The organism is Pseudomonas sp. BN515 (assembly GCF_029873155.1).
GTDB lineage: Bacteria > Pseudomonadota > Gammaproteobacteria > Pseudomonadales > Pseudomonadaceae > Metapseudomonas.
Map to the genome: position 1 here is coordinate 1 of NZ_SSOH01000024.1, position 55455 is coordinate 55455.

Annotated in this window: 57 protein-coding genes and 1 pseudogene; 14 read left to right on the top strand and 44 right to left on the bottom strand. The window is 65.0% G+C overall.

Annotated features, from left to right (window positions below; all coding sequences use genetic code 11):
- Positions 1-120 (bottom strand): annotated as a pseudogene (locus E8E91_RS06070) (IS481 family transposase); the annotation flags it as partial.
- A 197-nt stretch (positions 121-317) separates the two neighbouring features.
- Entirely contained in the window at positions 318-1328 is a 1011-nt protein-coding gene (locus E8E91_RS06075) for an AraC family transcriptional regulator (RefSeq protein WP_280375013.1), read from the bottom strand.
- Between the two features lie 143 nt (positions 1329-1471).
- Here E8E91_RS06075 and E8E91_RS06080 point away from each other — a divergent pair, with 143 nt between their 5' ends.
- Positions 1472-1789, top strand: a complete 318-nt coding sequence (locus tag E8E91_RS06080) for an Mpo1-like protein (RefSeq protein ID WP_280375014.1) — start codon at positions 1472-1474, stop codon at positions 1787-1789.
- A gap of 220 nt (positions 1790-2009) precedes the next feature.
- Positions 2010-3383 carry an adenylate/guanylate cyclase domain-containing protein gene (locus tag E8E91_RS06085; RefSeq protein WP_280375015.1) on the top strand — a complete coding sequence of 458 codons (1374 nt, stop codon included), beginning with the start codon at positions 2010-2012 and terminating at the stop codon, positions 3381-3383.
- A gap of 119 nt (positions 3384-3502) precedes the next feature.
- Here E8E91_RS06085 and E8E91_RS06090 read toward each other — a convergent pair whose 3' ends face one another.
- Both E8E91_RS06090 and E8E91_RS06095 read right to left on the bottom strand, forming a co-directional pair.
- Positions 3503-4528, bottom strand: a complete 1026-nt coding sequence (locus E8E91_RS06090) for a glycosyltransferase family 1 protein (protein ID WP_280375016.1) — start codon at positions 4526-4528, stop codon at positions 3503-3505.
- Positions 4525-5358, bottom strand: coding sequence for a UDP-2,3-diacylglucosamine diphosphatase (locus E8E91_RS06095; RefSeq protein ID WP_280375017.1), 834 nt, complete (start codon positions 5356-5358; stop codon positions 4525-4527). The genes E8E91_RS06090 and E8E91_RS06095 overlap by 4 nt, the downstream gene beginning before the upstream one ends.
- A gap of 134 nt (positions 5359-5492) precedes the next feature.
- Here E8E91_RS06095 and E8E91_RS06100 point away from each other — a divergent pair, with 134 nt between their 5' ends.
- From E8E91_RS06100 to E8E91_RS06110, 3 genes are all read left to right on the top strand, one after another.
- Positions 5493-6245 carry an AraC family transcriptional regulator gene (locus E8E91_RS06100; protein ID WP_280375018.1) on the top strand — a complete coding sequence of 251 codons (753 nt, stop codon included), beginning with the start codon at positions 5493-5495 and terminating at the stop codon, positions 6243-6245.
- Positions 6246-6328: 83 nt separating this feature from the next.
- On the top strand, positions 6329-6664 hold the full coding sequence (locus E8E91_RS06105; protein WP_190830066.1) for a tRNA-binding protein: 336 nt from the start codon (positions 6329-6331) through the stop codon (positions 6662-6664).
- Positions 6661-7545, top strand: a complete 885-nt coding sequence (locus E8E91_RS06110; protein WP_280375019.1) for a DMT family transporter — start codon at positions 6661-6663, stop codon at positions 7543-7545. Before E8E91_RS06105 ends, E8E91_RS06110 begins: the two co-directional genes overlap by 4 nt.
- A 173-nt stretch (positions 7546-7718) precedes the next feature.
- On the opposite strand, the gene rfaD is transcribed toward E8E91_RS06110, so the two are convergent.
- A complete protein-coding gene (gene rfaD / locus E8E91_RS06115) occupies positions 7719-8747 on the bottom strand; it encodes an ADP-glyceromanno-heptose 6-epimerase (protein WP_280375020.1) in 1029 nt (342 codons plus the stop codon).
- Between the two features lie 86 nt (positions 8748-8833).
- The gene (locus E8E91_RS06120; protein WP_280369314.1) at positions 8834-9118 is read right to left on the bottom strand and encodes a SelT/SelW/SelH family protein; all 285 of its coding nucleotides are present in this window, start codon (positions 9116-9118) and stop codon (positions 8834-8836) included.
- A 71-nt stretch (positions 9119-9189) separates the two neighbouring features.
- Between E8E91_RS06120 and E8E91_RS06125 the strand changes: the two genes are divergently transcribed.
- Complete coding sequence (locus tag E8E91_RS06125) at positions 9190-11370, top strand: patatin-like phospholipase family protein (RefSeq protein WP_280375021.1); 2181 nt, start codon at positions 9190-9192, stop codon at positions 11368-11370.
- Positions 11371-11577: 207 nt separating this feature from the next.
- Positions 11578-12576: a sulfate ABC transporter substrate-binding protein gene (locus E8E91_RS06130; RefSeq protein ID WP_280375022.1), complete on the top strand. Its 999-nt coding sequence runs from the start codon at positions 11578-11580 to the stop codon at positions 12574-12576.
- Positions 12577-12597: 21 nt separating this feature from the next.
- On the opposite strand, the gene E8E91_RS06135 is transcribed toward E8E91_RS06130, so the two are convergent.
- Positions 12598-13698: a P1 family peptidase gene (locus E8E91_RS06135; protein ID WP_280375023.1), complete on the bottom strand. Its 1101-nt coding sequence runs from the start codon at positions 13696-13698 to the stop codon at positions 12598-12600.
- Positions 13699-13713: 15 nt separating this feature from the next.
- Positions 13714-15078, bottom strand: a complete 1365-nt coding sequence (locus E8E91_RS06140; RefSeq protein WP_280369322.1) for an APC family permease — start codon at positions 15076-15078, stop codon at positions 13714-13716.
- 208 nt (positions 15079-15286) lie between these two features.
- Here E8E91_RS06140 and E8E91_RS06145 point away from each other — a divergent pair, with 208 nt between their 5' ends.
- Together E8E91_RS06145 and E8E91_RS06150 are read left to right on the top strand one after the other, a co-directional pair.
- Positions 15287-16090 (top strand): helix-turn-helix transcriptional regulator, encoded by an 804-nt coding sequence (locus E8E91_RS06145; protein WP_280375024.1) that lies wholly within the window; start codon positions 15287-15289, stop codon positions 16088-16090.
- A gap of 219 nt (positions 16091-16309) precedes the next feature.
- Complete coding sequence (locus tag E8E91_RS06150; protein ID WP_280375025.1) at positions 16310-16960, top strand: hypothetical protein; 651 nt, start codon at positions 16310-16312, stop codon at positions 16958-16960.
- A gap of 34 nt (positions 16961-16994) precedes the next feature.
- On the opposite strand, the gene E8E91_RS06155 is transcribed toward E8E91_RS06150, so the two are convergent.
- The 11 genes from E8E91_RS06155 to ccmA all read right to left on the bottom strand — a co-directional run bounded on the left by E8E91_RS06155 (position 16995) and on the right by ccmA (position 25258).
- The gene (locus E8E91_RS06155) at positions 16995-17531 is read right to left on the bottom strand and encodes a DUF4124 domain-containing protein (protein ID WP_280375026.1); all 537 of its coding nucleotides are present in this window, start codon (positions 17529-17531) and stop codon (positions 16995-16997) included.
- A 314-nt stretch (positions 17532-17845) separates the two neighbouring features.
- Positions 17846-18292, bottom strand: a complete 447-nt coding sequence (locus E8E91_RS06160; RefSeq protein ID WP_280375027.1) for a hypothetical protein — start codon at positions 18290-18292, stop codon at positions 17846-17848.
- Positions 18289-19500 carry a c-type cytochrome biogenesis protein CcmI gene (ccmI, locus tag E8E91_RS06165; protein ID WP_151132662.1) on the bottom strand — a complete coding sequence of 404 codons (1212 nt, stop codon included), beginning with the start codon at positions 19498-19500 and terminating at the stop codon, positions 18289-18291. Before ccmI ends, E8E91_RS06160 begins: the two co-directional genes overlap by 4 nt.
- On the bottom strand, positions 19497-19985 hold the full coding sequence (locus E8E91_RS06170) for a cytochrome c-type biogenesis protein CcmH (RefSeq protein ID WP_280375028.1): 489 nt from the start codon (positions 19983-19985) through the stop codon (positions 19497-19499). Before E8E91_RS06170 ends, ccmI begins: the two co-directional genes overlap by 4 nt.
- Positions 19982-20518, bottom strand: coding sequence for a DsbE family thiol:disulfide interchange protein (locus E8E91_RS06175; RefSeq protein ID WP_280369339.1), 537 nt, complete (start codon positions 20516-20518; stop codon positions 19982-19984). The genes E8E91_RS06170 and E8E91_RS06175 overlap by 4 nt, the downstream gene beginning before the upstream one ends.
- Positions 20515-22488 carry a heme lyase CcmF/NrfE family subunit gene (locus tag E8E91_RS06180; protein ID WP_280375029.1) on the bottom strand — a complete coding sequence of 658 codons (1974 nt, stop codon included), beginning with the start codon at positions 22486-22488 and terminating at the stop codon, positions 20515-20517. Before E8E91_RS06180 ends, E8E91_RS06175 begins: the two co-directional genes overlap by 4 nt.
- Before the next feature lie 4 nt (positions 22489-22492).
- Positions 22493-22939, bottom strand: a complete 447-nt coding sequence (gene ccmE / locus E8E91_RS06185) for a cytochrome c maturation protein CcmE (RefSeq protein ID WP_190830097.1) — start codon at positions 22937-22939, stop codon at positions 22493-22495.
- Complete coding sequence (gene ccmD, locus E8E91_RS06190; RefSeq protein ID WP_151132657.1) at positions 22936-23112, bottom strand: heme exporter protein CcmD; 177 nt, start codon at positions 23110-23112, stop codon at positions 22936-22938. The genes ccmE and ccmD overlap by 4 nt, the downstream gene beginning before the upstream one ends.
- Positions 23112-23864, bottom strand: a complete 753-nt coding sequence (locus tag E8E91_RS06195) for a heme ABC transporter permease (RefSeq protein ID WP_280369344.1) — start codon at positions 23862-23864, stop codon at positions 23112-23114. Before E8E91_RS06195 ends, ccmD begins: the two co-directional genes overlap by 1 nt.
- A gap of 72 nt (positions 23865-23936) precedes the next feature.
- The gene (gene ccmB / locus E8E91_RS06200; protein ID WP_028626578.1) at positions 23937-24608 is read right to left on the bottom strand and encodes a heme exporter protein CcmB; all 672 of its coding nucleotides are present in this window, start codon (positions 24606-24608) and stop codon (positions 23937-23939) included.
- Positions 24605-25258, bottom strand: coding sequence for a cytochrome c biogenesis heme-transporting ATPase CcmA (gene ccmA / locus E8E91_RS06205; RefSeq protein ID WP_280375109.1), 654 nt, complete (start codon positions 25256-25258; stop codon positions 24605-24607). The genes ccmB and ccmA overlap by 4 nt, the downstream gene beginning before the upstream one ends.
- Before the next feature lie 134 nt (positions 25259-25392).
- On the opposite strand from ccmA, the gene E8E91_RS06210 reads away from it, so the two are divergent.
- A complete protein-coding gene (locus tag E8E91_RS06210; protein ID WP_280375030.1) occupies positions 25393-26931 on the top strand; it encodes a flagellar hook-length control protein FliK in 1539 nt (512 codons plus the stop codon).
- Positions 26928-27257, top strand: a complete 330-nt coding sequence (locus E8E91_RS06215) for an EscU/YscU/HrcU family type III secretion system export apparatus switch protein (RefSeq protein WP_280375031.1) — start codon at positions 26928-26930, stop codon at positions 27255-27257. The genes E8E91_RS06210 and E8E91_RS06215 overlap by 4 nt, the downstream gene beginning before the upstream one ends.
- Here E8E91_RS06215 and E8E91_RS06220 read toward each other — a convergent pair.
- Positions 27238-27675, bottom strand: a complete 438-nt coding sequence (locus E8E91_RS06220; RefSeq protein WP_280375032.1) for a rhodanese-like domain-containing protein — start codon at positions 27673-27675, stop codon at positions 27238-27240. The two genes, E8E91_RS06215 and E8E91_RS06220, sit on opposite strands and share 20 nt — an antisense overlap.
- Before the next feature lie 391 nt (positions 27676-28066).
- On the opposite strand from E8E91_RS06220, the gene E8E91_RS06225 reads away from it, so the two are divergent.
- The 3 genes from E8E91_RS06225 (at position 28067) to E8E91_RS06235 (ending at position 33319) form a co-directional block, all read left to right on the top strand.
- Complete coding sequence (locus E8E91_RS06225; RefSeq protein WP_280375033.1) at positions 28067-30148, top strand: hypothetical protein; 2082 nt, start codon at positions 28067-28069, stop codon at positions 30146-30148.
- Between the two features lie 63 nt (positions 30149-30211).
- The gene (locus tag E8E91_RS06230) at positions 30212-30511 is read left to right on the top strand and encodes a hypothetical protein (RefSeq protein WP_280375034.1); all 300 of its coding nucleotides are present in this window, start codon (positions 30212-30214) and stop codon (positions 30509-30511) included.
- 33 nt (positions 30512-30544) lie between these two features.
- Positions 30545-33319, top strand: coding sequence for an HAD family hydrolase (locus E8E91_RS06235; RefSeq protein WP_280375035.1), 2775 nt, complete (start codon positions 30545-30547; stop codon positions 33317-33319).
- Between the two features lie 59 nt (positions 33320-33378).
- On the opposite strand, the gene E8E91_RS06240 is transcribed toward E8E91_RS06235, so the two are convergent.
- The 24 genes from E8E91_RS06240 to E8E91_RS06355 all read right to left on the bottom strand — a co-directional run bounded on the left by E8E91_RS06240 (position 33379) and on the right by E8E91_RS06355 (position 55441).
- Positions 33379-33789 carry a DUF2802 domain-containing protein gene (locus tag E8E91_RS06240; protein WP_280369361.1) on the bottom strand — a complete coding sequence of 137 codons (411 nt, stop codon included), beginning with the start codon at positions 33787-33789 and terminating at the stop codon, positions 33379-33381.
- Position 33790: 1 nt separating this feature from the next.
- Positions 33791-34270 carry a chemotaxis protein CheW gene (locus E8E91_RS06245; RefSeq protein WP_016493839.1) on the bottom strand — a complete coding sequence of 160 codons (480 nt, stop codon included), beginning with the start codon at positions 34268-34270 and terminating at the stop codon, positions 33791-33793.
- Between the two features lie 94 nt (positions 34271-34364).
- Entirely contained in the window at positions 34365-35228 is an 864-nt protein-coding gene (locus E8E91_RS06250) for a CheW domain-containing protein (protein WP_280375036.1), read from the bottom strand.
- 87 nt (positions 35229-35315) lie between these two features.
- A complete protein-coding gene (locus tag E8E91_RS06255) occupies positions 35316-36104 on the bottom strand; it encodes a ParA family protein (RefSeq protein ID WP_280375037.1) in 789 nt (262 codons plus the stop codon).
- 47 nt (positions 36105-36151) lie between these two features.
- On the bottom strand, positions 36152-37039 hold the full coding sequence (gene motD, locus E8E91_RS06260) for a flagellar motor protein MotD (protein WP_280375038.1): 888 nt from the start codon (positions 37037-37039) through the stop codon (positions 36152-36154).
- A 10-nt stretch (positions 37040-37049) separates the two neighbouring features.
- Positions 37050-37790, bottom strand: coding sequence for a flagellar motor protein (locus E8E91_RS06265; protein ID WP_190830117.1), 741 nt, complete (start codon positions 37788-37790; stop codon positions 37050-37052).
- A 16-nt stretch (positions 37791-37806) separates the two neighbouring features.
- Positions 37807-38919, bottom strand: coding sequence for a chemotaxis response regulator protein-glutamate methylesterase (locus E8E91_RS06270; RefSeq protein ID WP_280375039.1), 1113 nt, complete (start codon positions 38917-38919; stop codon positions 37807-37809).
- A 44-nt stretch (positions 38920-38963) separates the two neighbouring features.
- A complete protein-coding gene (locus E8E91_RS06275; RefSeq protein WP_280375040.1) occupies positions 38964-41195 on the bottom strand; it encodes a chemotaxis protein CheA in 2232 nt (743 codons plus the stop codon).
- An 11-nt stretch (positions 41196-41206) separates the two neighbouring features.
- Positions 41207-41995: a protein phosphatase CheZ gene (locus tag E8E91_RS06280; RefSeq protein WP_280375041.1), complete on the bottom strand. Its 789-nt coding sequence runs from the start codon at positions 41993-41995 to the stop codon at positions 41207-41209.
- Between the two features lie 19 nt (positions 41996-42014).
- Positions 42015-42389 (bottom strand): chemotaxis response regulator CheY, encoded by a 375-nt coding sequence (locus E8E91_RS06285; protein ID WP_003083073.1) that lies wholly within the window; start codon positions 42387-42389, stop codon positions 42015-42017.
- Between the two features lie 83 nt (positions 42390-42472).
- A complete protein-coding gene (fliA, locus tag E8E91_RS06290) occupies positions 42473-43219 on the bottom strand; it encodes an RNA polymerase sigma factor FliA (RefSeq protein ID WP_280375042.1) in 747 nt (248 codons plus the stop codon).
- On the bottom strand, positions 43216-44049 hold the full coding sequence (gene fleN / locus E8E91_RS06295) for a flagellar synthesis regulator FleN (RefSeq protein WP_280375043.1): 834 nt from the start codon (positions 44047-44049) through the stop codon (positions 43216-43218). Before fleN ends, fliA begins: the two co-directional genes overlap by 4 nt.
- 75 nt (positions 44050-44124) lie before the next feature.
- On the bottom strand, positions 44125-45474 hold the full coding sequence (gene flhF, locus E8E91_RS06300) for a flagellar biosynthesis protein FlhF (protein ID WP_280369385.1): 1350 nt from the start codon (positions 45472-45474) through the stop codon (positions 44125-44127).
- Between the two features lie 15 nt (positions 45475-45489).
- Positions 45490-47613, bottom strand: coding sequence for a flagellar biosynthesis protein FlhA (gene flhA / locus E8E91_RS06305; protein ID WP_280369387.1), 2124 nt, complete (start codon positions 47611-47613; stop codon positions 45490-45492).
- 214 nt (positions 47614-47827) lie between these two features.
- On the bottom strand, positions 47828-48964 hold the full coding sequence (gene flhB, locus E8E91_RS06310) for a flagellar biosynthesis protein FlhB (protein WP_280369389.1): 1137 nt from the start codon (positions 48962-48964) through the stop codon (positions 47828-47830).
- 150 nt (positions 48965-49114) lie between these two features.
- Positions 49115-49891 carry a flagellar biosynthetic protein FliR gene (gene fliR, locus E8E91_RS06315; protein WP_280375044.1) on the bottom strand — a complete coding sequence of 259 codons (777 nt, stop codon included), beginning with the start codon at positions 49889-49891 and terminating at the stop codon, positions 49115-49117.
- 2 nt (positions 49892-49893) lie between these two features.
- On the bottom strand, positions 49894-50163 hold the full coding sequence (gene fliQ / locus E8E91_RS06320) for a flagellar biosynthesis protein FliQ (RefSeq protein WP_151132636.1): 270 nt from the start codon (positions 50161-50163) through the stop codon (positions 49894-49896).
- Positions 50164-50173: 10 nt separating this feature from the next.
- Positions 50174-50929, bottom strand: a complete 756-nt coding sequence (gene fliP, locus E8E91_RS06325; protein ID WP_280375045.1) for a flagellar type III secretion system pore protein FliP — start codon at positions 50927-50929, stop codon at positions 50174-50176.
- Positions 50929-51375: a flagellar biosynthetic protein FliO gene (fliO, locus tag E8E91_RS06330; RefSeq protein ID WP_280375046.1), complete on the bottom strand. Its 447-nt coding sequence runs from the start codon at positions 51373-51375 to the stop codon at positions 50929-50931. The genes fliP and fliO overlap by 1 nt, the downstream gene beginning before the upstream one ends.
- A gap of 4 nt (positions 51376-51379) precedes the next feature.
- Complete coding sequence (gene fliN / locus E8E91_RS06335) at positions 51380-51841, bottom strand: flagellar motor switch protein FliN (RefSeq protein WP_280352775.1); 462 nt, start codon at positions 51839-51841, stop codon at positions 51380-51382.
- A 42-nt stretch (positions 51842-51883) separates the two neighbouring features.
- Positions 51884-52855 (bottom strand): flagellar motor switch protein FliM, encoded by a 972-nt coding sequence (gene fliM, locus E8E91_RS06340; protein ID WP_280369399.1) that lies wholly within the window; start codon positions 52853-52855, stop codon positions 51884-51886.
- A gap of 13 nt (positions 52856-52868) precedes the next feature.
- On the bottom strand, positions 52869-53393 hold the full coding sequence (gene fliL / locus E8E91_RS06345; RefSeq protein WP_280369402.1) for a flagellar basal body-associated protein FliL: 525 nt from the start codon (positions 53391-53393) through the stop codon (positions 52869-52871).
- A 342-nt stretch (positions 53394-53735) separates the two neighbouring features.
- Positions 53736-55004: a flagellar hook-length control protein FliK gene (locus tag E8E91_RS06350; protein ID WP_280375047.1), complete on the bottom strand. Its 1269-nt coding sequence runs from the start codon at positions 55002-55004 to the stop codon at positions 53736-53738.
- A gap of 83 nt (positions 55005-55087) precedes the next feature.
- Positions 55088-55441 (bottom strand): Hpt domain-containing protein, encoded by a 354-nt coding sequence (locus E8E91_RS06355; RefSeq protein ID WP_280375048.1) that lies wholly within the window; start codon positions 55439-55441, stop codon positions 55088-55090.
- Positions 55442-55455: the final 14 nt, after the last annotated feature.

Below are 55455 nucleotides of genomic sequence, written 5' to 3' on the forward strand. Positions count from 1 at the left end.
GGCCGTCTTCGCACTGATGCCATAGCGTCGGCACAGCTCGCGGACATTGCTCTGCGGCTGTTCAGCCAACCACACAAATTCACGCCGAATCGACATGGTGGTGCACTCCTGCCACGGCATCGCTCGAACTCCTCATTCGACGGATCCCGTAAGCGTAAATGCGTTACCCATGTCTCCCGACACCCGTTACCTATGTCCCCCGGCTGAACACACGGCGCACCCTACCCTGCTAGCTCGGGATTCGAATCGTCACATGACCACGTCCTCAGGACGTGGTTTCCCACGGTCAAATGAATTGCTCCCACAGCGGGAGCGAATCAGACCTCTTCCAGCCGCGCGCGGTACTCGCCGGGGGTGCTGTCGAACCAGCGACGGAAGGCACGGAAGAAGTTGCTCGGATCGGCGAACCCCAACAGATAGGCCGTTTCCAGCAGGGTCAGGTTGGGTTGCGCCAGATACTGCTCGGCCAGCTCGCGGCGGGTGTCGTCCAGCAACTGCTGGAAGCTGACTCCCTCCTCCTGCAAGCGGCGCTGCAAGGTGCGCTGCGACAGATGCATCAGGCTCGCCACCACTTCGCGCTTGGGCTCGCCCTGGGGCAGCAGGCGGCAGAGCACCTGCCGCACCTGGTGGGTGACGCGGGTGCCGGAGAAGCGCGCCAGATAGTCACCGGCGAAACGGTCATGCAACTGGGCCAGGGATTCATTGGCGGTGGGCAGCGGCGTATCCATGTCGGTACGGCTGAACAGCAGGGCGCAGTGCTCGGCGTTGAAGCGCAGCGGTGCCTGGAACACCTGGCGATAAGGCTCCAGGTCTGCCGGCGCCGGCCCCTGGAAGCGAATCTCCAGCGGGTTGATCGGCCGCCCGGTCATCCAGCGGCAGAATGCCAGGCAATAAGCCATGGATGCCTCCACGCTTTGCCGGGCCGGTGGCAGGCGGTCGCCGTGGATGGACAGGCGCAGTTCATAACCTTCGGCGGTGCCGCAGAAACTGAGGTCAGCCCCTTCGGCGATGATCCGCTGGTAGCGCACCAGCCGGGCGAAGCCCTCCTTGAGGGTCCGGCTGGACATCAGCGCATAACCCACCACGTGGAAGGATGCCGGGCGCACCACCTTGGCCATGTTGAGGCCGATGGCGGGATTGCCGGACAGCTCGACCGCGCGGACCCAGAGACGGGTCATGCCGTCCTGGGGGAAACGGGCATCGGGATCGTTCAGTGCCTGGTAGTCGAGGCCGAGTTCGGGAAACAGGTTGCGGCAGTCCACTCCACCCATTTCCAGTGCCTGGACGATTCCCAGGGCCCAGCTCGAAGAAGTCGTGCGTTCGCTCATGGCGCCTTCTTGTTCTGAAGTTCAAGGCCGCCGCCGGCAGGGCGACGTGCCGGCAAGGATACTAAAGTGGCGCCCATTGTCACTGGCCCCCGGAGACACCCGTCCTAAACTGCTCCAGACAACAAGAACCTGGAGCCACCACCATGCCCGCCGAGTCCGTCCAACGCTTCCAAAGCTTCGCCGAGTTCTACCCCTACTATCTGCAGGAACACAGCAACGACACCTGCCGCCGCCTCCACTACGTGGGCAGCCTGCTGGTGCTCGGCATCCTCGGCTACAGCCTGGCGACCCAGCAGTGGCTCTGGCTGCTGGCCATCCCCTTTGCCGGCTACGGCTTCGCCTGGGTCGGGCACTTCGTCTTTGAGAAGAACAAGCCGGCCACCTTCAAGTATCCGCTCTACAGCTTCATGGGCGACTGGGTGATGCTGAAGGACGCCTTCACCGGTCGCATCCGCTTCTGACAACCTGCTCACGATCAGCTGCGCGCCGGCCCTGCTGCGTTAAAAGCCGGCTCGCAAGGCCGTGAACAGGTTCTGAGAACGAAGGGACTGGCGCCAGTCTGGCCGCCCATCCCTCGCTTGGTTATGATCCCGCACCAGCCGAAGTCATGGCCCAGGACTTGCAGCGTTTCCCCAACGCTGCAACCCGGCGTCAAGAAAGCACCAGGGACAGATCCAAGCCATGAAGCCCACCTTGCTCGACCCTTCCACCGCGACGCCCGTGCTGCGTGAGTACTACTCCCGCGTGCTGGCCTATATGGCAGTCGCCGCCAGCATCGCCGCCGGCACCTACGTCCAGCATTTTGGCTTCGACATCCTCTGGATGGTCCCCTACGCCCTGCTCTACCCGCATCTGGCCCACCACCTGAGCCTGCGTTTCCCCGGGCAGCGCACCGACCGCATCCTCCTCGGCGTGGACACCTTCCATGCCGGCGCCTCCGTCGTCCTCCTGGGATTCTCGGTGGTCCCCACGCTGATGGTGGTGCTGACCCTGTGCTTCAGCGCCATGATCCTCGGCGGCCTGCGCCAGATGACCCTGGTACTGGGCGGTGCGCTGATCAGCATGGCCGCCGTCGGCCTCGCCCTGCAGCCCGCATTCAAGGCGGGCACGCCGGCGCTGGTGGCCGTCGTCAGCGTGCTCTTCACTACCTTCTACATCTGCATTACCGCCTTCTTCGTGCATCAGCAGGGCCTGCGTCTGGCCCAGGCCCGCAGCGAGATCAAGCGCGAGCAGGAAAAGGCCGCCCGGCTGGCCCGCAACCTCGCCAAATATCTGTCGCCCCAGGTCTGGGAAATGATCTTCAGCGGCAAGAAGAGCGTGCGCCTGGAAACCCAGCGCAAGAAGCTCAGTGTGTTCTTCTCCGACATCAAGGGCTTTACCGAGCTGTCCGAGGAACTGGAAGCCGAAGCCCTGACCGACCTGCTCAACAACTACCTCAACGACATGTCGAAGATCGCCCTGAAATACGGTGGCACCATCGACAAATTCGTCGGCGACAGCGTGATGGTGTTCTTCGGCGACCCCGCCACCCAGGGCGCCAAGAAGGACGCAGTGGCTGCCGTGTCCATGGCGGTGGCCATGCGTAAGCACATGAAGGTGCTGCGCCAGCAATGGCGCGCCCAGGGCATCACCAAGCCACTGGAAATCCGCATGGGCATCAACACCGGCTACTGCACCGTGGGCAACTTCGGCGCGGACACGCGCATGGACTACACCATCATCGGCCGCGAAGTGAACCTGGCCAGCCGCCTGGAAAGCGCTTCGGACGCCGGCGAAATCCTCATCTCCCACGAGACCTACTCGCTGGTGAAAGACGTGATCATGTGCCGCGACAAGGGCCAGATAAACGTCAAGGGTTTCAGCCGGCCGGTACAGATCTACCAGGTGGTGGACTTCCGCCGCGACCTGGGCGCCGCCTCCAGCTACGTCGAGCACGAACTGCCCGGCTTCTCCATGTACCTGGATACCAACAGCATCCAGAACTACGACAAGACCAAGGTCATCCAGGCCCTGCAACAGGCCGCCGAGAAGCTGCGGGACAAGATCATTCCCTGATCATTCACATGGGTGGAATCTCACCTGTAGGGGCGAATTCATTCGCCAAGCAGGCCGAAGGTCTGCCCATAGAGGTTGAAAGGGGGCAGCTACGCTGCCCTTGGCGAATGAATTCGCCCCTACAGATCTGGAACCGCGTCCGGGAAAGATTCGCCATCCAGCAACGGCTGGCACGCCAGGAATTCCAGCGCAGAGGCCCGCCAGGACAACCGCCCTGCCCGCTCGGTACAACGCTCACGATCCAGCTCCAGCGCTGCCAGGCAGGCACGCCGCAGGTCGTCGTCCAGGCAACCGGTGACCCCCGGCTCCAGCACATCCAGCGGGCCGGCCACGGGGAAGGCCGCCACCGGCGTACCGCAGGCCAGGGCCTCGAGCATCACCAGGCCGTAGGTATCGGTCAGCGAGGGGAACACCAGCACGCTGGCCTGGGCGTAGAAGCGCGCCAGTTCCTCGCCCTGGCGATAGCCGAAGAACTGCGCAGCGGGATAGCGCGCCTCCAGTTCGGCACGAAGCGGACCATCGCCCACCACCCACTTATCCCCCGGCAAGTCCAGGCCGAGGAAGGCCTCCAGGTTCTTCTCGGTGGCCAGGCGGCCGACACAGAGGAACACCGGCCGCTCCGGCCTTGGCAGCGCCAGCGGGCGGAACAGCGCCGTGTCCACACCCTTGCGCCACAGGTTGAGCCAGACCAGACCGTGGCTGGCGAAGGTCTCGCGCATGCGCTCGGTGGTCACCAGCACCGCCTGGCTGGGGCGGTGGAACAGCCGCAGGAAGGCATAGCCCCAGCACAGGGGCACCCAGGGCCAGCGGCCATGGATGTATTCGGGGAAACGGGTGTGAATGGCGCTGGAGAAGGCCAGCCCGCGCTTCACCAGCCAGCGCCGCGCGGCCCAACCGAGCGGACCTTCGGTCGCCAGGTGGACGCAGGCCGGCTGGAACGACTCGATCATCGGACCGACCCGCCACAGGTTCCAGGCCAGCGGTATTTCCGGGTAGCTCGGGCAAGGCCGGCAGCGGAAGCCCTGGGGCGACAGCAGCATGATCTGGTGACCCAGGGCCTCGAGTTCGGTCATCAGTGCCTGCAGGCTGGTGACCACGCCGTTTACCTGGGGCGACCAGGCATCGCTGACGATCAGTATCCTCATGCCGCCGGCTCGACCAGCTCCACGGCCCGGGCTTCCAGCTCCCGCGCCTGGGCATCGGCCAGGCGATAGAGTTCGATGCTGCCATCCCAGTGCTCGATCAGGGCCGTGCAGGATTCCACCCAGTCGCCGCAATTGAGGTATTCCACGCCACCCACCTTGCGGATTTCCGCGTGGTGGATGTGGCCGCAGACCACGCCATCGAGGCCGCGCTTGACGCATTCGTGGGCGATGGCTTCCTCGAAGTCGCTGATGAAGTTCACCGCGCTCTTCACCTTGTGCTTGAGGTAAGCCGACAGCGACCAGTAGCCGTAGCCCCAGCGCCCCCGCCAATGGTTGAGCCAGCGGTTGAGGGTCAGGGTGAATTCGTAGGCGGAGTCGCCGAGGAAGGCCAGCCACTTGTGGTAGCGGGTGATCACGTCGAACTGGTCGCCGTGGATCACCAGCATGCGACGGCCATCGGCGGTTTCGTGGACCGCTTCGTCCACCAGCTGGATATTGCCCAGCATCAGCGCCGAGTAGCGGCGCAGGAATTCGTCGTGGTTGCCGGTGACGTAGATCACCTCGGTGCCGCGCTTGCTCATGGTCAGCAGGCGACGGATCACATTGGTGTGCGCCTGCGGCCAGTAAATGCCGCCGCGAAGCTTCCAGCCATCGATGATGTCGCCCACCAGGTAGATGCGGTCGGCATGGTACTGCTTGAGGAAACGCGCCAGGTGCTCGGCCTGGCAGTCGCGGGTGCCCAGGTGGACGTCGGAAATCCACAGGGTACGCACGCGCTGCTTGCGGGGCTTGGTCTTGGTGACGGGTTCCAGGCGTTCGACGCTGCTCATGGGCGACCTCCGGCGGGGTTTATACGATGGTGAGCCCTTGGGGTGAATCGAGAATGAACGCGAGGTTGCAGGCCTGTGACAACGCACGGCGCGTCGCTGGGAGTAGAATGGCCGCCTGCCCCGAGGTGAGCGCCATGCATTCGATCCTGTCCCTGCGCCAGTACAACCACGACCTGCTGGTCCACAGCCACAGCCACGCCCAGCTGGTGTTCGGCCTGAACGGCAGCCTGGACTTCGAAGTGGACGGCCGTGGCGCGCTGGTACAGCGTCAGACGCTGGCAGTGGTGCCGCCTGAAGCGCAGCACGCCTGCGGCAGCCCTGGCGGAAGCCTCTGCCTGGTGGTGGACGTACCTGACGACGACTGGTTGCGACTCACGCTTGGCCGACATTTCGACGCCGGCCGGCGCCTGCTGGAACGCCCCGGCGCGCTGAACCTGAACCCGGCGCAAAGCCAGCTGGTGAGCTGGATCGCCGCCAGTCCCCTGGCCGATGAGGTGATTGCCGGGCAATCCGCCGGACTGTTGCTGGCCAGCCTGGCCGCCCCCGGCTCCCAGGTGGAGGACAACGGCGCCCTGCCTCTCGCGGCGCTCGACGCCCATATCGACCAGCACGCCGCCCGCCCCCTGCAGGTGGCTGACCTGGCGCGCCTCAGCGGCCTCTCGGTGGCGCGCTTCCACGCCCGCTTCCTGACCGAAACCGGGCAGACGCCCATGGACTACGTGCGCGCCCGGCGCCTGCACCTCGGCCGTCAGCTACTGCTGGAAAGCCGACTGGCCGTGGGCGAGATCGCCGCAAAGGTCGGCTACAGCTCCCAGAGCGCCTTCACCGCCGCCCTTTCCCGCGAGTTCGGGATCACCCCGCGCGCCCTGCGCAATGGCCGCGAGTAACGCGACAAAGCCCGCGAGCCTGGCGACAGACAAGGCGGTTCGTCCTCACTAGACTGGTGGCGGTCGTTATCAGGGAGAACCTTATGTCCACCATCGAATGGGGCGACTTCGAGCGCGTCGAACTGCGCGTCGGCACCATCCTTTCCGCCGCCCCCAATGCCAAGGCAATCAAGCCGGCCTACGTGCTGGAAGTGGACCTGGGCGAACTCGGGGTGAAAACCTCCAGCGCACAGATCACCGCCCACTACCAGGCCGACGACCTGGTGGGCCGACAAGTGCTGTGCGTGTGCAACTTCGCCCCCAAGCGCATCGCCGGCATCCGTTCCGAAGTGCTGGTCACCGGCGTCCATGACGATGAGAACAAGGTAGTGCTGGCCAGCTTCGACAAGCCTCTGCCCAATGGGGCACGCCTGGCATGAAGGAACGCAACGCGCTGCTGGCGATCCACCTGGGCGCCCTGCTGTTCGGGCTTTCGGGCATCTTCGGCAAGCTCGCCAATACCGCGCCGATGATCATCACCTTCGGTCGCGGGCTGTTCGCGGTCATCGCCCTGGCACTCTTCGCCCAGCTCATCGCCCGTGGCCGCAGCGCCAACCCCAACCTGCGCCAGTTGGCCATGCTGGGCCTCGGCGGCCTGCTGTTGGGGGCTCACTGGATCACCTTCTTCCACGCGGTGCAGGTGGCTGGCGTGGCCATCGCCACCCTCGGTTTCGCCAGCTTCCCGGCCTTCACCCTGCTACTGGAGGGCCTGCTGTTCCGCGAGCGCATCCGCGCCCAGGAAATCCTGATCGTCGGGCTGGTCAGCTTCGGCCTGGTGCTGGTGACGCCCAGTTTCGACTGGGGCAGCGAGGCCACCCAGGGCCTGCTGTCGGCCATCCTGTCGGGCCTTCTGTTTTCCCTCCTGTCGCTGCTCAACCGCGTCAGCGTGAAGGGCCTGGACCCGGTGAAGGCGGCGCTCTGCCAGAACCTCACCATCGTGCTCTGCCTGGCGCCGTTCAGTTGGCCGCTACTGCACGAAGTGAAACCCATGGACTGGTTCTGGATCGCCCTGCTCGGGGTGTTCTGCACGGGCCTTGCCCACAGCCTGTTCGTCGCCAGTTTGAAGGTGCTGAAGGCCCGCACCACGGCGGTGATCTTCGCCCTGGAGCCGGTCTACGGCATCGCCTTCGCCTGGTGGCTGTTCGACGAGCAACCCGGCCTGCGCATGCTGGCGGGCGGCGCGCTGATCATCTTCGCCATCGCCCTGTCGGCGCGCAAAGGCGCGCCGGCCGAAGCCAAGGTAGCCCCTGCGACGCCGTAACTCTGTGGGAGCGAATTCATTCGCGAAACGGCAGAAAGGGCTGGCTCAGGAGGTTCGCGAGCAAGCTCGCTCCTACAAGGCCTGCCTAGGGATCGCGAAACGGGGCAAGCGAGCGGCGCCCTCTGCCTGCCTTCATCGGAATCGCACTCCCTGCCCCGTTCCGCGAAACGCGCTCAGGCCGCCTGGCCCATCTCAGGCAGCCACCCACCCGCCTCCTGCTCCAGCAACCAGCGGCAGTAGCGTTCCACGCCCTGCTGCACATCCAGCAGGGGCTGGCGGTAACCGGCCTGACGCAGACGGCTGATGTCGGCCTGGGTGAAGCACTGATACTTGCCACGCAGGGCGTCGGGAAATTCGCTGTATTCCAGCAGGCCCTGCTCGCGCATGGCCGGAAGGCTCAGCGGCGGCAGGCCGTCGTGGGCGCGCAGGGCATTGACCATGCTCCAGGCCACATCGTTGAACGGCTGGGCGCGCCCCGTGCCGAGGTTGAAGATGCCAGAGCGCTGCGGCTGGTCGAGAAAATGCAGGTTGACCCGCGCCACGTCCTCTACCGAGACGAAATCCCGAAGGTGTTCACCTCCCGCGTAGCCGTCATAGCCCCCGAACAGGCTGACCTTGCCGTCTGCGCGGTACTGCCGGAAGCAATGGAACGCCACCGAGGCCATGCGCGCCTTGTGGCTCTCGCGCGGGCCGTAGACGTTGAAGTAGCGCAGCCCGACCACCTGGCTGCGCGCATCGGGCAAGAGGCGGCGCACGCGCTGGTCGAAGAGGAACTTGGAGTAGCCGTAGACGTTCAGCGGGCGTTCCGCCTCGCGCTCCTCGCGAAACACCCGATTGCCGCCATAGACCGCCGCCGATGACGCATAGATGAAGGGCACGCCCTGGGCCAGGCAGGCGTCCAGCAACTCGCAGCTGTAGCGGTAGTTGTTGTCCATCATGAAGCGCCCGTCGCCCTCCATGGTGCTGGAGCAGGCGCCCTGGTGAAACACCGCGCGCGGCCGGCCGAAGCGGCCTTCACGCAGCAGCGGGAGCAGGTCGCGCTTGTCCAGGTAATCGGCGATTTCGCCGTCGGCGAGGTTGCGGAACTTGTCGCCTTCGGTCAGATCGTCCACGGCGATGATGTCGGTCTCGCCGCGGCGGTTGAGGGCCTGGACCAGGTTGCTGCCGATGAAGCCGGCGGCACCGGTGACGATGATGCTCATGACGGACTTCCTCTGGGGAATGGACATGCCGTCAGGCTATGCCTCGATCCCTGCTCGCCTGTTGACCTGTAGCAAAAGACGACGGATCAGGAGCGATCGTTGTGACCCAGGTCCCGCGCCGGATCGATCTGGTCGCGGACGCGCTGTTTGAGCACCTTGGCCTCGGGGAAACCGCCATCGGCCTTGCGCTCCCAGATCTGCACGCCATTGCAGGTGATGCGGAACACCCCGCCGGTACCCGGCTCCAGGCTCACCTTGCCGAGGTCGTCGCTGAAGGTGCTGAGCAGCTCCTGGGCCAGCCAGGCGGCACGCAATAGCCACTGGCACTGGGTGCAATAGGTGATGACGATTTCGGGCTTGCTGGCTGACATGTTGGGCTCGGCGACAGGTTGGGCGCCCTATAATAGCCGGCTTCGGATCTTCGCCTGACCAGGGATGCGTTATGCGCCGCCTTCTGCTTTGCCTGCTGTTCCTCCCCCTCCTCTGTTTCGCACAACCCGAACCCCGCATCGGCCTGGTGCTGTCCGGCGGTGCCGCGCGCGGCCTGGCCCATATCGGGGTGCTCAAGGCGCTGGAGGAACAGGGCATCAAGGTCGACGCCATTGCCGGCACCAGCATGGGCGCGGTGATCGGCGGGCTCTACGCGGCGGGCTACAAGGTGGATGAACTGGAGAAGATCGCCATCCACATGGACTGGCAGCAGGCGCTCTCCGACAACCCGCCACGGCAGGAAGTCCCCTTCCGTCGCAAACAGGACGACCGTGATTTCCTGGTCAAGCAGCGCCTGAGCTTTCGCGACGACGGCAGCCTCGGCCTGCCACTGGGCGTGATCCAGGGGCAGAACCTCGCCCTGCTGCTGGAAAGCCTGCTGGTGCACACCAGCGACACCCGCGACTTCGACAAGCTGGCCATTCCCTTCCGCGCCGTGGCCACCGACATCGCCACCGGCGAAAAGGTGGTGTTCCGCAAAGGCCACCTGCCCCAGGCGATCCGCGCCAGCATGTCGATTCCCGCCGTGTTCGCGCCGGTGGAAGTGAATGGCCGCCTGCTGGTGGACGGCGGCATGGTGGACAACATCCCGGTGGATGTGGCCCGCGAGATGGGCGTCGATCGGGTGATCGTGGTCGACATCGGCACGCCCCTGCGCTCGCGCAAGGAACTGGCCACAGTGGTGGATGTGCTCAATCAGTCGGTCACCCTGATGACCCGCACCAATTCCGAGGCCCAACTGGCCACCCTCAAACCCACCGACGTGCTGATCCAGCCGCCCCTGGCCGGCTACGGCGCCACCGACTTCGGCCACTCCCGCGAGATGATCGATGCCGGTTATCGCGCCGCGCAGATACTCGCCCCTCGCCTGGCGGAACTGCGTCCGCTGTCCAGCAGCCGCGACCTGGCCCTGGACAGCGCGCGCCTGCCCAGCGAGCGCACGCCGGTGATCCGCAGCATCCTCATCGAGAACGATTCGAAGGTCAGCGACGCCGTCATCCGCCGCTACATCCGCCAGCCGCTGGGTGCCCCGCTGGACCTGGAGCGCCTGCAGAGCGACATGAGCACGCTCTACGGCCTGGACTACTTCGAACAGGTGCATTACCGCGTGGTCCGCCGCAAGGATGGCAACGCCCTGGTGATCAACGCCCGCGGCAAGCGCGCCGGCACCGACTACCTGCGCCTGGGCCTGAACCTGTCCGACGACATGCGCGGCGACAGTGCCTTCAACCTGGGCGCGAGCTACCGCAAGAACGGCATCAACGAACTGGGCGCCGAATGGCTGACCCGCCTGCAACTGGGCGACCACCAGGAGCTCTACAGCGAGTTCTACCAGCCGCTGGACGCCGGCTCACGTTACTTCGTCGCTCCCTACCTGTTCGGTGAAGCGCAGAACATCGAGGCCATCCTCGACAACGACCCAATCGCCGAATACCGCCTGGAACGCTACGGCTATGGCCTCAACCTCGGCCGGCAGATCGCCAACAACGGCGAAATCCGCTTCGGCGTCGGCCAGGCCTGGGGCCAGGCGGATGTGCGGGTGGGCGAACGCGACCTGCCCAGCTTCGACTTCTCCGAGGGCTACTACGAGCTGAAGTACTCCTTCGACACGCTGGACAACGTCGACTTCCCCCATGAGGGCGAGGACATCGGCCTCACCCTGCGCCAGTACGATCCGGGGCTCGGCTCGGACGAACGCTACCGGCAGTGGCAGCTGAGCCTGGACAAGGCCTTGAGTTCGGGGCCGGACACCTTTGTCCTCGGCGGTCGCTATGGGCGCACCATCGATGATGCCGAGGTGGTCACCTCGAGCTTCCTGCTGGGCGGAGCGCGTCAACTCTCGGGCTTCCGCCAGGATTCCATCAGCGGCCAGAACATCAGCCTGGCGCGGGCGATCTACTACCGCCGCCTGACCCAGCGCTCGTTCCTGCCGCTGGACTTCCCGGTGTACCTCGGCGGCAGCCTGGAACGTGGCCGCGCCTGGAACAACGACGACAGCTTCGACAGCGGCTACATCAATGCCGCCAGCGTCTTCATCAGCTTCGATACGCCCCTGGGGCCGCTGGACTTCAGCTACGGCCTGAACGACGAAGCGGAGCGCGCGCTCTACCTCAACCTGGGCCGCGTGTTCTGAGCCTGTCTGCTTTTGTAGGTTGGGCCGGGCGGCGTTCCGCGAGCGCAGCGAAGCCCAACATTTGCGTGTTGGGCTTCGCATTGCTCAGCCACAACCTACAGGAGCTGGCTGAGCAAAATGGGAATAATCAAATGAATTTTCAGTATTAAAAGGACATATGCCATTCCGTTATAGTCGGCGACTCACACTGCCCAGAAGGAACGCCCTGTGAAACGACTGTTCTCCGCCTCCCTCCTCGCCGCCGGCCTCGCCCTGGCCAGCGCCGCCCAAGCCGCGCCCACGCTGCTCAACGTCTCCTACGACGTGATGCGCGACTTCTACAAGGACTACAACGCTGCCTTCCAGAAGCACTGGAAAGCGGAGAAAGGCGAGAACATCACCCTGCAGATGTCCCACGGCGGCTCCAGCAAACAGGCCCGCGCGGTGATCGACGGCCTGCCCGCCGATGTCATCACCATGAACCAGGCCACCGACATCAACGCCCTGGCCGACAACGGCGGCCTGGTGCCGCAGGACTGGGCGGCCCGCCTGCCGAACAACAGCGCTCCCTTCACCTCCGCCACCGTGTTCATCGTGCGCAAGGGCAACCCCAAGGGCCTGAAGGACTGGCCGGACCTGCTCAAGGACGGCGTGCAGGTGGTGGTGCCGAACCCCAAGACTTCCGGTAACGGCCGCTACACCTATCTCTCCGCCTGGGGCTACGTGCTGAAGAACGGCGGAGACGAGAACAAGGCCAAGGAATTCGTCGGCAAGTTGTTCAAGCAAGCACCGGTGCTGGATACCGGTGGCCGCGCCGCGACCACCACCTTCATCCAGAACCAGATCGGTGATGTGCTGGTGACCTTCGAGAACGAAGCCGAAATGATCGCCCGCGAATTTGGCCGTGGCGGTTTCGAAGTGGTCTACCCCAGCGTTTCCGCCGAGGCCGAGCCGCCGGTGGCCGTAGTCGACAAGGTAGTGGACAAGAAGGGCACCCGCGCCGCCGCCGAGGCTTACCTCAAGTACCTGTGGAGCGACGAGGGCCAGACCATCGCCGCCAACAACTACCTTCGCCCGCGTAACCCGGAAATCCTCGCCAAATACGCCGACCGCTTCCCCAAGGTTGAATTCCTCTCTGTGGAGAAGACCTTCGGTAACTGGCGCGACGTACAGAAGACCCACTTCAACGACGGTGGCATCTTCGATCAGGTTTACACCGCGCAGTAATCGCCCCCTGACCTGCCCGCATCAGCGGGCAGGTTTCCATCCCAGGCTTTTCAACGCCTCCAGCAGCACATCCCCGGTCATCGCCGGCACCTTTCTGCCATCGGCACAGGTCATCTCATACCCGGCCAGCAGCGCATTGATGATGGCTTCCTCCACCGCTTCCGCCGCTGCCGCGAACAACGGCGAGATGTAATCGTTGTTGACCATGGTGAGCGGCGTGCTGAAGGGCAGGTCCTTGCGAGCGTAGTCCGCTGGCGGCAGATCCCGGTTGCCGGTGGCGAAGGCCAGGAAGATGTCGCCGCTGGCGTCTTCCGTACCACCGCCAGTGCGGGCGATGCCGATGGAGGCACGTTGGGCCAGGCGCTGGCACTGGTGCGGCAACAGGGGCGCATCGGTGGCGAGGATCACCACGATGGAGCCCATGCCGGGCGTGTCGCGCTCAGCGAAGGGCGACTCGATTCCCTGCAACAGCCGCCCCACCGGGTAGCCATCCACGCGCAGCTCACGACGCACGCCGTGGTTGGCCTGGACCAGGGCGCCCACCGTCCAGCCGCCCTGCTCCGCCGCCAGACGCCGCGACGAGGTGCCGATGCCGCCCTTGAATTCGTGGCAGATCATGCCGGTACCGCCTCCGACCGGTCCTTCGGCCACCTGGCCTGCACGAGCTTCCGCCAGCGCTTCCTGTACCTGGGCCGCACCGACATGCTGACCCCAGATGTCATTCAACAGGCCGTCAAAGGTTTCCATCACTACCGGCATGCACCAGTAGACGGAATCCCCGACGGCGTCCCGTTCGGCGGCCACCAGTGCATCGCGCACCACGCCGACGCTGTGGGTATTGGTGATGGCGACGGGCGTGGTCAACAGGCCCGCCTCGCGAATCCATTCCAGTCCGGTGGCATCACCATTTCCATTGAGTACGTGACAGCCGGCGAAGCAGGGCTGCTCGCACGCCGAACCGTCCCGGGGCTGAACCACGGTCACGCCGGTGCGGACCTGCTTTCCCTCGCGCTCCTCGCAGATCGTGCTGTGCCCGACCCGTACGCCCGGTACATCCGTGATGGCGTTGAACTCTCCCGGCGTGCCGAGACCGATGCTGATACCAAGTTGACGCGCGCGCATGGCGACTCCTGTGACTTAGAGTTTCTGGAAGGCCGGGCTGAGCTTGCCGTAGGTCCCGTAAAGAAGGATCGATACGGCCAGCAGCCCGAAGATGATCGAAAGGTCCTGCATGGAGGCTTCCAACACGAGGTTGAGCAGCAGATAGCCCGCTCCGATGACCGCGAGCAGCGCCGGTACCGGCCAAAGCGGCATGCGATAGCTGTGCTCCACGTCGCGCCGCAGTGCGCGGCTGAACAGCGCGCAGAGGGCGATGATCAGATACACCATGAGAATCAGCAGCACGGTGAAGGACGTCATTTCCGCCAGGTTGGAACTGAAGCTGAGAAGCGCCGAAGGGACCGCCAGGAACAGTGTGGCCAGCCACGGCGACTCCCAACGAGGGTGGATACGGGTGAAGGCCCGGTTCAGGGCCGGCATCCACAGCTCGTCGCGGCCGCTGCTGAAGATCACACGGCCGATCTGGATGACGATGGCGATGATGGCATTGAACACCGAGAGGAAAATGCCGGCGCTGACCAGTCGGGACAGCGTCTCGTTGCCGTGGCTCGACAGCAGGTAACCGATGGGGTCGGGGCTGGCGATCATCTCCTGGAGCGAAGGTGCGCCGATGAGGAGGGCGGTCAGCGGAATCAGCTCGATGGCCACCACCAGCAGCAATGACCAGAACACTGCCCGGGGTACGCCACGACCGCCGCACTTCATGTCCTCGGCCATGAGCACCGCACCACCGAAACCATTGTAGGAAAACAGCGCCATGCCGACGGCCCCCAGCACCAGCGCCATCGGGGCGGCCCCCATCACGCCGTTCTCCACGACCTGCGGATGCAGCAGCACGCTGGCGGGCTGCGTGGCATTGCCGAAGCCCAACGCGACGATGACCAGCAAAGCCGCCACTTCCAGCAGCAAACAGGCACCGGTGACCCAGGCATTGAGCTTGATATTGAGGATGCCCAGCAGGTAGCTGGCCGCCACGACCACCAGGGCCACGAGTTGTGAGTCGAGCTCGGTTCCGAGGGCGACGTTCAGGTAGGTCGCCGCCCCGGTAGCCAGCACGGGCGGAATGAACAGCAGCATCGCCAGCACCATGAGGAAGGTCGCATAGCCCGCCATACCGCCGAATACGCGCTTGGCATAGACGTACTCGCCACCGGCGGACTTGTGGGCGCGACCCAGTTCCGCATAGCACCAGGCGAACATCAGGGCCAACACGGCAGCCAGTACGAACGACAGGAACGCACCACTGCCGGCCTGCTGAATGGCGAAAGGGGCGATGACGAAAACCGAACTGGCGGGGGTAACGCTGGAAACCGTGATGGCGACGACATCGGTGGTGCTCAGCCTGGGCTGGAGCACCCCGTTCTCCGGGGTGGACGCGGTCATATCCTGATCCTCTGATTGTTATTGGCAGTTGAGGCAGTAGGAAACGGCGACGTGTGTCGCCGAATTGGGACGCTGTGGTTGTGGGGCGATTCTCGACAGCGCACCGCGCAGCGCCAATCACCCTATTGGAGTACGCCACTTGACGATGGCCGCCCCGGATCAGCCAAGCTTGTGTCCCCCTGCCCCCACCACGAAATCGGAGAACCGGATGGACAGTCTGTTCAGGGAAGCGGCCCTCCACGCCAGCCTGGGTCGCACCATCGAGCAGATCGGCGGCGACCGCTTCTGGAAGCAACTGATCCTGCTGCTTCACTATTGCCTGCCGTTCGACAATGCCCTGGCCACCTTCTACCCCGCCGGCGGCGCGCCACAGCCCCTGGAGGAGTACGACACCGAGCCCCAGGCCGGCCCGGCGTCCATGCCCATCTACCTGGATGGCCTCTACCTGCTTGATCCCTTCTACCAGGCCTGCCGCGAAGGCCTGCCCAGCGGCTTCTACCGATTGGAAGAGATCGCCCCGGATCACTTCCGCCAGAGCGAGTACTACCTGAACTACTTCCACGACAATGTGCTGGGGGACGAAGTGCAGTTCATCCTCCAACTACCGGGCCTGGGCAACCTGTCGCTCTCGTTGGGCATGCGCCGGCCCTTCGGCACCGAGGAGTGCGGGATGCTGGGACTGCTGTCGAGCTGGGTACTGGCGCTGATGGGGCAGCACTGGCAGCAGTGCATGCAGGTGACGCAATCACCACGCCCGAACGACATGGCCTCGCAGGTGCGCGATGCGCTGAGCCAGTTCGGCGCGGGGGTGTTATCGGAGCGGGAGCTGGAGATCGCCCGGCTGATCCTGCGGGGTTATTCCTCCAAGGCGATGGCCGAGCGACTGTCCATTTCCCCGGAAACGGTGAAGGTCCATCGCCGCCATCTCTACGCCAAGCTGGACATCTCGTCCCAGCCGGAGCTGTTCTCGCTGTTCATCCAGGCCCTTGGCCACGATCCGCAGAATCCCTGATCCACTGGAGTGTTTCCGACGCGTCCCCAGGCCAACGCTCGCTCATCCCCGCAAGCACAAGTTGGAACGATCGTCATCCTATATTCATTTGACTCTAATAATTATTTACAAATAACATCGCCGCCCCTGCGGTAATGATTCTCGATTATGACCCGCAGCAGCCCGCGTTTCTCCAGACGCGGGACGGGGATAGCGATTTCATAGAACAAGAGACAAAGCATGGAATTCTTTCACCTGGTCACTGCTCTGCTGAAGCAGGAGGCCAACCTCGAACTGGTTCGCCTGGCGGTCGTCTACATGCACCTGATCGCCTGCTGCGTGGCCGTTGGCCTGGTGGTCACCAGCGACTTCGCCATGGCAAGGCAACTGCTGCGAGGCGACGACTCCGCTCATTGCCAGCCGTCCCACCTGGAATCCCTGCAACGCACCATTTCCCTGGCCCTGCTGGTGCTCTGGGTGACGGGCGCCGCCATCATCCTGCTGGACATGTCCGTGAAGGGCTGGACCTACCTGCTCAATCCCAAGCTGCAGGCCAAGGTCCTGATCGTTGCACTGCTGACCCTCAATGGCATGTTGCTGCATCGCGCCGTACTGCCCGCCCTGGCACGCGCCGGCTCACTGCTGGCTCTGCAGCCCGCTGTGCGCAGCCTGACGCTGTTCGCGGGCACGGTTTCGGCAGTGTCCTGGTTCTACGCGGCATTGCTCGGTGTGGGGCGGCCACTGGCGTGGAAGTACAGCCTGGCCGAACTGATGGCGGCCTATCCGCTGCTGATCATCGCCGGCTATGGCGTCATGCGTTTGCTGGTCGCCCTGGCCCGCAAGCGCAGCCGGGCAGACGCCGTCAGCACCTCCCTTCCCGACCACCAGTGAGTCTCGCGTCGGGGCGCTCATGCGCCCCGGCAACTTATCGGAACGTCTCCGTCCACTCCGCAAACTGCATGCACTGACCGAAAGCGAGCACATCGGGCGTGTCAGCCAGGCAGTCGATGGACGTCCGGCTCTTCTCGCTGGCCACGTAGTCGTTCACGCACTCGCGCTCGTTACGCTTCAGGCCCTTGTAGAAGTCGTCCATCTTGTACATCGCGTTGTCGAGCTGGTTCTGGCTGATCTTCTGCTTGCGTACCGCATCGCGACCAAGCTTCTGCGTGTCGTTGATCAGCGTAGGCATGCGTGCGATGGCGGCGGAGCACTGCTGCGTGCCCTTGTCGTGGAGCTGGTTGGTATTGAACTCGGGCACTTGTGCGATGGCCTCGGGCTGCGCAAGCGATGCGGCGTTCAGGCTCTCAATCCGCTGATGATCGCTCTCCACCGCGTGGCTCTGCGGCGGTGGCGTGTCAGTGAAATGCACCTTCCCATCGGCATCGCGCCATTGGTAGACCTGGGCGGCAAGGGACTGGGACAACAGCAACGCAAGAGTGGCAAACGCGAAACGGGGCAGCATCCGTGACCTCCGAGATGGCGGAATGCCAGCACGCTACAGAAGGCCAACGGCAGGGGCAACCGGAGGCATTTCATTTGCACCTGAGGTCGTGCTCATGAGTCACCGGCTTTGCCTGTGACGATCTGAATGCCTGGGCACGATCCGGTAGGGTGCGCCGTGCGCACCAGCCGTGTGACGGGGTGCCGAAGCAGATCCCGGAATCGGTGCGCGCAGCGCACCCTACGGCCCAGACCGAGCCAAGGAGGTCGACCTTGTGCTCGGGGGCGAACCGTTACGGGCGAAGCGGGCCGCAGGCCCGCCCCGTCATGGAAGGATCAGCGGAAATGCCGTCCCAGGCCCGCTGGAACGCCACTGGAATCGGTAGGCTGCCAGGGCCCCTGGGGACTGTTGGAATAGCTCCAGCCGTTGTCCCAGCGGTAGTAGACGCGCTCGCGGTAGAAGACGTTGCGCTGGCCCTCGAGCACATAGACACCGAGGCCCGTGTCCCAGTAGCAATTGCCACCCGGCGGCGGCGCAAAGCGCGGGTGGGCCTTCATGCGCGGAGCCTGCTTCGGCGGTTGCGGCTCGGCCGGCGGCATCGGGCGATTCTGCGGCGGAGGGGTCTGGACCGCAGGCGGCTTGCGGGAAGGTTCCCAGTCGGGTTCGCCGGGTTCCTGGTACGGGCCCTGACCGGCGCAGCCGGCCAGGGTGAGAAGGAGGCAGATCAGGGGCAGGCCGAAGCGGGGGCTCGGCGCTGCCGGGAGTGCGGTGTGGGTGGTCATTTCTTGTCCGGGCTGTCGATGGTCAGTCGTTGGGTATCCGACGAACCAGTAGACAGCGGCGAACTGCTTCCTATCCATTCACCTGCGGTCGCATTGCCACTACGGGAGATCCGGGCGACCAGTTGCACCTGCGGGAAGTTGGAGAGCTTGAGCTGCGGCATCATGGCATCCGCGTCGCTCAGGCTGACTTCCACCGGCAGGTCGGCGACGGTCATGCGCTTGACCGCCAGCGGCATGGGCGGGCCAGAGGTAGCGCGGGCGAAGATGAATACGCTGTCGTCAGGCTGCACCTTGTCCTTCAGGTCGGCGGCCAGGTCCACACGGACCTTGAGCTGGGCACCGGCCGGTGCAGGGGCGGCCTTGGGTTCTTCGACTGCCACACCGCTTTCCTTCAGCTTCTCGCGGGCCTTGTCGATGCCGCCCTGCAGGGCGCCACGGGAAGGATCGTCCACCGGCAGCTGACCGATCAGACGCTCCCAATAGGTGATCGCATCCTGGTAGCGGCCTTCCTCGAAGCCGGCGATGCCCAGCAGACCAAGGCTGGTGATCTCGTTGGGATCGGCCTTCAGCGCTTCCTCGGTCAGCGCCTTGACCTCGGGGGTCAGCTTCTTCTGGCTGGCGAAGTACAGCGCCTGTGCCCACTGGCCCAGCAGCTCGGGTTCGCGGCCGCCACGCTTGACCGCCTGCTCGTAGGCGCGGGCGGCATCAGCGGCGCGGTCCTGCGCCATGTAGGTACGTCCCAGGAAGTACCAGCCCTCGGCGGACTCCGGCTGCGCCTCGACCACACGCTCGAGGCGCGAGGTCATTTCCTCGATGCTGCGCGGTTGCTCGCGCAGCTCGCGGGCCAGCTCCACCTTGTCGCTGGCGCCCCAGTGCAGGTACAGGCCGAAGCCCAGCGCCGGCACGATGATGGCGGCCAGCAGCGGCAGGGCCTTGCCCAGGCGCGAGGTACGGCCATTGTCGGCGCCCTCGGTATCGGCCAGCAGTTCACGGGCAGCCTCGGCGCGGCCGGCATCGAACTGCTCGGCGGTGAGGGTGCCGGCGGCGCGCTGGGACTCCAGTTCGTCCAGGCGCTCCTGGTAGAGGGCGACGTTGAGGGAGGTGCGGTCTTCCTCGGTCTGGGCCTTGCGGCCGCGCAGCACGGGAATCAGCAGGAAGGCCAGGGCGACCAGCAGGAGCAGGCCGGCGGCGAGCCAGAAATCGATCATGAGTCTTTCTTGTCCTGGTTCTCGGAATTCAGCAGGGCGTCGAGGCGCGCCTGCTCATCGGCGGAAAGCAGTACCTGGGCCGGGCTGTTCTCTACCCGGCGACGGCGCACGACGATAATGCCCAGCACCACCAGGCCGCCTACCAGCAGGCCCGCGGGGCCGTACCAGAGCAGCAGCGTGCGGGTGTTGACCGGCGGCTTGTAGCGCACGAAATCGCCATAGCGGGCCACCAGGAAGTCGACGATTTCGTCGTTGCTCTTGCCCTCTTCCAGCATGCGGAAGATTTCCCGGCGCAGGTCAGTGGCAATGGGCGCGTTGGAGTCGGCGATATTCTGGTTCTGGCACTTCGGGCAGCGCAGTTCCTCGGTCAGGACACGGAAGCGCTCGCGCTCGGCCTCATCCTTGAACTCGTAGGTATCGATGGCAGCCCGGGCGATGCCGGTCAGGGCCAGGCCCAGCAGCGCGGCGGCGATCAGGCGCTTCATTTGCCGACCTCATCCACCAGGGACTGGTACAGCGGCGCCAGCTGCTCGCGCCAGACGGTGTCGTCGATCACGCCGACGAACTTGTGGCGAATGATGCCGTCCTTGTCGATCAGGAAGGTCTCCGGTGCGCCGTAGACGCCCAGGTTCAGGCCGAGGCTGCCCTGCTCGTCACGGATGTCCAGCTGGTAGGGGTTGTGGAACTCCTTCAGCCATTTCAGCGCGGCAGCGTTGTCGTCCTTGTAGTTGACGCCATAGATGGTCACGCCCATCTGCGACAGCTTGTTCAGCACCGGGTGCTCCACGCGGCAGGACACGCACCAGGTGCCCCAGACGTTGACCAGCGCCGGCTTGCCCTTGAGGTCGGCCTCGGTGAGCGTGCGCTCCCCAGTGACGCTGGGCAGCGAGAAGGCCGGGAACGGCTTGTCGATCAGCGCCGAGGGCAGTTCGGCCGGATCGAGGAACAGCCCGCGATAGAGGAACACCGCGATGGCGAGGAAGCCCACCAGGGGCAGGACGAGGATCAGACGCTTCATGCTTGGGCTCCAGCCATGCCCAGCGCCTCGCGGACGCGGGTCTTCACCTTCACCCGGTAGCGCCGGTCGAAGGCCGCCAGCAGGCCGCCAAGGCCCATCAGCAGGCCGCCCAGCCAGATCCAGCGGACGAAGGGTTTCACATGCACTCGCACCGCCCAGGCGCCATCGCCCAGGGGTTCGCCGAGGGCGACGTAGAGGTCGCGGGTGAAGCCGGCTTCGATGCCAGCCTCGGTCATGACCGATTGCTGCACGGTGTAGAGGCGCTTTTCCGGATGCAGCACGGAAATCTGCTTGTCACCGTCGAAGACGATCACCGTGCCCTTGTCGGAGGTGAAGTTCGGGCCTTCGTGGTGCTCCGCGCCTTCGAAGAGGAAGCGGTAGCCCCCCAGTTCCACCGCCTCGCCCGGCGCCAGGCGCAGGTCACGTTCGGCGCTGTACTGGCTGGAAAGCACGACGCCCAAGGCGCAGACGGCGATACCGGCGTGGGCCAGCTGCATGCCCCAGTAGCTGCGGGTCATGCCAGCGGCACCTTTGAGCATGCCCTTGTGGCGGGTCTTGTCGATGAAGTCGCGAACACCGGCCAGCACCACCCAGGCAGACAGCGCGCCCACGGCCAGCACCGCCCAGTGGAAGTCGCCGAAGAGGAAGGTGGCCAGCCCACCGAGCAGCAGGCTGCCGATCAGGACCGGGCCGAGCATGCCCAACAGCCACTTCAGCGGGGTGTCTTTCCAGCGCACCAGCACGCCGACGGCCAGGGCCAGCATGAGCACGGCCATCAGCGGCAGGAACAGGGCGTTGAAATACGGCGGGCCGACTGACAGCTTGGCGCCGGACAGGGCATCCAGCACCAGCGGGTAGAGGGTACCCAGCAGGATCATCGAGGCCGCCACCACCAGCACCAGGTTGTTCACCAGCAGCAGGGTCTCGCGGGACCAGAGGGCGAAGCCCACCTGGCTCTTGACCACCGGCGCACGCACGGCGAACAACGCCAGGGAACCACCCACCACCAGCAGCAGGAAGGCCAGGATGAACACGCCGCGCTCCGGATCGGAGGCGAACGCGTGCACCGACGTCAGCACGCCGGAACGGACCAGGAAGGTACCCAGCAGGCTCAGGGAGAAGGCCGCGATGGCCAGCAGCACGGTCCAGCTCTTGAACACGCCGCGCTTCTCGGTCACCGCCAGTGAGTGGATCAGCGCGGTGCCGACCAGCCAGGGCATGAAGGACGCGTTTTCCACCGGGTCCCAGAACCACCAGCCGCCCCAGCCCAGTTCGTAGTAGGCCCACCAGGAGCCAAGCACGATACCGACGCTGAGGAAGGCCCAGGCGATGATGGTCCACGGCCGCGACCAGCGCGCCCAGGCGGCGTCGAGGCGGCCGCCGAGCAGTGCGGCGATGGCAAAGGCGAAGGCTACCGAGAAGCCCACGTAACCCATGTAGAGCATCGGCGGGTGGACGATCAGGCCGAAGTCCTGCAGCAGCGGGTTGAGGTCGTTGCCGTCGGCCGGCATGTTCGGCAGCAGGCGGTTGAACGGGTTGGAGGTGATGATCAGGAACAGCAGGAAGCCGATGCTGATCATGCCCATCACGGCCAGCACGCGGGCCAGCATCACTTCCGGCAACTGCCGGGAGAAGATCGACACGGCGAAGGTCCAGCCGCCGAGGATCAGCGCCCAGAGCAGCAGCGAACCCTCGTGGGCACCCCACACGGCGCTGAACTTGTAGTACCAGGGCAGCGCACTGTTGGAGTTGCTGGCCACGTAGGCGACGGAGAAGTCGTCCGCCATGAAGGCGTAGGTCAGGCAGCCGAAGGCGAAGGCCAGGAAGGCGAACTGCCCCCAGGCGGCCGGCTGGGCCAGGCTCATCCACTGGCGATCACCGCGCCAGGCGCCAATCAGCGGCAAGGTCGCCTGCACGACAGCCATGCACAAGGCAAGAATCAGGGCCAGGTGGCCGAGTTCGGGAATCATCGAATCAACCCTCTTTCTTGGGGAGCTGGCCGCTTTCCTTGAGGGCCTTGGTCACTTCCGGCGGCATGTAGTTCTCGTCGTGCTTGGCCAGCACTTCGTCAGCCACCAGCACGCCATCGCCATTCAGCTTGCCGAGGGCGACGATGCCCTGCCCCTCACGGAACAGGTCAGGAAGGATGCCGTGATAGCGGATGGTCACGCTCTTGGCGAAGTCGGTCACCACGAACTGCACGTCCAGGGAGTCACCACTGCGCTGCACCGAGCCCTTTTCCACCATGCCACCGGCGCGGATGCGGGTGTCCTGGGGGGCTTCGCCGTTGGCGATCTGGGTGGGGGTGTAGAACAGGTTGATGTTCTGCTGCAGCGCGGACAGCGCCAACGCCACGGCGACTCCCACACCGGCCAGGATGGCCAGGATGATGTACAGGCGCTTCTTGCGAACCGGATTCACTTCGACTCCTCCCGGCGCAGACGGCGCGCCTCGTCTTGCAGGTAACGGCGCCGCGCGATCAGCGGCATGGCGACGTTGATGGCCAGAACCACCAGGCTGATGCCATAGGCGGTCCAGACATACAGGCCATGGTTGCCCATGGCGAGAAAATCGGTGAAGGAAGAAAAACTCATCAGACCTTACCCACTTGTGCCTGAATCTCGGCCTTGGCCCAGCTGGCGCGGGACTCGCGCTTGAGCACTTCCAGGCGCATGCGCATCAGCGTCACGGCGCCGAAGAAGCAGTAGAAGCCGAGCACCATGATCAGCAGCGGCACCCACATTTCCGCGGGCATGGCCGGTTTCTCGGTGATCTTGAAGGTGGCCGGCTGGTGCAGGGTGTTCCACCACTCCACCGAGTACTTGATGATCGGGATGTTGATCACGCCGACGATGGCCAGCACCGCACAGGCCTTGGCGGCACTGTCACGATTGCTGATCGCCTGGCCGAGGGCAATCACACCGAAGTACAGGAAAAGGAGGATGAGCATCGACGTCAGTCGGGCATCCCACACCCACCAGGCGCCCCAGGTCGGCTTGCCCCAGATGGCGCCGGTGACCAGCGCAACGAAGGTCATCCAGGCGCCGATGGGCGCGGCGGCCTGCAGGGCGACGTCGGCGATTTTCATCTTCCAGACCAGGCCAACCACGCCGCACACGGCGAGCATGATGTAGCAGGACTGCGCGAGGAAGGCCGCCGGCACGTGGATATAGATGATGCGGAAGCTGTTGCCCTGCTGGTAGTCCGGCGGCGCGAAGGCCAGGCCCCAGACCAGGCCGACGGCGATCAGGATCACAGCACCCCAGGCGAGCCAGGGCAGCCAGCGGCCGCTGATCTCGTAGAACCATTTCGGCGAGCCAAGCTTATGGAACCAGGTCCAGTTCATCGGGACCACCCGCTCGGCGCTTGAGCCTGTTCGGACATCGACAGCTTTCTCATGGTCAGGCAACTCTATTTCTTATTCACCGACGCTGATGGTCAGGCCGGCGGCAATGGCAAAGGGTGTCAGGGTCACCGCCAGGGCGGTGAGACTCGCCAGCCACAACAGGTGGCCGACGGTCGGCAGTCCTTGCAGGGCCGCCTGCAACGCCCCGCTGCCGAGAATCAGCACCGGGATGTACAGCGGCAGGATCAACAGCGCCAGCAGCAGGCCACCACGCTTGAGCCCTACGGTCAGTGCGGCGCCGACGGCGCCCAGCAGGCTCAACACCGGGGTACCGAGCAGCAGCGAGAGCAGCAGCACCGGCAGGCAACGCGCAGGCAAACCGAGCATCAGCGCCAGCAGCGGCGCCAGCAATACGAGGGCCAATCCGGAAAAAAGCCAGTGTGCCAGCACCTTGGCCAGGACCAGAAGCGGCAGGGGGTGCGGCGAAACGACCCACTGTTCGAGGGAACCGTCCTCGAAATCACTGCGGAAAAGCCCGTCCAGCGAGAGCAGCACGGCCAACAGGGCTGCCACCCAGACCAGACCGGGAGAAAGGCTTTGCAACAATTGGGTCTCGGGACCAACGGCCAGCGGGAACAATGCGACCACTATGGCGAAGAACACCAGCGGGTTGGCCAATTCCGCCGGACGGCGTACCAGCAGGCGAGCTTCGCGGGCGACCAGCAGGGTGAAGACGTTACTCATGCGCGGCGCTGCCCCAGGTCAAGTTCACGATAACCGGCGGGCACCTGACCCATGGTGTGGTGGGTGGTGAAGACCACCAGACCGCCCTGCTCGCAGTGCGCCGCAAGATGCGCTTCGAGCTGGGAGACGCCCTGCTTGTCGAGGGCGGTGAAGGGTTCGTCGAGAATCCACAGGGGCGGCGCGTCCAGGTACAGGCGTGCCAGGGCGACACGACGCTGCTGGCCGGCGGACAGGGTGTGACAGGGCACGTCCTCGAAACCGCGCAGCCCCACGGCCTCCAACGCCCGCCAGATGGCGTCGCGCTCGGCGGGCTGGTGCAGGGCGCAGAGCCAGCGGAGGTTTTCCTCCGGGGTCAGCAATCCCTTGATGCCGGCGGCATGGCCAATCCACAGGAGATTGCGCGCCAGTTCGCTGCGCTGGCTGGCCAGCGGCTTGCCGTTCAGGCGGACTTCCCCGGCGGTAGGCTGCATCAGGCCGCAGAGCAGGCGCAGCAGACTGGTCTTGCCGCTGCCATTGGGGCCGGCGACCTGGAGCATCTCGCCCCGGGCCAATTGCAGGTCCAGCCGCTCGAACAGCAGACGCCAGTCCCGCTCGCAGGCGAGGGCCACGGTCTCGAGATAGGGACTGGTCACGGCATGGGTACCCGGGATGTATTCAAGTCAGGGAGGTGCCGGCCGCTATACTGGGGAACTCCAAGGCTCGCAGCCGGCCCGGACGGGGCGGCATTATACATGCCAACCCCCACCCCCGAAGCGAGCTTTTTCGACAGGTTGTAACCCCTTCTATGACCGAAATCAGCGGTACGCGTCCTCTCCCGCCGACCCAGCCCGCCGTCCGCCCCGCGCAGAACCCCGTGGACATGGCGCTCAAGCTGCTGCAACCGCTCGACGGCCTGCTCTCTGCCGGGGAAAGCGCCGACGCCGAAGTCATTGCGCTGAAGGAAACGGCGCAGAGCTTCCAGGTCCTGCTCAAGCTGACCCTGGGCAACGGTAGCCAGACCACCCTGGAAGCCAGCAGCCCGCGCCCGCTGGTCCAGGGCAGCCTGCTCAACGTCACCGCCCTGTCCGATACCCGCCTGGTCATGGCCCTCAAGGGCGGCGAGCGCGCCCTTGGCAGCCTCGACCTCGACCTGTTGCCGGTGGGAACCCTGGTTCAGGGCAAGGTGGTGTCCAGCGAGTTGGCCGCCCAGGGCAAGGCCCAGGCGGCGGTCTACAAGGTGCTGGTCAATGTGCTCAACACCCCGCTGGCCGGGAGCCAGCTCAACATCGAAAGCCCCCGCCCGCTGGCCATCGGCAGCCTGCTCAGCGCCCAGGTGCAGGGCAGCCAGATGCTGCAATTCCTGCCCCTGGCGACGCAGCTCGACCAGCTCGAACTCACCCAGCAACTGGCCGGACAACAAAACCGCCAGGGCTCCCTCGAAGCCCTGATGGGTGCATTGCAGTCCACCGGCCGCGAGAACCTGCCGGACAGCCTGCGCGCCGCCATGGACAAACTGCTCGGCGCCCTGCCCGACATCCGCCAACTCGGCGATCCCAAGGCCCTGGCCGCCGCCCTGGAGAACAGCGGCGCGCTGCTGGAATCGCGTCTGCTGGCGGGCCAGGCCGGCGCCCTGCCCCAGGACTTCAAGGCCAACCTGCTGCGCCTGATCGCCCAATTGCTACCCGCCCTGCCTACGCCCACCAGTCTGCCCACCACCGGCACCAGCAACGCCATGGCCCAGGCCCTGCCGGCCTTCATCCGTAGCGCCCTGGGCGCCCTCGGCCAGGCCAACGCACGCCAGCAGGCTCTCAGCTTCCCTCTGCCCTCGCGCCTGGCGCAGACGGCCGAAGAAGAAGGCGACCTGGAAACCCTGCTCAAGCTGGCCGCCGCCGCCGTCTCCCGGCTGCAGACCCACCAGCTCTCCAGCCTCGCCCAGACCCAGGTGACGCCCGAAGGCAACCTGCTGACCACCTGGCAGCTCGAAGTGCCGATGCGCAATCAACAGGAGATCGTGCCACTGCAGATCAAGCTGCAGCAGGAGCAGGAAGGAAAGCAGGAAAAGAGCGAGCGCAAGGAAAGCCTCTGGCGCATCGAGCTGGCCTTCGACCTGGAGCCACTGGGGCCGCTGCAGGTCCAGGCGCAATTGGTCCAGGGCAGCCTGTCCAGCCAGCTCTGGGCGGAGCGCGCCGATACTGCAGGACTGATCGATCGCGAACTCCCGAACCTGCGCGATCGTCTGCTAGCGGCCGGCCTGACCGTCGGTGAACTCGCCTGCAGCCAGGGCAAACCATCGCGCGGGCAACGCACAACACTGGAGCAACGCTGGGTGGACGAAACCGCATGAGCAAGAAACCCCGCCAGGCAATCGCCCTCTCCTACGACGGTGCCAGTGCTCCCAACCTGACCGCCAAGGGTGACGACGAACTGGCCGAAGCCATCCTCGCCATTGCCCGCGAGTACGAAGTGCCCATCTACGAAAACGCCGAGCTGGTGCGCCTGCTGGCGCGCCTGGAACTGGGCGATGCCATTCCCGAGGCGCTCTACCGCACCATCGCGGAGATCATCGCCTTCGCCTGGTACCTCAAGGGCAAGTGCCCGGCCGGCTTCGACCCGGACGCAGAGCGCGACGTCTCCCCTGCCCCGCCGCTGCTCACGGGGCCGGGCGACTGAACACCAAGCGCTCGCCCGCTAGGCCCTTGCCTTGCGGGAAGTCCAGCAACTGCCAGGCGAAATAGCCTTCGCGGAAGTAGAAGACCTGCCGATACCCCCAGCTCACGGCCATCTTCACCGCGTGGGCGCCGTGGGGGCAGACCTCGCTGTCGCAATAGATCACCAACGGCATCTGCCTCGGCCATTGCGGCTGGGCCAGGTCGTTGAAACGGTCGAGCAGGTCAAGGTGCAAGGCGCCGTGGATGTGGCCCCAGGTCCATTCGCGCGTGGGCCGCACATCGATGAAGATCGCCCCGCGTTCATACAGGTAACGTGCCTGCAGCACATTCACCGTCATTGCGCCCTCTACTTCCATGGGGGCTTCCTGGGCTTGCAGATAGGGCACCAGGCACAAGAACAGAATTGGAAGTAGACGCATCGCCGGACCTCCCCGGAGAGAAGCCCCGGAATCTAAGCTTAGGTCAGTCCGCATACCCGGACCCGATGCATCCAAAGCGGCCCGACGACGGGCTAAGAACACTCCGCGCTAAACCACTTCCAGACAACTCCGAAATAGCTGGAACCCTCGTCCCAAGCGGCTTCCAGCCGATGAGCGGCGTTTTACAGGGGCTGTTGCGGACCCATAATTTTGACGTCATGCGATTGTCGCCGTGCATGACCCAACCTCATCGAAGGAGACAAATTCAAGGGCACCGTACCGGAAGTGCAGTCGCTCGCGTGCAAGCTGGATTCCACGGGCAGGGTGCGCCCCTTGTTGAATAGGAGTGTTCGACGTGTCCAACCTGCCAGAACAAAACAGCGTCCCCCCCATGCCCGACCTGATCCTGCCGACCCAGGAAGACGGCCCCGCCCCCGTCACCACCGCGCTCAATCCCAATCTGCCGCTACCGGTGCCGGGACGCATCACCCTGCCGCCTATCCGCAGCGTGCGCGCCGGCTGCTGGCTGCTGAACTACAAGCCGAGCGGCGCCCCGCTGGTGTCCTACGACGGGACCCTGCGCGTGGAAAGCCACAGCGACGGGCGCACCGCCAGCGGCGACCTCTACCAGCGGCCAGTGATCTTCCTGCCGATTCCCATCCCCATGCCCTTCCCGGTGCTCCAGGGGCAGCCGGTGGCCACCCACGACCTGCCGCTCAAGCCGATCCTCCTCGCCGGGCCCAATCCGGCATCGGGCATCCCGATCCTGGCGCGCTCGCGCTACCGCTATTACATCCGGGTGACCGCGCTGCCGGAGTACTTCTACCTCGGCAACAGCTTCGGCCTCAGCTTCCAGCTCTACCGCTTCACCGCGCCGAACAGCTGGGTGCTGGAGTCCACCCTCACCGCGCAGATGACGCGGATGACCGCACCGGCCGGCTACCCCTCACCATCCGACTATGCCGAGGGCGACGTGAAGAACGCTGCCAACACGGTGGTCGGACGCCTGACCATGGGCTGGCTGTCGAGTTACTTCCGCCGCTGCAGCATCGAGATCGACACAGTGAGCGGTTCCGAACGGCCCACCAATAGCGGCATCGGCCACACCTGGGCGACGGTGATGGATGCCATCGGCTGGCAGACTGCGGTGAACCTCAGCGACACCAACGTCGCCGAACCCTCCGGCAACTCCTGGTCCGACGCCGAGATGCACGCTGCGATGCTAGCGCGCCGCGCGGTGGTGAACCTCGACAGCGAATGGCGCTACCACATCCTCGCGGTGAAGAACATCGACTCCACGCCGCGCGGGATCATGTACGACGCCAGCGGCACCGACTCCAACAATGTGCCGCGCGAAGGGATCGGCATCGCCTCGCACTGGATCATCGACCCCGGCTGGGGCACGGTCAGCGGCCAGCGTTTCGGTACAGCGGCGGCGCCATACTTCCGCACCGCGGTGCATGAACTGGGGCATGCCATGGGGCTCTATCACAACTTCGCCGACCACGGCTTCATGTGCACCAGCGACGTGATCGCCAGCGCCGGCACACCGGCCACCCCCTTCCCCAGCAACATCCAGTGGTCCTTCCACCCGGACAACCTCAAGCAGCTGCGCCACTACCCCGACCCATTCGTGCGTCCCGGTTCGGTGGCCTTCGGCGGTGCGTCCACCAGCACCCCGAGCATCACCCCGACCGACCTCGAAGCCGAAGTCTTCGGCCTGGCGGTGGAGGTCGCTCCGCTGCTCGGCGAAGTGCCATTGGGTGCCCCCGTACGCGTCGGCGTGGCGCTGGTCAATCGAGGGGACCAACCCGTCCGGGTACCCGCGACCCTGAGCCTGAAGAGCGACTTCGTCAGCGGCAGCGTCGCAGACCCGGCAGGCAGCGTGCGCAGCTTCCGCACGATGGTGCACTGCATCGAAGACCGTCCGTTCCGCGTACTGCAGCCCGGCGAGCGCCTGGAAGGCTCCATGACGCTCCTGCGCGGAGCCGAAGGCGCACTCTTCGGCGTGCCAGGCATCCATGACGTCCGGGTCGAAGTGCACTGGGAGATCGACGGCATGGTCGCCCATGCGGCCGGCAGCACGACCGTGATGGTCACCGCTGCAGTGGACGCCCGCCACGCAGAAGCCGCGCACAAGGTGCTCGCCACGCCTGACCTGCACCTGGTGCTGGCACTGGGTGGGGATCACCTCGACGAAGGCCTGGCGGCACTGGACGCGGCACTCGACTCGGCGGTGCTGAGACCCCACTTTGCCGCCGTCGCCGCCAAGCGACTGGCGCGCCGCTTCCTCAAGCGCAAGCCCGACGCCAAGGCCGCCGCGGCACTGCTTGAGCACGACGTTGTGATGAGCGATGCCGAGCGCGACAAGCTGGCCTCACTGATCGATGACGCGGGCGGCGCCGCCACCAAGGACCTGGCAAAAGCGCTCAAGGGCAAGGCCAAGCCAGCCGCACTGGCACGCGCCAAGTAACGCGTAGCGAAAACCTGGCGCGTCGGCCTGGGTCGGCGCGCCAGCCTTTACGGAGTCACACGAATGACAGAGCTGGATACGCGACTGGTAGGCCAATGGCGAAGGAGCACGGAGGCCGCCGCTGCGAAAGGCTATGCGGGCCATCTTCACTTCCAGGCCAACGGACTCTATTTCGGGCAGGCCTCCCCTCCCGATACCTTCACCTGGTGGGACGGTGGCACCTGGGCCATCCATGCACCGGGCAGGCTCGCGCTCTCCACCGCCAATGACGCCGTGGTCGCCTACAGCTACGAGCTGGACCACGACACCCTCACCATCACCGATGCCTCGGGTTGCCGCATCACCTATCGCCGCGATGCCTGAGACGCCGGCCTGAATCATTGCCAGGAGGGCGATATGCCAGGCCCCTACCCCACCACGATTTTCTTCGATCTGGGCGACACGCTGGTCACCACCGTGGGCAGCGTGCGCCAGCGCTACGCCGACACCCTCGACTGCCTGCAGATCCTCAAGGCGCGCGGCTACCGCCTGGGCCTTTTGAGCAACCAGGCGGCCGGCACCACAGTCGCGGCCGTCCAGGCGCAACTCGACCAATTGCATCTGGGCCGATACATCGAACCCGGCCTCATCACCCTGTCCACCGAAATCCCCGGCAATGTCGGCAAACCGGCACAACCCGTCTTCGACCTGGCCCGGCAAAAGGCGAAGCATGATGCTGCCAGTGAGCGCGCTATCTTCATCAGTGAATCCGCGCCAGACGTGCTCGCCGCACGTGGCTATGGATGGCGCGCGATACTCAAGCGCAATGGCAGCGCCTGTATTCCCGGTGACGGCGAATGTGCCACCGGCCTTGCCGGACTGCTGCACCTGCTGCCATCCCTGGCTGACACCTCAGGCAGCAACTTCGACCTGGCGCCACCGCCCCGCCTCGTGGATGGGCTCTGGGCCGTGCCGGTGGACATCGCCCGAATCGAAGCTGCGCTCACGTTTGACGCGGCAACCCAACAGGCCAGCGGCGACGCCACCTTCGAATTCCGCTTGGGCGTCAATGCCGGCTGCCCCATCTTCGACCTGCGCCAGACGCCCACAAGCGCCTGGCTGGACGGCGCCCCCATTCCAATCGCCGACGTGGCCGCACACGATTTCGGCGGCGGCGCCAACGCCAGCCTGCGCGTGCTCGCCCACGTGCTGGAGGCCGGCAGCACCCACAGCCTGCGCCTGACCTACACGGTCGGCATGCCGCAAGCATCGACTGCAGGTTCCTACGCGCCGCAGATCACCTGGAGCGCAGGTCCCCGACTGGTGTTCAACTTCGGCTTCACCGACCTCGGCGCAGGACGCTACCTCGAAGCATTCGTCCCGGCGAACCTGATCTACGACCAATTCGAACTGCTGCTCGACCTGCAGCTCCTGAACACGCCAGTCGCCCACACGCCCATCAGCAACGGTACGGTCAGCGCCCTCGGCAGCAATCACTGGAGCATCGCCTTTCCGGCACGCAGCACGGCCTTCTCGCCATTGCTGGAACTGCGCCCGAGCGACAGCCTGCAGAGCGCCACGGTCAATACCGTGCTGCCGGTCTCGGGCAGCGCCGTGGCGGTGACGGCCTGGAAGCTCGCCGGCAGCGCGGTGAACGTCGCCACCCAGGCCAGTTCCATTGCCGGATTCCTCGCAGACAACGAGAACAGCTCCGGTCGCTACGTCCATGGCGGGCGCTTCACCGCCTTCATCCACCAGGGCGGCATGGAGTACGACGGCGGCACCACCAGCGGTACCGGTCCGCTGCGCCACGAGACGTACCACAGCTGGTGGGCACGCGGCCTGAAGCCGGCAAGCCAGCCCGACGCCTGGTTCGACGAATCCTGGACGGTCTACAACGACAACGGCGCCGGGGGCGTGCAACCTCTCGATTTCACAGCCCCTGCCCTGGCTCTTTGCCCTCGCAACCCTTGGGTCAGGGTCACTCACCTCGACGCTTATGGCGCCGGCGAACGCCTCTGGAAAGGCATCGCCGCATTGACCGGGGCAGCCGCCTTGCGCGACCAGATGCGCGCCTTCTACCAGGCTCGCCACGCGCGCCCGGTCCGCAGCGAAGACATCGAATGCCACCTCCTGGCTCGCACCGGACAGCCGGACTGCGTGGACGCCTTTCACCGTTTCGTCTACGGCTTTGCCGATCCAGCGCCGCTGCCCGATCTCTGGCTGCGCGATGACGCGGCCGATCCTGGCGCCAATGATTGGCCCGGCCGTTTCTGGGACTCGCCCGACCTCTGGGTGCGCAACCGGGACGACGACGGCCTGGAGCACCAGAACCCGGAATACGGCCAGGACAACTGGATCCACGCACGCGTGCGCAATCGAAGCGCCACCGCCACCGCGCGCCACCTGGTGGTCAGCTTCAACATCAAGCAATACGCCGGCAGCCAGTTCACTTATCCGTCCGACTTCCTGCCTGCCGTGACGGCAGCCGCCGCCTTCGACCTCGGTCCCGGCGAAAGCCGCATCCTCAAGGCGCGCCTGCCGCGCTCGGCGATTCCCCCCACCGGCAGCCATCCCTGCCTGCTGGCCAGCGTCTTCACCCGCTTCGACCGCCCGCAGGCGGGGCGCCATGTCTGGGAACAGAACAACCTGGCGCAGAAGAACCTGACAGTGGTCGACCTGGCACCGAACGCCTGGATCGTACTGCCCCTGTTGGCGATCAACCTGCGACCGCGACTCTCGCGCACCGTCCAGCTTGAGCTGGTGCGGCCGAAGGGACTCGAAGCACTGGCGGCGGGACTGTTGCTGGAGAAACGCGCGCTGCCAGCCTCAGTCCGGGGCAGTGCCCGTGTGCTGCCGGTAGCACCGCCGCACCAGGACGCCTCGCGGCTGGATTGCTCCTGCAGCCATTCGGACGACGGCGCAGCCTTCGCCGCGACAATGCTCACCAGCCATGTGCCGGAACGGCTCGCCGAGCAGTTTCCGGGGGCGTTGGAACTCGCCTTCGCTCATGGCGAACGCACAGGGCTGCCGGTACGCCTGCGACCGTCGGAAGCGCTGCGGATCGGATTGCGGGTCCAGGTTCCGGGCAACGCCAGGCGCGGCTCACGCTTTACCGTCGATCTGCTGCAGCGGGAAAACGGCAGGATCGTCGGCGGCGTGGCGATGGAGGTGCGGGTGATCCAGGGATAGATTGGCGCCCCGCGAATGGGGCGCCCGGACGAGACGAACGCAACGCGTCCGGGGATGGCTCAGTCGTAATCTTTCCGAGCCTGGTGCAGCTTGCTCACCAGTTCAGCTTCGGCCTTGGTCAGGCCGCAGGATTGGGTGAGGTCGTCGACGCTGGCGCCGAGCCCCACCAGACGCGCGGCCTGGGAGAAGGAAAGGTTGCTGGGGTCGCGTTGCTCTAGCTGGCTCAGCTTGTCCGGCAGGGGCGCAACCACGCGGCGCAGTTCGTGGAGCTCTTCGCCCATGCGCACGGTGCCTTCCAGGTAGGCCTCCAGGCGACGCGTCAGCTCCTTGAACTTCTGGTCACGCACCGCATCGCGCGCGGCCTGCGCCTCGACCTCCTGGCGCAGGCGCTGGGCCAGCCGGTGGCAGGTCCAGCCCAGAACCACGCAGGCCAGGGCGAGGGCAAACGCGAGCAGTGCAATCCAGATCAACTCAGATGCTCTCCAGCTCGGACCACTCTTCCTCGCTCATCATCTTGTCCAGTTCGACGAGGATCAGCAGTTCGCCGTTCTTGTTGCAGACGCCCTGGATGAACTTGGCGGACTCGTCGTTGCCGACGTTGGGCGCGGTCTCGATCTCGGACTGACGCAGGTAGACGACCTCGGCCACGCTGTCGACCAGAATGCCCACCACCTGCTTGTCCGCCTCGATGATGACGATGCGGGTGTTATCGGTCACCGGTGCCGGGCCGAGGCCGAAGCGCTGGCGGGTGTCGATCACGGTCACCACGTTGCCGCGCAGGTTGATGATGCCGAGCACGTAGCTCGGCGCCCCCGGCACCGGCGCGATTTCGGTGTAGCGCAGGACTTCCTGCACCTGCATCACGTTGATGCCGTAGGTTTCGTTGTCCAGGCGGAAAGTCACCCATTGCAGGATGGGATCTTCGGCACCTTGAGCGGACGATTTCTTCATGTTCCCTAGCCTCTCTTGAGCCACCCTGGGCGGCGTTCGCGGGTTGACCCGCTGTCTTATTCACAGGGCCCCGCAGCCTGCAGGACCTCTCCCCTCAATTCAGCGACATGCGCTTGATGGCGCCGCTGGCGATCAGCTCGGCAAGGGCCGAGACATCCAGCAGCGCGCACATATGTTCGATCACGGTACCGGCCAGCCAGGGTCTCTGGCTACGCTGGCTGCGCCATTTGATTTCATTCGGGTCCAGGCGGATGGAGCGGCTGACCTGATGCACCGCCAGTCCCCACTCGTAGCCCTGTACCGAAATGACGTACTGCAGGCCCTCGCGGAAGTCGTCGCGATAGCGCTCGGGCATCACCCAGCGCGCGGTATCCAGCACCTTCAGGTTGCCCGCCTGGCACGGCAGTATGCCGAGGAACCAGTCCGGCTGGCCGAATAGCGGCGTCAGTTCCTGGCCAGCCAGGGCATAGATGGATCCGAGGGACACCAGGGGCACGGCCAGGGTCAGGCCGGCAACGTCGAACAGCAGGCACTCGAAGGGCTCCTCGCCCCAGGCCGGGCGGCCCTCGGCAATGAGCATCGGCACATCGGCCTGCGACGTATTGGAAACGCCGAGTTCCACCAGCGGCTCGACGCGCGCCTGCACCGGCAGCGCCTCGGGCTCGGCCACGACTGGCGCCGGCGCCAGGAGCTCGGGCTCCAGCACCAGCAGCGGTTCCACTTCCGCTTCGACGGCCAGCGCCACCGGCGCGGCCAGCGGCTCGGGTGCCAGCAGGGGCGCCTCGGCCAGCACGCGGGTCAGGCGAGCATCACGAACCTGCTCTTCCAGCACCGCGGCTTCGAACTCGTCCCGGCTGATGCTTTCGGCCAATTCGACCGAGGCCTCGTGCAACAGCGCATCCAGGTAAGACTGCAGGGCCAGTTGCGGGCGGGTGGCGGTGGCGACGGGACGACTCATGTTGGGAACCCACGGGATTGATCTGTAGAGCCTATCGGCAGGCGGAGCGCTTCACTTGAGTCCCGGCGATCGACGACACGTGGCATCTCAGGCCACCTGGGCAGCCAGTTGCTGGCTGAGCAGGTGCTTGAGCAGGGCGCGGTAGGCAATCACGCCACGGCTGTTGGCATCGTACTGGGACGGCGTGACGCCGGCGCGGCTGGCATCCCGTAGGCGGGTGTCCACCGGGATGTAGGCCTGCCAGAGGTTCTCCGGGTAGTTGTTGCGCAGCACCTTGAGGGTGTTGAGCGACGCCTGGGTCCGGCGGTCGAACAGGGTCGGAACGATGGTGTAGGGCAGTGCCTGCTTGCGCGAGCGGTTGACCATGGCGAGGGTGCTGACCATGCGCTCCAGGCCCTTCACCGCGAGGAATTCGGTCTGTACCGGGATCACCAGCTGCTGGCTGGCCGCCAGGGCGTTGACCATCAGCACACCGAGCAGCGGCGGGCTGTCGATGATGGCGTGGTCGAACTGCTGCCAGAGCTGCGCCAGGCTCTTGGCGATCACCAGGCCGAGGCCATTCTGCCCCGGCGACTGACGTTCCAGGGTGGCCAGTGCGGTGCTGGAAGGCAGCAGGGAAATGCGTTCGTGGCTGGTCTGCAGCAGCAGTTCGCGCGGCAGGCCATCGGGCACGCCACCCTGGTGCAGGAACAGGTCGAAGCAGCTGTGTTCCAGCGTGTCCGGGTCATGCCCGAAATAGCTGGTCATCGACCCGTGGGGGTCGAGGTCCACCACCACGACGCGCTTGCCGGCATCTGCCAGCAGGCCCGCGAGGGCGATGGATGTGGTGGTCTTGCCGACTCCACCTTTTTGGTTGGCTACTGCCCAGACTCTCATCTTCTTCATCCTCCCGGCTGCGCTGGCACCGAGACTCTTCACCGGCCCTACGGGGCAGGCGACGGGGAATTGACGGCACCCGTTTCAGGGGCCTGTGCTGGCGCTGCTGGTGCAGGTTGCGTGCCAGCCCGCTTCAACGCGGCATCCGGTTTCGCATTGGCACTGCCGACACCGCTCACGGCGCGGCGCACATCGAGGTTGCGGGAAATCACCAGCACCACACGGCGGTTGCGCGAGCGCCCTTCGGCGGTGGCATTGTCCGCCACCGGCTGGAATTCACCGTAGCCCACTGCCGCCAGGCGTCCTGGTGCCACACCATCCATCGCCAGCATCCGCACGATGCTGGCGGCCCGGGCCGTGGACAGCTCCCAGTTGGACGGGAACTGCGAAGTGGCGATGGGCATGTTGTCGGTGAAGCCTTCCACATGCACCGGGTTGTCGTAGGGTGCCAGAATCCTGGCGACCTTCTCGATCAGGCTGAACGCGGTGTCATTGGGGATGGCATCGCCGCTGGGGAACAGCAGGCTGGAGTTCATTTCGATCTCCACCCAGAGTTCATTGCCGCGCACGTTCACCTGGTCGGAATTGATCAGCTCGCCAAAGGCGTCGCGCATGCTCTGGGCGATCTCCTGCAACGGATCGGCGCCCGGATCGTCGATCGACGTCTGGGTCCGCTCGCTCTCCTCCACCATGGAACGGTCCGGCTCGGTGGTGCGCGGTTTCTCCTCGCCCACGGGGATCGGCTTGATCGAACGGTCCGGCTGGTTGAACACGCCCACCAGGGTTTCGGAAAGGATCTTGTACTTGCCTTCGTTGATCGAGGAGATGGAGTACATCACCACGAAGAAGGCGAACAGCAGGGTGATGAAGTCCGCGTAGGACACCAGCCAGCGTTCGTGATTCTCGTGTTCTTCCTGATGCCGCCTGCGCGCCATGCTCCGTTCCTCAATCCATGAAGCCTTGCAGCTTGAGTTCGATGGAGCGCGGGTTCTCGCCTTCGGCGATGGACAGGATGCCCTCCAGCAGCATCTCGCGATAACGCGACTGGCGTATGGCGATGGATTTGAGCTTGTTGCCGATGGGCAGCAGCAGCAGGTTGGCGAAACCGACGCCGTAGATGGTGGCGACGAAGGCCACGGCTATGCCGCCGCCGAGCTGACTGGGATCGGCCAGATTGCCCATGACGTGGATCAGCCCCATGACGGCGCCGATGATGCCGATGGTGGGGGCGTAGCCGCCCATGCTCTCGAATACCTTGGCGGCCTGCAGGTCGCGGCCTTCCTGGGTGAAGAGGTCGACTTCGAGGATGCTGCGGATGGACTCCGGCTCGGCGCCATCCACCAGCAGTTGCAGGCCTTTGCGAGCGAAGGGATCGGGCTCGCCGTCAGCCACGGGCTCCAGGCCCAGCAGGCCTTCCTTGCGCGCAGTCATGCTCCAGTTCACCACGCGGGTGATGCCACCGGCGAGGTCCACCTGGGGCGGGAAGAGAATCCAGCGAATGATGGCCAGGGCACGCTTGAAGATGCTCATGGGCGTCTGCAGGAATGCCGCGCCCAGGGTGCCGCCCAGGACGATCAGCGCCGCCGGCCCATTGAGCAGGGCCGCGGCGTGGCCGCCTTCGAGGTAATTGCCGCCGATGATGGCGACGAAGGCCAGGATTACCCCGATGAGGCTCAGTACATCCATTACCTGGGTTTCTCCATCACATGCACGCCTCGACCAGGTGGCGACCGATATCGTCCAGGCCATAGACGGCGTCGGCCAGGTTGGCCTTCACCACCGCCATGGGCATGCCGTAGATCACGCAGCTGGCTTCGTCCTGGGCCCAGACCTGGCTGCCGCCCTGCTTCAGCAGACGCGCGCCTTCCCGTCCATCGGCGCCCATGCCGGTCAGCACCACGGCCAGGACCTTGTCATTGTAGGACTTGGCCGCCGAGCCGAAGGTGATGTCCACGCAGGGCTTGTAGTTGAGGCGCTCGTCACCGGGCAGGATGCGGACCAAACCACGGGCGTCGACCATCATCTGCTTGCCACCGGGCGCCAGCAGGGCCAGGCCTGGGCGCAGCACGTCGCCATCCTCGGCTTCCTTGACGGAAATCCGGCAGAGCTTGTCCAGGCGCTCGGCGAAAGCCTTGGTGAAGGCCGCCGGCATGTGCTGGATCAGCACCAGGGGCGCCGGAAAATTGGCCGGTAGTTGGGTAAGCACGCGTTGCAGGGCAACCGGCCCGCCGGTGGAGGTGCCGATGGCGACCAGCCGGTAGGCCTTACGCTTTGGGGCGGCGGAGCTGGCCGGGGCAGCTGGCGCGGCATGGCTCGGCTGTGCCGGGACATGGGCCGGACGCGCCGGGGCGCTGCTGGCCGGAGCCGGACTCGGATGGGCCGAGTGCGCCGGCGCGCTGAAACTGCTGTAGCGGCGGTTGCTGCGCGCGATGCTGTGCACCTTCTCGCAGAGCAGCTGTTTGACCTTCTCAGGGGTGCGCGAGATGTCCTCGAAGTTCTTCGGCAGGAAGTCCACCGCACCGGCATCCAGGGCGTCGAGGGTGACGCGGGCGCCTTCGTGGGTCAGCGAGGAAAACATCAGGACCGGCGTCGGGCAGCGCTGCATGATGTGCCGCACTGCGGTGATGCCGTCCATCATCGGCATCTCGTAGTCCATGGTGATGACATCGGGCTTGAGCGCCAGCGCCTGGTCAATGGCTTCGCGGCCATTGGTGGCAGTGCCCACCACGTGGATATTGGGGTCGGAAGAAAGGATTTCCGAGACACGGCGGCGGAAGAACCCGGAGTCATCCACCACCAGAACCTTGACTGCCATAAGAAAAAAGCTCCTAGCGGGCGGCCAGTCCTGGCCGCCCCAGATCAACCACGGCGTGCGTAATGCTTGAGCATGCTCGGCACGTCGAGGATCAGCGCGATACGGCCATCGCCGGTGATGGTGGCGCCGGACATGCCCGGCGTGCCCTGGAGCATCTTGCCCAGCGGCTTGATCACCACCTCCTCCTGGCCCACCAGTTGGTCGACCACGAAGCCGATGCGCTGGGTGCCCACGGAGAGGATCACCACATGGCCCTCGCCCTGCTCTTCCACCGCGGCGTCACGTACCAGCCAGCGCTTGAGGTAGAACAGCGGCAGTGCCTTGTCGCGGACGATCACCACTTCCTGGCCGTCCACCACGTTGGTGCGGGACAGGTCGAGGTGGAATATCTCGTTGACGTTGACCAGTGGGAAAGCGAAGGCCTGGTTGCCCAGCATCACCATCAGGGTCGGCATGATCGCCAGGGTCAGCGGGACCTTGATGACGATCTTCGAGCCCGAGCCCTTCTGCGAGTACACGTTCACCGTGCCGTTGAGCTGGGAGATCTTGGTCTTCACCACATCCATGCCGACGCCACGGCCGGACACGTCGGAAATCTCGGTCTTGGTCGAGAAGCCCGGGGCGAAGATCAGGTTGTAGCACTCCAGCTCGGTCAGGCGCTCGGCGGCGTCCTTGTCCAGCAGCCCCTTCTCCACCGCCTTGGCACGCAGCACGGCTGCATCCATGCCCTTGCCGTCGTCGGTGATCATCAGGAGGATGTGGTCGCCTTCCTGCTCGGCGGACAGCACCACGCGGCCAGTACGCGGCTTGCCGGCGGCCTCGCGCTCGTCCGGGGATTCGATGCCGTGGTCGACGGCGTTGCGCACCAGGTGCACCAGCGGATCGGCCAGGGCCTCGACCAGGTTCTTGTCGAGGTCCGTGTCCTCGCCCACCAGTTCGAGGTTGATTTCCTTCTTCAGGTTGCGCGCCAGGTCGCGGACCAGGCGCGGGAAGCGACCGAAGACTTTCTTGATCGGCTGCATCCGCGTCTTCATCACGGCGGTCTGCAGGTCGGCGGTGACCACGTCCAGGTTGGACACGGCCTTGGCCATGGATTCATCGCCGCTGTTGGCACCCAGGCGCACCAGGCGGTTACGCACCAGCACCAGCTCGCCGACCATGTTCATGATCTCGTCCAGGCGCGCGGTATCCACCCGTACGGTGGTTTCCGCCTCGCTGGCCACGGCAGGACCGGCCGCGCCGTTACCGGCAGCGGGCGCTGCAGCCTGGCGCGGCGCGGGGGCGGGTTCCGCCTTGGGCGCCGGCTTGGGTGCAGGTGCGGGAGCCGGACGGCTCACAGCAGGCGCAGGGACAGGCTCCTCGCTGGCACCGTTGAACTTGCCCTTGCCATGCAGCTGGTCGAGCAGTGCTTCAAATTCGTCGTCGGTGATGTTTTCGCCACCGGCAGCGGGAATGGCCGGCACGGCGGGAGCTGCGGGCGCAATTGGAGCGCTGGCGGTCGCTTCCACGGCACCGTTGAACTTGCCCTTGCCGTGCAACTGGTCGAGCAGGTCTTCGAACTCGTCATCGGAGATATCGTCACCCGCACCGGCAGTGGCCAGCGCCGAGGCGGACGCGTGGGCGGCGACAACGGCTTCCGGCTCAGCGGCACCGACGAACTTGCCTTTGCCGTGCAGCTGGTCGAGCAGCGCTTCGAATTCGTCGTCGGTGATTTCATCAGTGGCGGCGGCGACCGGTTCGGCGGCCTTGCCAGCACTGTCACCCAGCGCATCGAGCAACTGCTCGAACTCGCTGTCGGTGATATCGGCGGTAGCTTCTACGGGAGCCGGTGCTTCGACGGGCGCAGCGGTCGCCGGAGCGGCAGCTACGGGGGCAGGCTCGGCACCGGCCGGCTCGGCCAGTCGCGACAGGGCTGCCAGCAGCTCCGGAGTGGCGGGCGTCGGTTCACTGCGCTCGCGCACTTCGCTGAACATCTCATTGACCGTGTCCAGGGCCTGCAGCACCACGTCCATCAGTTCAGCATCCACGCGGCGTTCGCCCTTGCGCAGGATGTCGAAGACGTTCTCGGCGATGTGGCAGCACTCCACCAGGGCATTGAGCTGGAGGAAGCCGGCACCACCTTTCACAGTGTGGAAACCACGGAAAATCGCGTTGAGCAGGTCCATGTCGTCCGGGCGGCTTTCCAGCTCGACCAGCTGCTCGGACAGTTGCTCCAAAATCTCGCCGGCCTCTACCAGGAAGTCCTGGAGGATTTCTTCATCGGCGTCGAAGCTCATATGAGCGCTCCCTAAAAGCCAAGGCTGGATAGCAGATCGTCGACGTCGTCCTGTCCGGACACCACGTCTTCACGTATATCGGCATGGATCTGCGGACCTTCACCCCTGGAAGGACTTTTTTGTTGTTCCAGCTCGGCGCGCAGTACGGCATGGTCGTGCTCGATGCCGGCATATCGATCGACCTGGCTGGCCATCATCACCAGCTTGACCAGGTTGCTTTCCACCTCGGTGACCAGTTGGGTCACGCGCTTGATGACCTGACCGGTGAGGTCCTGGTAGTCCTGGGCCAGCAGGATGTCATTCAGCTTGCTCGACAGGGCGTCGGTATCGCGTTGGCTGCGGGCAAGGAACTGCTCGATGCGGCGAGCCAGGTCGCGGAACCCGTCCGCGCCGATTTCCCGGCGCATGAAGCGGCCCCACTCCTCGCCCAGCTGCTGGGCTTCGTCGCTCAGGCCGTTGAGCAGCGGCGCGCTTTCCTCCACCAGGTCCATGGTGCGGTTGGCGGCCTTCTCGGTCATGTGCACCACGTAGGAAAGGCGGTCGGTCGCGTCGGCGATCTGCGACATTTCCTGGGCGTGGGGCAGATGCGGGTCGATCTGGAAGTTGACGATGGCGTTGTGCAGCTCACGGGTGAGCTTGCCGACTTCCTGGTAGAGGCCGCGATCACGGACGTGATTGAGTTCGTGGATGAGTTGCACGGCGTCTGTGAAGTTGCCTTTCTCGAGGCTTTCCACCAGTTCCCGCGCACGGTCTTTCAGGGTCGACTCGAAGTCTCCCAGCAGGTGTTCATTCTGGTCCATGGTGCCCTCGCGGCTGACATCAGCCGTTGACCCGCTCGAAGATCTTCTCGATTTTTTCTTTCAGCACCTGAGCGGTGAAAGGCTTGACCACATAGCCATTCACACCGGCCTGGGCCGCTTCGATGATCTGGTCACGCTTGGCTTCGGCAGTCACCATCAGGACCGGCAGGTGCTTCAGGCGCTCGTCGGCACGCACGGCGCGTAGCAGATCGATGCCGGTCATGCCGGGCATGTTCCAGTCGGTCACGAGGAAATCGAAGTTACCGCTGTGCAGCATCGGCAGGGCCGTGGTGCCGTCATCGGCTTCAGCGGTATTGGTGAAACCCAAGTCGCGCAAGAGGTTCTTGATGATGCGTCTCATCGTCGAGAAATCGTCAACGATGAGGATTTTCATGTTCTTGTCCAAGTCGACCTCCGTACAGTCTCAAACGCCCCTCTTGCCGGGTGCGCCGTTCAAATCTGAAAGCGGTGTGCCGTTCAGCGCGCGCGCCATTCGCTGAGCCGTGCGCGCAAACGTGCCGCGCACTGGCTATGCAACTGGCTGACACGCGATTCGCTGACCCCCAGCACTTCACCGATTTCCTTCAAGTTCAGTTCTTCGTCGTAATACAGCGCCAGCACCAGGCGCTCACGCTCCGGCAGGTTCGCGATGGCATCGGCCAGCGCAGCCTGGAAGCGTTCGTCTTCCAAATCATGGGAAGGTGAAAATTGGGTGACACCGGCGTCCTCGCGCAGACCGCCCTGCTCGCCTTCCTGCAACAGGTCATCGAAGCTGAACAGGCGGCTGCCCAAGGTGTCGCTCAGGATGCCGTAGTAGTCTTCGAGACTCAATCCAAGTTCGGCAGCAACTTCCTGATCTTTAGCGTCGCGTCCTGTTCTTGCCTCGATGGTGCGAATGGCGTCGCTCACCATGCGGGTATTGCGGTGCACCGAACGCGGTGCCCAGTCGCCCTTGCGGACCTCGTCGAGCATGGCTCCGCGAATGCGGATACCGGCGTAGGTTTCGAAGCTGGCGCCCTTGGTGCCGTCGTATTTCTTCGAGGCTTCGAGCAAGCCGATCATCCCGGACTGCATCAGGTCTTCCACCTGTACGCTGGCTGGCAGGCGCGCGAGCAGGTGATAGGCGATGCGCTTGACCAGGGGGGCATAGCGCTCGATCAACTGATGCTGCGAATCCCTTGCCTGAGCCTTGCCGTACATACGCAGTCCAGTGGCGGGTGTCATACAGGGCTTTCCGCAGAGGGCTGCTTGACCAGCCGCTCGACGAAGAACTCCAGGTGGCCCCGCGGATTGGCCGGCAGCGGCCAGCTGTCGACCTTCTGCGCGATGGCCTTGAAGGCCAGCGAGCACTTCGAGCGCGGGAAGGCTTCATAGACCGCGCGTTGCTTCTGCACGGCCTTGCGCACCGACTCGTCGTACGGAACGGCGCCTACGTACTGCAGGGCGACGTCGAGGAAACGGTCGGTGACCTTGGTCAGCTTGGCGAACAGGTTGCGCCCTTCCTGCGGGCTGTGGGCCATGTTGGCCAGCACGCGGAAGCGGCTCATGCCGTAGTCGCGGTTGAGCAGCTTGATCAGCGCGTAGGCGTCGGTGATGGAGGTCGGTTCGTCGCAGACCACCACAATCACTTCCTGCGCCGCACGGACGAAGCTGACCACCGAATCGCCGATACCGGCGGCGGTGTCGATCACCAGCACGTCGAGGTTGTCGCTGATTTCGCTGAATGCCTGGATCAGGCCGGCGTGCTGCATGGGCGAAAGCTGCACCATGCTCTGGGTGCCGGAGGCGGCCGGGACGATGCGGATGCCCCCCGGTCCCTGCAACAGCACGTCGCGCAGGTCGCATTCGCCATTGATCACATCAGCCAGTGTGCGCTTGGCGGTGAGGCCGAGCAGGACGTCGACGTTGGCCAGACCGAGGTCGGCGTCCAACAACATGACGCGGCGGCCGAGATCGGCCAGTGCCAGCGATAGGTTCACCGACACGTTGGTCTTGCCGACGCCACCCTTGCCGCCGGTCACCGCGATCACCTGTACGGGATGCATACTACCCATTTCAAATACCTTGCCTTAGGTCGACTGGGCCATTTGGCTGTCCAGCACCGCCCCTCTGGGCGGCTTACACATTCTTCAACCGGCGCGCCGCGCCGGATTCTGATAAAGCCCGGCGAACAGGTCGGCCATGGCTTCTTCACTCGGGTCTTCCGGAGCCTGAAGGCTGACCGCGCGGCTCACCAGCTGGTGGCTGCGGGGAACCTGCAGATCATCCGGAATTCGCGGGCCGTCGGCCAGATAGGCTACCGGGAGATGCTGGCCGATAGCCAGCCCCAAAACCTCGCCCAGGCTGGCCGCTTCGTCCGCCTTGGTAATGATGCAACCGACCAGGCCGCAACGCTTGTAGCTGTGATAGGCCGCCTTGAGCACCTGGCTCTGGCTGGTAGCCGCCATCACCAGGTAATTCTTCGCGTTTATCGCCCGGCTGGCCAGCGCTTCGAGCTGCATGGTCAGGGCCGGATCGTTGGTTGGCAGACCAGCGGTATCGATCAGCACAACGCGCTTGCGCGTCAGGGGAGCCACGGCCTGGGTCAGGGACTGGCCCGGGTCGACCAGGGTCACCGGCACATTGAGGATACGGCCAAGGGTCTTGATCTGTTCCTGGGCGCCGATGCGGAAACTGTCCATGCTCACCAGGGCGACGTTCTGCGCGCCGTACTTGAGCACGTAGCGGGCAGCCAGCTTGGCCAGGGTGGTGGTCTTGCCCATGCCGGCCGGGCCGACCAGGGCGATCACACCGCCCTCTTCCATCGGCTCGATCTGCGGGGTGCGGATGGCGTGTGCGAGGTGCGCCAGCAACATGCGCCAGGCCTGGCGCGGATCGCTGACCTTGGCCACCTTGTCCAGCAGGGCGCGCGCCAGTTCGGCCGGCAGGCCCATGCGCTGCAGGCGGCGCCAGAGGCTGGCCTGCTGCGGACGGCGGCTCTGCATCTGGCCCCAGGCGATGGAGCCCAGCTGCACTTCGATCAGTTCGCGCAGGCCGCTCAGCTCGAAACGCATTGCGTCCAGGGCAGCCTGGTCCACGCCGGCAGATTTCGGCGCGCTGACCGGCTCCACCGGGCGCGGCACGGCGCGCGGACGCTCGATGGCGGCGGCCAGGGCGGATTCCGGCAGTTCCGGCTCGATGGCGGTCAGCGGCTGGCCGGCGAACAATTGACGGTCCTTGCCGGCATCGGCGATGGCACGGGTCGTCAGTTCGGCCTGGGCCTGGGCGATGCGCGCCTGGGTCTTGCGCAGTTCGGCTTCGAGGGCCGGGTTCGGCTTGCTCGGGGCCGGCGCGGGCAGCGGGTAGTCCAGCGCCGCGGTCAACTCGACACCGCCGGCAACCCGACGATTACCGATGATGGCGGCATCCGCGCCCAGTTCATCACGCACCAACTTCATGGCTTGACGCATATCGGCGGCGAAGAAACGTTTGACCTGCATGGTCCTTGACCTCGGTTAGTTCTGCCCCACAGTCGCGACTATGGTGACCTGCTTGTTGTCCGGTATTTCCTGGTAGGCCAGTACGTGCATGGTTGGCACGGCGAGCCTTGCGAAGCGCGACATCATCGCCCGGATCGGCCCGGCCACCAGCAGGATCGCCTGCTTGCCGAGCATTTCCTGGCGCTGCGCCGCTTCCACCAGGGAACGTTGCAGCTTCTCGGCCATTCCGGGTTCGAGGAGAACGCCATCTTCCGAACCTTGTCCGGCCTTCTGCAGGCTATTCAGCAATATCTGTTCCAACCTGGGTTCCAGAGTGATCACAGGCAGCTCCGGCTCTAGTCCCACAATGCTTTGCACGATTGCACGGGACAGCGAGACACGAGCCGCCGCCACCAGCGCGGCGGGATCTTGACTCTTGGGTGCCACGTTGGCGATGGCTTCGGCGATGGTGCGGATGTCGCGTACCGGCACCTGCTCCTGCAGCAGCGCCTGGAGCACCTTGAGCAGCGTGGACAGCGACACCATGCCGGGCACCAGCTCTTCGGCCAGGCGCGGCGAACTCTTGGCGAGGTTCTGCATCAGTTGCTGCACTTCTTCGTGACCCAGCAGCTCATGGGCGTGCTTGTGCAGTACCTGGTTGAGGTGGGTAGCGACCACGGTGCTGGCATCCACCACTGTGTAACCGAGGGACTGCGCCTGGTCACGCTGGCTGGCGTCGATCCACACCGCTTCCAGGCCGAACGCCGGATCCTTGGCGGCGACGCCGTTGAGGGTGCCAAACACCTGGCCGGGGTTGATCGCCAGTTCGCGGTCCGGGTAGACCTCCGCCTCGGCCACGCTGACACCCATCAACGTCAGCCGGTAGGCGTTGGGCAGCAGGTCGAGGTTGTCGCGGATATGCACCGAGGGCATCAGGAAGCCCATCTCCTGGGACAGCTTCTTGCGCACGCCCTTGATCCGCGCCAGCAACTGGCCTCCCTGGTTGCGGTCCACCAGCGGAATCAGCCGGTATCCCACTTCCAGGCCGACGAGGTCTACCGGGGTCACATCGTCCCAGCCCAGCTCCTTGGTTTCCTGGGCGCGCTGGGCCGGCAGCAGTTCCTGCTGACGCTGCTCCTCCTGCACCGCCTGCTCCTTGACCTGCTTCTGCCGATGCCAGATCCAGTAGGCACCACCGGCGGCCACGAGGCCCAGGCCGATAAAGGAAACATGCGGCATGCCCGGCACCAGGCCCATGGCGATGAGGATGGTCGCGGATACCGCCAGCGCCTTGGGCGAGGCGAACATCTGGCGGTTGACCTGCTGGCCCATGTCTTCGGAGGAAGACACACGGGTCACCATGATGGCGGCCGCGGTGGACAGCAGCAGGGACGGGATCTGCGCTACCAGGCCGTCACCGATGGTCAGCAGCGAGTAGATACGACCGGCGTCGCCGAAGCTCAGGCCGTGCTGCAGCATGCCGATGGCCATGCCACCGAGCAGGTTGATGAAGAGGATCAGCAGACCGGCGATGGCGTCGCCACGAACGAATTTGCTGGCACCGTCCATGGAGCCGTAGAAGTCGGCCTCCTGGGAGACCTCGGAGCGGCGCTTCTTGGCTTCGGCCTGATCGATCAGACCGGCGTTGAGGTCGGCGTCGATCGCCATCTGCTTGCCGGGCATGGCGTCCAGGGTGAAACGCGCGCTCACCTCGGAGATACGGCCCGCACCCTTGGTGACCACCACGAAGTTGATGATCATCAGGATCGCGAAGACCACTGCACCGACCACATAGTTACCGCCCACTACCACGTCGCCGAAGGCCTGGATCACCTTGCCCGCGGCGTCATGGCCGTCCTGGCCGTGGAGCAGCACCACACGGGTGGAGGCGACGTTCAGCGCCAGGCGCAGCAGGGTGGCGACCAGCAGGATGGTCGGGAAGACGGCGAAGTCCAGCGGGCGCATGGCGTACACGCACACCAGCAGGACGACGATGGACAGGGCGATGTTGAAGGTGAAGAAGACGTCCAGCAGGAACGGCGGCACCGGCAGGGTCATCATGCCCAGCATCACCAGCACCAGCAGCGGCACCCCGAGGTTGCCGCGACCGATGCCCAGCAGGTTGTTGCGGACATTGCCGATCAGTTGCGTACGATCCACTGCTACTCCCCTACCCCTTTCACGGAGCCCCGCTCCGCTCATCCAATCTTTTGACGCGTCGATGCGTCCTGATCCCCCTTGTGCAAGAAGCTTTCCAACTTCGTTAAGGGGTTGATTCAGATGAGAGAATTCGTAATTGGGGAAATTGTGGGAGCGAATTTATTCGCGAATGAATTCGCTCCCACAACAAAAGCGCGGCTTGGCCGTCAGGCCATCACTCGTCGCGCCGCAAATCCGGCGGAATCGGCAGGTCGTTCAGCGGCGCCGGGCGTTTGCCACGGCCGGCGCGGAACTGCTTGAGCTGGTAGACGTAGGCCAGCACCTGGGCCACGGCCAGGTAGAGGCCGGCGGGGATTTCCTGGTCCAGTTCGGTGGAGTAGTACACCGCCCGCGCCAGCGCCGGGGACTCCATAACCGTCACCTTGTTGTCCTGGGCGATCTCGCGGATCTTCAACGCGGTGAAGTCGTTACCCTTGGCCAGCAGCACCGGCGCACCGCCCTTCTCGGCGTCGTACTTCAGCGCCACGGCGAAGTGGGTCGGGTTGGTGATGACCACATCGGCCTGGGGCACGGCGGCCATCATGCGGCGCTCGGCCATTTCCCGCTGCAGGCGGCGGATGCGCGACTTGACCTCGGGCTTGCCCTCGGAGTCCTTGTACTCGTCGCGCACTTCCTGCTTGGTCATCATCAGCTTCTGCTTGTTGTCCCAGAGCTGGAAAGGCACGTCCACGGCGGCGATGAGGATCAGGCCACAGGCGAGCCAGACCGCGCTCCAACCCACCACCTGGACGCTGTGCAGGATGGCCATGTCCAGCGGCTCATGGGCAATCGCCAACAGGTCGTCACGGTCGGAGTTGAGCACCGCCAGAGCCACCAGCAGGATCAATGCGAACTTCGCCAAGGCCTTGAGCAGCTCCGCCAGAGCGTGCAGCGAGAACATCCGCTTGAGCCCGGATAACGGGTTCATCCGGCTGAACTTGGGCATCAGGGCTTCGGTGGAAAACAGCCAGCCGCCGAGGGAGATCGGGCCGACAATCGACACCACCAGCAGGGTGATCAGCAGCGGCAGCAGCGCATCGAGCGCCATCTTGCCCGAGGCCAGCAGGAACAGTCCCATGCTGCGCTCGTCCATCAGCACCGCCCGTGGCAGGTCGAAGTTGGACTGCATCAGCTTCATCAGCATGTCCGCCATGCCGCCGCCGGTGGCCAGCACGCCGCCAGCTCCTGCCAGGGTCACGGCAAGGGTGTTGAGCTCCCGCGAACGGGCGATCTGGCCCTTCTCGCGGGCCTCCTGCAACCGTTTACCTGTGGGTTCCTCGCTCTTGTCCGCCCCGCTCTCACTTTCCGCCATGGAAAACTACCTGCGTTGCCAATACTGCGTTGAGAACAGCCTCAAAATGCTCATTTACAGGAAGTAAACTCCGCTTTTTCGGCTGTTCTCGCCTTGTCTTGGCTGCCTCGCCTACGTTTTCCAGCAGCCGGGAGATAGTCGAACGGAAACTCATCGCGCCCTCGCCAGCTCACGCATGAGCTGCAGGGCATCGCTGGCCAGTACCTGGTACTGGGCGAGGGCGTCGGCCATGCCGATCCAGACGATCACCAGGCCAAGGGCCAGGGTCAGCGGGAAACCGATGGAGAAGATGTTCAGTTGCGGCGCGGCGCGGGTCATGACGCCGAAGGCCAGGTTGACCACCAGCAGCGCGGTGATCGCCGGCAGCGACAGCAGCAACCCCGCCCCCATCACCCAGCCGAGCTTGCCGGCCACTTCCCAGTAATGGTTGGTCAACAGCCCGCCACCTACCGGCAGGGTGACGAAGCTTTCGGCGAGGATCTCGAACACCACCAGATGCCCGTTCATGGCCAGGAACAGCAGGGTCACCAGCATCAGGTAGAACTGGCCGAGCACCGGCACCGAAACGCCGTTGGTGGGGTCGACCATGGACGCGAAGCCCAGGCCCATCTGCATCGAGATGATCTGCCCCGCCACCACGAAGGCATGGAAGAACAGTTGCAGCACGAAACCGAGCAAGGCGCCGACCAGTATCTGCTCGCCAATCAGCAGGATGTTGCCGACGTTGATCGCATCCACCTGTGGCATGGGCGGCAAGGTCGGCACCAGTACCACGGCAATCGCCAGCGCGAGGTACAAGCGAACCCGCGTCGGCACGAGCTGGGTGCCGATGATCGGCATGGTCATCAGCAGCGCGGCAATGCGGAACAGTGGCAGCACGAAGCTGCCGACCCAGCCACCGATCTGCGCGTCGCTGAGTTCAAGCATGGTCAGCCGATCAGCATCGGGATGTTCTGATAGAGCGTCTGGATGTACTCCATCAGTTGGCGGGTGAGCCAGGGGCCGGCCCAGATCAGGGTGAGCAGCATCACCAGCAGGCGCGGCAGGAAACTCAGGGTCTGTTCGTTGATCTGGGTGGCCGCCTGGAACATGGCGACGATCAGGCCCACCACCAGGCTCGGCACCACCAGGATGCCGACGATCAGGCAGGTCAGCCAGAGCGCGTCACGGAACAGGTCGACAGCAACTTCCGGGGTCATCGCAAGCCTCCTAGACGCCGCCGAAGCTGCCGGCGAGCGTACCGATGATCAACGCCCAGCCATCCACCAGGACGAAGAGCATGATCTTGAACGGCAGGGAGATGATCAGCGGCGAGAGCATCATCATGCCCATCGCCATCAGCACGCTGGCCACCACCAGGTCGATGATCAGGAAGGGGATGAAGATCATGAAGCCGATCTGGAACGCCGTTTTCAGCTCGGAGGTGACGAAGGCCGGGACCAGGATGGTCAGCGGCGCCGCGTCCGGGCTGGGAATGTCGGTGCGCTTGGACAGGCGCATGAACAGGTCGAGGTCGCTGGCACGGGTCTGCGCCAGCATGAAGTTCTTGATCGGCACTTCGGCCTTGGTTATCGCATCCTGGGCCGTCATCTGCTCGTTGAGATAAGGCTGCAGCGCCTCGCGGTTCACCTGGTCGAACACCGGCGCCATGATGAACATCGTCAGGAACAGGGCCAGGCCAATCAGGATCTGGTTCGACGGCGTCTGCTGCAGGCCCAGCGCCTGACGCAGGATGGAGAAGACGATGATGATCCGGGTGAAGCTGGTCATCAGCATGACGAACGCCGGGATGAAGCTCAGCGCCGTCATGATCAGCAGGATCTGCAGGCTTACCGAGTATTCCTGCTGGCCTTCCGGATTGGTGGACAGGGTGATGGCAGGCACCGACAGCGGATTGTCGGCGCCAAGTGCCAGGGGCGCGGCCAGCACCAGCAGCAGCGCGATGAGGAGGCGGTGCAGGGGCATCAGTGCTTGTCCTTGCCGAGCAGTTCCATCAGGCGTTGGGCGAATTCCGGGGGCGCAGCCTCGGTGCCGGCCTGATGCACGGGTTCCTTCAGTACATGCAGCGGCGTGATGCGCCCGGCACTGATGCCGAGCAGGATCTGTTCCCCACCCACTTGCACCAGCACCAGTCGATCACGCGGGCCGAGGGCCTGGCTGGCCACCAGCCTGATCACCTGGCCGCCGCGCGGACCGAGCTGTTGCACCCGGCGCAGCAACCAGGCCAGCACGAAGATCAGCCCCACCACCAGCAGCAGGCCGATGGCCAGTTGGCCGAGTTGCGCGGCCATGCCGCTGCCGGCCTGGGTCACGGTGGCGGCCGCAGCAGGCGCCGGAACGGTCGCAGCGGGCTCGGCGGCGAAGCCGCTCAGGGGCACCAGCAACAGCCCCGCGGAGAAGAGTCGACGCATGGTTTCAGCGCAGCTTCTTGATGCGTTCGCTCGGGCTGATCACATCGGTCAGCCGGATACCGAACTTCTCGTTGACCACTACCACCTCGCCGTGGGCGATGAGGGTGCCGTTGACCAGCACGTCCAGCGGCTCGCCGGCCAGGCGATCGAGTTCGATCACCGAACCCTGGTTGAGCTGCAGCAGGTTGCGGATGGTGATATCGGTGTTGCCCACTTCCATGGAAATGGACACCGGGATGTCCAGGATCACGTCCAGGTTAGGGCCGTCCAGACTGACCGGACCGCTGGCCTTCGGCACGCTGCCGAACTCTTCCATAGGCGCGCGTGGCGAACTGGGCGCGGAGGAGCCCTGGTTCATCAGTGCGTCGATATCGTCCTGGGACGCATCGCCGGCCTCGGCCAGCGCCGCAGCCCACTCATCGGCCAGGGCCTGTTCTTCTGGGGTAGTGTCCATGTCGTTTGCCATCGCTTGACCTCGGCTGGCTCTGAATTCGTGGGAAACGCGCAATCAGCGCTGGCGTTCGATCGGTTCGAGGATCTGCAGGGACAGGTTGCCCTTGTGCGACCCCAGCTTGGCCTTGAAGGCCGGCACGCCATTGGCGCGCATGATCATGTGTTCGGGCATTTCCACCGGGATCACGTCGCCTGGCTGCATGTGCAGGATGTCCCGCAGCTTGAGCTGGCGGCGCACCACCGTGGCGCCCACAGGAACGCTGACGTCGAGGATGTCCTCGCGCAGCGCCTTGATCCAGCGCTCGTCCTGGTCGTCGACGTCGGACTGGAAGCCGGCGTCGAGCATCTCGCGGATCGGCTCGATCATCGAATAGGGCATGGTGATGTGCAGGTCACCGCCACCGCCGTCCAGCTCGATGTGGAAGGTAGACACCACCACCACTTCGCTGGGGCTGACGATGTTGGCCAGCGCCGGGTTCACTTCCGAGTTGATGTACTCGAAGTTCACATCCATCACCGCATGCCAGGCCTCGGCCAGGTCGACGAAGGCCTGGTCCAGCACCATGCGCACCACGCGCAGTTCGGTGGGGGTGAACTCGCGGCCTTCGATCTTGGCGTGACGACCGTCGCCACCGAAGAAGTTGTCCACCAGCTTGAACACCAGCTTGGCGTCGAGGATGAACAGCGAGGTACCGCGCAGCGGCTTCATCTTCACCAGGTTGAGGCTGGTGGGCACGTAGAGCGAATGCACGTACTCGCCGAACTTCATCACCTGCACGCCGCCCACGGCTACGTCGGCGGAGCGACGCAGCAGGTTGAACATGCTGATGCGGGTGTAGCGGGCGAAGCGCTCGTTGATCATTTCCAGGGTCGGCATGCGCCCCCGGACGATGCGGTCCTGGCTGGTCAGGTCATAGCTCTTGACGCTCGTCGGGTCCGCATCGGTTTCGGTTTCAACCAGGCCGTCATCGACGCCGTGCAGCAGCGCGTCGATCTCGTCCTGGGACAGCAGGTCTTGAACAGCCATGGTCGTACCTTGCCTACTGCAATACGAAGTTGGTGAAGAGCACTTGTTCGACGGTCGTCGCGCCAGTTTCCTGCTTGGCCAGTTCCTGCACGGTGGCGGTGGCCTGCTGACGCAGCATTTCCTTGCCGACGGGAGTGACCAGCGTGTCGAAATTCTGCCCGGAGAAGAGCATGACCAGCTTGTTGCGCAACACCGGCATGTGCACCTTGAGTGCGTCCATCTGGGCCTGGTCACGGGCCATCAGCGAAACGCTTACCTGCATGTAGCGCTGGCGACCGTTCTGGCTGAAGTTGACGACGAAGGCGGGTGCCAGGTCCTGGTAGATGGCCGGCTGCTTGGTAGGGGCGGCAGCGGCAGCGTCCTCCTTGGCGGGCTCGGCGGCCTTGTCGCCGCGGCTGAGGAAGTACCAGGTGGCCCCCACCGAAAGGCCGATCGCCAGCAACAGCGCGACAACGCCCAGAATGATGAGCTTCAGCTTGCTCTTGCCGCCTGCCACAGCAGCACCCTCTGCCGGGGCCTTCGCTTCTTTCTTCGCCATGCCAATAATCCGTCGCCGAGCGGGACAAACCCGCCTTTTCCTGGGGAATGAGCAAGTGTTATGCCAGCTCGCCGGCCAGCCGGCGGTTCAGGCAATTGCTTCAGGGCTGCGGATATACCAGTGTCGGGGGGCGGCTGTCACGAGGGGTTGCGGGAAATCTTGGTGCAGAGGTTTACCCTCTCCCCCCGCCCCTCTCCCTGAAGGGCGAGGGGTGACTTGCGCCGGATGTTTCTTCATTCAGCCGGGAGCTGCGGAGCTCATCTGAACGCGCTCATCTTTTCGGCACGGATGAGCTCCCCTCTCCACTTCAGGGAGAGGGGTTGGGGGAGAGGGAAAGCGCAATCAGGCGTAGAAATCCACCAACCCGCGCCCGCCCGCCGTCGAGGCCGGGCGGATTTCGCTGTGGCTCACGCTGATCTCTTCGTCGCCACCACTGCCGAAATCAGCGCGACCGCCAGCGGAACGACGCTCGCCGTCACTGCCCTGCCCTTGCCAGCCACGGCTGAGGGACTGATCGGAGACGTTCACGTCGAGCTGGTTCATGCCCTGCTGGGCGAACATGTCGCGCAGGCGGTGCATTTGCCCTTCCAGGGCGTCACGTACGTTGGCGTTGGGGCTGGCGAAGGTCACCTGGGTCTGGTCCTGGGTCATGTGCACCCGGACTTCGAGCCGGCCAAGCTCCTGCGGATCGAGCTGGATCTCGGCGGACTTGAGGTTCTGGCTGGACAGCCACATCACCCGGTCCACCACGGCTTCACTCCAACCGCCCTGCTGCATGTTCACCGGCTGCCCCGGTACCAGGGCTGGGGCCCGCTGGGTTTGCGCAGTCTGCTGGCTGATGGCCTGGCTCAGGGCGTTCAAACGGTTCGCCAGCAACTCGTTGCGCACCTCACCCTTGTTCTCGCCCACACCCTCGGTCAGTTCCACCGAGAGTTCGGCCGACGACAGCGCCTTGTCCAGCTTGCCCTCGCCCGCCTCCAGTGGCTTGTCGGACAACGCGGCCATGGCATCGGCGAAGTCCTGGTCTGCCGTGGGCGCGGTTTGCGCCGCCTGGGTAGCGTTTTGCACCTGCTGGGCGGCCTGAGCCCCCTGATCCAGCGCCATCTTCACCGCCGGCATGCCGTTGAGCTGATCCAGATCCGGATCGAGGCTGGCTTCGGTCAGGGTCGCTGGTGCACCGCTGTTCACCTGCGGTGTGACGGGCAAGGCAGCGGCCGCGGCGTCCGCCTCGACTGGCGCATCGGCCGGCAGTTGCCCGGTCATGGCCATGAGCAACAGCGGGTCCATCACCGGCTCGTCTGAGGACTCCTTGGTATCGCCTTCTTCAGCCGGCAAGGGCTTGCCGCTTTCGGCAACGACCGACTGGCCAGCGGCAGGATCGGCCGCCGGCTTGTCCTGGCTTGCAGCCTCGTCCGCCTTGGTCTTGGCCTGTTTGGCAGCTGCCTCGTTACGCTCGGCTGCCTTGGCCTGACGTTCTTTTGCGTACATCTGGGCGAAGCTGGAAGCCTCGCCCTTGCTGGTTTCCGCCGGTTTTTCCGGGGCTTTTGCGGCCGGTGCTTTCGGCTTCACTTCAGGCCTGGCCTGAAGAAGCAGATCGGGGGCAACGGGCATGGGCACTCTCCGCTCGGGTTGGTTCGTGCGGGGAGGATTGCAAGGGATGGGCCAACATTCTGGCCAAGGGGACAAGACGTCGATCAGTGCGCCAGGCCGCGACGCTCTTCCAGCAGCAGATCATGGACAATCAGGAATTCCTGCTCGATCTGCAGGATGATGCCGGGTGCATCGGCCAGCTGCTCGCGCCGGGCGATGTCCTCCAGTTGCTTGCACAGGCCAGCCAGCACGGGGGCGCCCATGTTGCTGCAGCTGCCCTTGAAACTGTGGGCGGCTAGCCGCAGGGCCTGGCAGTCGGACACTGCGATGGCCTGCTGGATCTGCCGCAAGCGCTCGGTCGAATCCGTCAGGAAGGTATCCAGAAGCACCGGAAACTCGTCCTCCATGACGTCCCGCAGGGCAGACAGCACAGAATGGTCGAGATGGATATCAGACAAACCCTTCGCTCCCT

What these genes read in the sequence shown, in the direction of transcription:
- E8E91_RS06075 (WP_280375013.1), bottom strand. Translation starts at nt 1,328, where the DNA reads ATGAGCGAACGCACGACTTCTTCGAGCTGGGCCCTGGGAATCGTCCAG.
- E8E91_RS06080 (WP_280375014.1), top strand. Translation starts at nt 1,472, where the DNA reads ATGCCCGCCGAGTCCGTCCAACGCTTCCAAAGCTTCGCCGAGTTCTAC.
- E8E91_RS06085 (WP_280375015.1), top strand. Translation starts at nt 2,010, where the DNA reads ATGAAGCCCACCTTGCTCGACCCTTCCACCGCGACGCCCGTGCTGCGT.
- E8E91_RS06090 (WP_280375016.1), bottom strand. Translation starts at nt 4,528, where the DNA reads ATGAGGATACTGATCGTCAGCGATGCCTGGTCGCCCCAGGTAAACGGC.
- E8E91_RS06095 (WP_280375017.1), bottom strand. Translation starts at nt 5,358, where the DNA reads ATGAGCAGCGTCGAACGCCTGGAACCCGTCACCAAGACCAAGCCCCGC.
- E8E91_RS06100 (WP_280375018.1), top strand. Translation starts at nt 5,493, where the DNA reads ATGCATTCGATCCTGTCCCTGCGCCAGTACAACCACGACCTGCTGGTC.
- E8E91_RS06105 (WP_190830066.1), top strand. Translation starts at nt 6,329, where the DNA reads ATGTCCACCATCGAATGGGGCGACTTCGAGCGCGTCGAACTGCGCGTC.
- E8E91_RS06110 (WP_280375019.1), top strand. Translation starts at nt 6,661, where the DNA reads ATGAAGGAACGCAACGCGCTGCTGGCGATCCACCTGGGCGCCCTGCTG.
- rfaD (WP_280375020.1), bottom strand. Translation starts at nt 8,747, where the DNA reads ATGAGCATCATCGTCACCGGTGCCGCCGGCTTCATCGGCAGCAACCTG.
- E8E91_RS06120 (WP_280369314.1), bottom strand. Translation starts at nt 9,118, where the DNA reads ATGTCAGCCAGCAAGCCCGAAATCGTCATCACCTATTGCACCCAGTGC.
- E8E91_RS06125 (WP_280375021.1), top strand. Translation starts at nt 9,190, where the DNA reads ATGCGCCGCCTTCTGCTTTGCCTGCTGTTCCTCCCCCTCCTCTGTTTC.
- E8E91_RS06135 (WP_280375023.1), bottom strand. Translation starts at nt 13,698, where the DNA reads ATGCGCGCGCGTCAACTTGGTATCAGCATCGGTCTCGGCACGCCGGGA.
- E8E91_RS06140 (WP_280369322.1), bottom strand. Translation starts at nt 15,078, where the DNA reads ATGACCGCGTCCACCCCGGAGAACGGGGTGCTCCAGCCCAGGCTGAGC.
- E8E91_RS06145 (WP_280375024.1), top strand. Translation starts at nt 15,287, where the DNA reads ATGGACAGTCTGTTCAGGGAAGCGGCCCTCCACGCCAGCCTGGGTCGC.
- E8E91_RS06150 (WP_280375025.1), top strand. Translation starts at nt 16,310, where the DNA reads ATGGAATTCTTTCACCTGGTCACTGCTCTGCTGAAGCAGGAGGCCAAC.
- E8E91_RS06155 (WP_280375026.1), bottom strand. Translation starts at nt 17,531, where the DNA reads ATGCTGCCCCGTTTCGCGTTTGCCACTCTTGCGTTGCTGTTGTCCCAG.
- E8E91_RS06160 (WP_280375027.1), bottom strand. Translation starts at nt 18,292, where the DNA reads ATGACCACCCACACCGCACTCCCGGCAGCGCCGAGCCCCCGCTTCGGC.
- ccmI (WP_151132662.1), bottom strand. Translation starts at nt 19,500, where the DNA reads ATGATCGATTTCTGGCTCGCCGCCGGCCTGCTCCTGCTGGTCGCCCTG.
- E8E91_RS06170 (WP_280375028.1), bottom strand. Translation starts at nt 19,985, where the DNA reads ATGAAGCGCCTGATCGCCGCCGCGCTGCTGGGCCTGGCCCTGACCGGC.
- E8E91_RS06175 (WP_280369339.1), bottom strand. Translation starts at nt 20,518, where the DNA reads ATGAAGCGTCTGATCCTCGTCCTGCCCCTGGTGGGCTTCCTCGCCATC.
- E8E91_RS06180 (WP_280375029.1), bottom strand. Translation starts at nt 22,488, where the DNA reads ATGATTCCCGAACTCGGCCACCTGGCCCTGATTCTTGCCTTGTGCATG.
- ccmD (WP_151132657.1), bottom strand. Translation starts at nt 23,112, where the DNA reads ATGAGTTTTTCTTCCTTCACCGATTTTCTCGCCATGGGCAACCATGGC.
- E8E91_RS06195 (WP_280369344.1), bottom strand. Translation starts at nt 23,864, where the DNA reads ATGAACTGGACCTGGTTCCATAAGCTTGGCTCGCCGAAATGGTTCTAC.
- ccmB (WP_028626578.1), bottom strand. Translation starts at nt 24,608, where the DNA reads ATGAGTAACGTCTTCACCCTGCTGGTCGCCCGCGAAGCTCGCCTGCTG.
- E8E91_RS06210 (WP_280375030.1), top strand. Translation starts at nt 25,393, where the DNA reads ATGACCGAAATCAGCGGTACGCGTCCTCTCCCGCCGACCCAGCCCGCC.
- E8E91_RS06215 (WP_280375031.1), top strand. Translation starts at nt 26,928, where the DNA reads ATGAGCAAGAAACCCCGCCAGGCAATCGCCCTCTCCTACGACGGTGCC.
- E8E91_RS06220 (WP_280375032.1), bottom strand. Translation starts at nt 27,675, where the DNA reads ATGCGTCTACTTCCAATTCTGTTCTTGTGCCTGGTGCCCTATCTGCAA.
- E8E91_RS06225 (WP_280375033.1), top strand. Translation starts at nt 28,067, where the DNA reads ATGCCCGACCTGATCCTGCCGACCCAGGAAGACGGCCCCGCCCCCGTC.
- E8E91_RS06230 (WP_280375034.1), top strand. Translation starts at nt 30,212, where the DNA reads ATGACAGAGCTGGATACGCGACTGGTAGGCCAATGGCGAAGGAGCACG.
- E8E91_RS06235 (WP_280375035.1), top strand. Translation starts at nt 30,545, where the DNA reads ATGCCAGGCCCCTACCCCACCACGATTTTCTTCGATCTGGGCGACACG.
- E8E91_RS06245 (WP_016493839.1), bottom strand. Translation starts at nt 34,270, where the DNA reads ATGAAGAAATCGTCCGCTCAAGGTGCCGAAGATCCCATCCTGCAATGG.
- E8E91_RS06250 (WP_280375036.1), bottom strand. Translation starts at nt 35,228, where the DNA reads ATGAGTCGTCCCGTCGCCACCGCCACCCGCCCGCAACTGGCCCTGCAG.
- E8E91_RS06255 (WP_280375037.1), bottom strand. Translation starts at nt 36,104, where the DNA reads ATGAGAGTCTGGGCAGTAGCCAACCAAAAAGGTGGAGTCGGCAAGACC.
- motD (WP_280375038.1), bottom strand. Translation starts at nt 37,039, where the DNA reads ATGGCGCGCAGGCGGCATCAGGAAGAACACGAGAATCACGAACGCTGG.
- E8E91_RS06265 (WP_190830117.1), bottom strand. Translation starts at nt 37,790, where the DNA reads ATGGATGTACTGAGCCTCATCGGGGTAATCCTGGCCTTCGTCGCCATC.
- E8E91_RS06270 (WP_280375039.1), bottom strand. Translation starts at nt 38,919, where the DNA reads ATGGCAGTCAAGGTTCTGGTGGTGGATGACTCCGGGTTCTTCCGCCGC.
- E8E91_RS06275 (WP_280375040.1), bottom strand. Translation starts at nt 41,195, where the DNA reads ATGAGCTTCGACGCCGATGAAGAAATCCTCCAGGACTTCCTGGTAGAG.
- E8E91_RS06280 (WP_280375041.1), bottom strand. Translation starts at nt 41,995, where the DNA reads ATGGACCAGAATGAACACCTGCTGGGAGACTTCGAGTCGACCCTGAAA.
- E8E91_RS06285 (WP_003083073.1), bottom strand. Translation starts at nt 42,389, where the DNA reads ATGAAAATCCTCATCGTTGACGATTTCTCGACGATGAGACGCATCATC.
- fliA (WP_280375042.1), bottom strand. Translation starts at nt 43,219, where the DNA reads ATGACACCCGCCACTGGACTGCGTATGTACGGCAAGGCTCAGGCAAGG.
- fleN (WP_280375043.1), bottom strand. Translation starts at nt 44,049, where the DNA reads ATGGGTAGTATGCATCCCGTACAGGTGATCGCGGTGACCGGCGGCAAG.
- flhF (WP_280369385.1), bottom strand. Translation starts at nt 45,474, where the DNA reads ATGCAGGTCAAACGTTTCTTCGCCGCCGATATGCGTCAAGCCATGAAG.
- flhB (WP_280369389.1), bottom strand. Translation starts at nt 48,964, where the DNA reads ATGGCGGAAAGTGAGAGCGGGGCGGACAAGAGCGAGGAACCCACAGGT.
- fliR (WP_280375044.1), bottom strand. Translation starts at nt 49,891, where the DNA reads ATGCTTGAACTCAGCGACGCGCAGATCGGTGGCTGGGTCGGCAGCTTC.
- fliQ (WP_151132636.1), bottom strand. Translation starts at nt 50,163, where the DNA reads ATGACCCCGGAAGTTGCTGTCGACCTGTTCCGTGACGCGCTCTGGCTG.
- fliP (WP_280375045.1), bottom strand. Translation starts at nt 50,929, where the DNA reads ATGCCCCTGCACCGCCTCCTCATCGCGCTGCTGCTGGTGCTGGCCGCG.
- fliO (WP_280375046.1), bottom strand. Translation starts at nt 51,375, where the DNA reads ATGCGTCGACTCTTCTCCGCGGGGCTGTTGCTGGTGCCCCTGAGCGGC.
- fliN (WP_280352775.1), bottom strand. Translation starts at nt 51,841, where the DNA reads ATGGCAAACGACATGGACACTACCCCAGAAGAACAGGCCCTGGCCGAT.
- fliM (WP_280369399.1), bottom strand. Translation starts at nt 52,855, where the DNA reads ATGGCTGTTCAAGACCTGCTGTCCCAGGACGAGATCGACGCGCTGCTG.
- fliL (WP_280369402.1), bottom strand. Translation starts at nt 53,393, where the DNA reads ATGGCGAAGAAAGAAGCGAAGGCCCCGGCAGAGGGTGCTGCTGTGGCA.
- E8E91_RS06350 (WP_280375047.1), bottom strand. Translation starts at nt 55,004, where the DNA reads ATGCCCGTTGCCCCCGATCTGCTTCTTCAGGCCAGGCCTGAAGTGAAG.